The sequence below is a fragment of the Streptomyces sp. NPDC059452 genome, assembly GCF_042750035.1.
Lineage (GTDB): Bacteria > Actinomycetota > Actinomycetes > Streptomycetales > Streptomycetaceae > Streptomyces.
Genome location: NZ_JBHYVE010000004.1, coordinates 332,780 through 386,434, shown reverse-complemented (window position 1 = coordinate 386,434; position 53,655 = coordinate 332,780). Strand labels below are relative to the sequence as shown.

Annotated in this window: 51 protein-coding genes and 2 pseudogenes (1 of these 53 running past the window's edge); 27 read left to right on the top strand and 26 right to left on the bottom strand. The window is 71.7% G+C overall.

Translation table 11 applies throughout. The annotated features are described in order from the left end of the window. On the top strand, window positions 1–515 hold a 515-nt coding region (locus ACFW9Z_RS09400), incomplete at its 5' end, for a transposase (RefSeq protein WP_384636782.1). Here ACFW9Z_RS09400 and ACFW9Z_RS09395 read toward each other — a convergent pair. The 4 genes from ACFW9Z_RS09395 to ACFW9Z_RS09380 form a co-directional block, all read right to left on the bottom strand. Next, window positions 489–1,409: an ABC transporter ATP-binding protein gene (locus ACFW9Z_RS09395; RefSeq protein WP_384636779.1), complete on the bottom strand. Its 921-nt coding sequence runs from the start codon at window positions 1,407–1,409 to the stop codon at window positions 489–491. The genes ACFW9Z_RS09400 and ACFW9Z_RS09395 overlap by 27 nt on opposite strands. A 168-nt stretch (window positions 1,410–1,577) precedes the next feature. Further along, on the bottom strand, window positions 1,578–2,510 hold the full coding sequence (locus tag ACFW9Z_RS09390; RefSeq protein ID WP_384636776.1) for a helix-turn-helix domain-containing protein: 933 nt from the start codon (window positions 2,508–2,510) through the stop codon (window positions 1,578–1,580). Between the two features lie 23 nt (window positions 2,511–2,533). Beyond that, a complete protein-coding gene (locus ACFW9Z_RS09385; RefSeq protein WP_384636773.1) occupies window positions 2,534–4,177 on the bottom strand; it encodes a DNA repair helicase XPB in 1,644 nt (547 codons plus the stop codon). 172 nt (window positions 4,178–4,349) lie between these two features. Next, a complete protein-coding gene (locus tag ACFW9Z_RS09380; RefSeq protein WP_384636770.1) occupies window positions 4,350–4,880 on the bottom strand; it encodes a MarR family winged helix-turn-helix transcriptional regulator in 531 nt (176 codons plus the stop codon). Window positions 4,881–4,949: 69 nt separating this feature from the next. On the opposite strand from ACFW9Z_RS09380, the gene ACFW9Z_RS09375 reads away from it, so the two are divergent. Both ACFW9Z_RS09375 and ACFW9Z_RS09370 read left to right on the top strand, forming a co-directional pair. Next, window positions 4,950–5,417 (top strand): SRPBCC family protein, encoded by a 468-nt coding sequence (locus ACFW9Z_RS09375; RefSeq protein ID WP_384636767.1) that lies wholly within the window; start codon window positions 4,950–4,952, stop codon window positions 5,415–5,417. A 346-nt stretch (window positions 5,418–5,763) separates the two neighbouring features. Further along, window positions 5,764–6,300, top strand: a complete 537-nt coding sequence (locus tag ACFW9Z_RS09370; protein ID WP_384636764.1) for a hypothetical protein — start codon at window positions 5,764–5,766, stop codon at window positions 6,298–6,300. 114 nt (window positions 6,301–6,414) lie between these two features. On the opposite strand, the gene ACFW9Z_RS09365 is transcribed toward ACFW9Z_RS09370, so the two are convergent. Beyond that, complete coding sequence (locus ACFW9Z_RS09365; RefSeq protein WP_384636761.1) at window positions 6,415–7,188, bottom strand: YqjF family protein; 774 nt, start codon at window positions 7,186–7,188, stop codon at window positions 6,415–6,417. 141 nt (window positions 7,189–7,329) lie between these two features. On the opposite strand from ACFW9Z_RS09365, the gene ACFW9Z_RS09360 reads away from it, so the two are divergent. Both ACFW9Z_RS09360 and ACFW9Z_RS09355 read left to right on the top strand, forming a co-directional pair. Then, the gene (locus ACFW9Z_RS09360) at window positions 7,330–8,712 is read left to right on the top strand and encodes an ATP/GTP-binding protein (protein ID WP_384636758.1); all 1,383 of its coding nucleotides are present in this window, start codon (window positions 7,330–7,332) and stop codon (window positions 8,710–8,712) included. Further along, window positions 8,657–8,992, top strand: a complete 336-nt coding sequence (locus ACFW9Z_RS09355; protein WP_384636755.1) for an RloB domain-containing protein — start codon at window positions 8,657–8,659, stop codon at window positions 8,990–8,992. Before ACFW9Z_RS09360 ends, ACFW9Z_RS09355 begins: the two co-directional genes overlap by 56 nt. Window positions 8,993–9,036: 44 nt before the next feature. Here ACFW9Z_RS09355 and ACFW9Z_RS09350 read toward each other — a convergent pair whose 3' ends face one another. Further along, on the bottom strand, window positions 9,037–11,499 hold the full coding sequence (locus tag ACFW9Z_RS09350; protein WP_384636753.1) for a helicase C-terminal domain-containing protein: 2,463 nt from the start codon (window positions 11,497–11,499) through the stop codon (window positions 9,037–9,039). A 54-nt stretch (window positions 11,500–11,553) separates the two neighbouring features. Between ACFW9Z_RS09350 and ACFW9Z_RS09345 the strand changes: the two genes are divergently transcribed. Then, complete coding sequence (locus ACFW9Z_RS09345) at window positions 11,554–12,750, top strand: hypothetical protein (protein ID WP_384636750.1); 1,197 nt, start codon at window positions 11,554–11,556, stop codon at window positions 12,748–12,750. Between the two features lie 13 nt (window positions 12,751–12,763). Here ACFW9Z_RS09345 and ACFW9Z_RS09340 read toward each other — a convergent pair whose 3' ends face one another. The 4 genes from ACFW9Z_RS09340 to ACFW9Z_RS09325 are packed head-to-tail and all read right to left on the bottom strand — an operon-like array spanning window position 12,764 to window position 16,775. Further along, on the bottom strand, window positions 12,764–13,756 hold the full coding sequence (locus ACFW9Z_RS09340; protein ID WP_384636747.1) for an ABC transporter substrate-binding protein: 993 nt from the start codon (window positions 13,754–13,756) through the stop codon (window positions 12,764–12,766). Between the two features lie 3 nt (window positions 13,757–13,759). Further along, window positions 13,760–14,644 (bottom strand): ABC transporter ATP-binding protein, encoded by an 885-nt coding sequence (locus ACFW9Z_RS09335; protein ID WP_384636744.1) that lies wholly within the window; start codon window positions 14,642–14,644, stop codon window positions 13,760–13,762. Further along, the gene (locus ACFW9Z_RS09330) at window positions 14,641–15,720 is read right to left on the bottom strand and encodes a FecCD family ABC transporter permease (RefSeq protein WP_384636742.1); all 1,080 of its coding nucleotides are present in this window, start codon (window positions 15,718–15,720) and stop codon (window positions 14,641–14,643) included. Before ACFW9Z_RS09330 ends, ACFW9Z_RS09335 begins: the two co-directional genes overlap by 4 nt. After that, on the bottom strand, window positions 15,717–16,775 hold the full coding sequence (locus ACFW9Z_RS09325) for a FecCD family ABC transporter permease (protein WP_384636739.1): 1,059 nt from the start codon (window positions 16,773–16,775) through the stop codon (window positions 15,717–15,719). Before ACFW9Z_RS09325 ends, ACFW9Z_RS09330 begins: the two co-directional genes overlap by 4 nt. 201 nt (window positions 16,776–16,976) lie before the next feature. On the opposite strand from ACFW9Z_RS09325, the gene ACFW9Z_RS09320 reads away from it, so the two are divergent. After that, a complete protein-coding gene (locus tag ACFW9Z_RS09320; RefSeq protein WP_384636736.1) occupies window positions 16,977–17,663 on the top strand; it encodes an HAD family hydrolase in 687 nt (228 codons plus the stop codon). A gap of 68 nt (window positions 17,664–17,731) precedes the next feature. On the opposite strand, the gene ACFW9Z_RS09315 is transcribed toward ACFW9Z_RS09320, so the two are convergent. Next, a complete protein-coding gene (locus tag ACFW9Z_RS09315) occupies window positions 17,732–18,079 on the bottom strand; it encodes a hypothetical protein (RefSeq protein WP_384636733.1) in 348 nt (115 codons plus the stop codon). Window positions 18,080–18,149: 70 nt separating this feature from the next. Further along, a complete protein-coding gene (locus tag ACFW9Z_RS09310; protein ID WP_384636730.1) occupies window positions 18,150–18,389 on the bottom strand; it encodes a hypothetical protein in 240 nt (79 codons plus the stop codon). Window positions 18,390–18,583: 194 nt separating this feature from the next. Between ACFW9Z_RS09310 and ACFW9Z_RS09305 the strand changes: the two genes are divergently transcribed. Further along, window positions 18,584–18,967, top strand: a complete 384-nt coding sequence (locus tag ACFW9Z_RS09305; protein ID WP_006126557.1) for a cold-shock protein — start codon at window positions 18,584–18,586, stop codon at window positions 18,965–18,967. Window positions 18,968–19,023: 56 nt separating this feature from the next. Here the strand turns inward: ACFW9Z_RS09305 and ACFW9Z_RS09300 are convergent, their stop codons facing one another. The 5 genes from ACFW9Z_RS09300 to ACFW9Z_RS09280 all read right to left on the bottom strand — a co-directional run bounded on the left by ACFW9Z_RS09300 (window position 19,024) and on the right by ACFW9Z_RS09280 (window position 22,785). After that, the gene (locus ACFW9Z_RS09300) at window positions 19,024–19,152 is read right to left on the bottom strand and encodes a hypothetical protein (RefSeq protein WP_384636727.1); all 129 of its coding nucleotides are present in this window, start codon (window positions 19,150–19,152) and stop codon (window positions 19,024–19,026) included. Window positions 19,153–19,163: 11 nt separating this feature from the next. Next, window positions 19,164–20,060 carry a 1,4-dihydroxy-6-naphthoate synthase gene (locus tag ACFW9Z_RS09295; protein WP_384636724.1) on the bottom strand — a complete coding sequence of 299 codons (897 nt, stop codon included), beginning with the start codon at window positions 20,058–20,060 and terminating at the stop codon, window positions 19,164–19,166. Beyond that, entirely contained in the window at window positions 20,050–20,763 is a 714-nt protein-coding gene (locus ACFW9Z_RS09290) for a futalosine hydrolase (RefSeq protein ID WP_384636721.1), read from the bottom strand. Before ACFW9Z_RS09290 ends, ACFW9Z_RS09295 begins: the two co-directional genes overlap by 11 nt. Before the next feature lie 63 nt (window positions 20,764–20,826). Further along, complete coding sequence (locus tag ACFW9Z_RS09285; RefSeq protein WP_384636718.1) at window positions 20,827–21,306, bottom strand: DUF2771 domain-containing protein; 480 nt, start codon at window positions 21,304–21,306, stop codon at window positions 20,827–20,829. A 27-nt stretch (window positions 21,307–21,333) separates the two neighbouring features. After that, a complete protein-coding gene (locus ACFW9Z_RS09280) occupies window positions 21,334–22,785 on the bottom strand; it encodes an MFS transporter (RefSeq protein ID WP_384636716.1) in 1,452 nt (483 codons plus the stop codon). 486 nt (window positions 22,786–23,271) lie between these two features. Here ACFW9Z_RS09280 and ACFW9Z_RS09275 point away from each other — a divergent pair, with 486 nt between their 5' ends. The 4 genes from ACFW9Z_RS09275 (at window position 23,272) to ACFW9Z_RS09260 (ending at window position 29,816) form a co-directional block, all read left to right on the top strand. Next, window positions 23,272–24,210: a DUF3027 domain-containing protein gene (locus tag ACFW9Z_RS09275; RefSeq protein ID WP_384636713.1), complete on the top strand. Its 939-nt coding sequence runs from the start codon at window positions 23,272–23,274 to the stop codon at window positions 24,208–24,210. Window positions 24,211–24,541: 331 nt separating this feature from the next. After that, complete coding sequence (locus tag ACFW9Z_RS09270; protein ID WP_384636840.1) at window positions 24,542–27,772, top strand: sacsin N-terminal ATP-binding-like domain-containing protein; 3,231 nt, start codon at window positions 24,542–24,544, stop codon at window positions 27,770–27,772. Window positions 27,773–27,983: 211 nt separating this feature from the next. Then, the gene (locus ACFW9Z_RS09265; protein WP_384636710.1) at window positions 27,984–28,724 is read left to right on the top strand and encodes a calcium-binding protein; all 741 of its coding nucleotides are present in this window, start codon (window positions 27,984–27,986) and stop codon (window positions 28,722–28,724) included. A gap of 258 nt (window positions 28,725–28,982) precedes the next feature. Next, entirely contained in the window at window positions 28,983–29,816 is an 834-nt protein-coding gene (locus tag ACFW9Z_RS09260; RefSeq protein WP_384636707.1) for a DUF5707 domain-containing protein, read from the top strand. Window positions 29,817–29,912: 96 nt separating this feature from the next. Here ACFW9Z_RS09260 and ACFW9Z_RS09255 read toward each other — a convergent pair whose 3' ends face one another. Further along, window positions 29,913–32,438 (bottom strand): HAD-IC family P-type ATPase, encoded by a 2,526-nt coding sequence (locus ACFW9Z_RS09255; RefSeq protein ID WP_384636704.1) that lies wholly within the window; start codon window positions 32,436–32,438, stop codon window positions 29,913–29,915. 208 nt (window positions 32,439–32,646) lie between these two features. Next, window positions 32,647–32,940, bottom strand: a complete 294-nt coding sequence (locus ACFW9Z_RS09250; RefSeq protein WP_384636701.1) for a DUF2530 domain-containing protein — start codon at window positions 32,938–32,940, stop codon at window positions 32,647–32,649. 221 nt (window positions 32,941–33,161) lie between these two features. Here ACFW9Z_RS09250 and ACFW9Z_RS09245 point away from each other — a divergent pair, with 221 nt between their 5' ends. After that, entirely contained in the window at window positions 33,162–34,619 is a 1,458-nt protein-coding gene (locus ACFW9Z_RS09245) for an NCS2 family permease (protein ID WP_384636698.1), read from the top strand. Here ACFW9Z_RS09245 and ACFW9Z_RS09240 read toward each other — a convergent pair. After that, window positions 34,612–34,824 carry a hypothetical protein gene (locus ACFW9Z_RS09240; protein WP_384636695.1) on the bottom strand — a complete coding sequence of 71 codons (213 nt, stop codon included), beginning with the start codon at window positions 34,822–34,824 and terminating at the stop codon, window positions 34,612–34,614. The two genes, ACFW9Z_RS09245 and ACFW9Z_RS09240, sit on opposite strands and share 8 nt — an antisense overlap. Window positions 34,825–34,958: 134 nt before the next feature. On the opposite strand from ACFW9Z_RS09240, the gene ACFW9Z_RS09235 reads away from it, so the two are divergent. After that, entirely contained in the window at window positions 34,959–35,399 is a 441-nt protein-coding gene (locus ACFW9Z_RS09235) for a MarR family transcriptional regulator (RefSeq protein ID WP_311596615.1), read from the top strand. Window positions 35,400–35,577: 178 nt separating this feature from the next. Continuing rightward, complete coding sequence (locus ACFW9Z_RS09230; protein WP_384636692.1) at window positions 35,578–36,912, top strand: MFS transporter; 1,335 nt, start codon at window positions 35,578–35,580, stop codon at window positions 36,910–36,912. A gap of 70 nt (window positions 36,913–36,982) precedes the next feature. Here the strand turns inward: ACFW9Z_RS09230 and ACFW9Z_RS09225 are convergent, their stop codons facing one another. Further along, complete coding sequence (locus tag ACFW9Z_RS09225; RefSeq protein WP_384636689.1) at window positions 36,983–37,567, bottom strand: Uma2 family endonuclease; 585 nt, start codon at window positions 37,565–37,567, stop codon at window positions 36,983–36,985. 90 nt (window positions 37,568–37,657) lie between these two features. Continuing rightward, window positions 37,658–38,773 carry an EamA family transporter gene (locus ACFW9Z_RS09220; protein WP_384636686.1) on the bottom strand — a complete coding sequence of 372 codons (1,116 nt, stop codon included), beginning with the start codon at window positions 38,771–38,773 and terminating at the stop codon, window positions 37,658–37,660. A gap of 96 nt (window positions 38,774–38,869) precedes the next feature. On the opposite strand from ACFW9Z_RS09220, the gene ACFW9Z_RS09215 reads away from it, so the two are divergent. Beyond that, window positions 38,870–39,358 (top strand): MarR family winged helix-turn-helix transcriptional regulator, encoded by a 489-nt coding sequence (locus ACFW9Z_RS09215; protein WP_384636683.1) that lies wholly within the window; start codon window positions 38,870–38,872, stop codon window positions 39,356–39,358. A 235-nt stretch (window positions 39,359–39,593) separates the two neighbouring features. Then, window positions 39,594–40,583 carry an aldo/keto reductase gene (locus ACFW9Z_RS09210; protein WP_384636681.1) on the top strand — a complete coding sequence of 330 codons (990 nt, stop codon included), beginning with the start codon at window positions 39,594–39,596 and terminating at the stop codon, window positions 40,581–40,583. An 88-nt stretch (window positions 40,584–40,671) separates the two neighbouring features. Here ACFW9Z_RS09210 and pip read toward each other — a convergent pair whose 3' ends face one another. Beyond that, complete coding sequence (gene pip, locus ACFW9Z_RS09205; RefSeq protein WP_384636678.1) at window positions 40,672–41,649, bottom strand: prolyl aminopeptidase; 978 nt, start codon at window positions 41,647–41,649, stop codon at window positions 40,672–40,674. Between the two features lie 84 nt (window positions 41,650–41,733). Between pip and ACFW9Z_RS09200 the strand changes: the two genes are divergently transcribed. Next, window positions 41,734–42,282 (top strand): hypothetical protein, encoded by a 549-nt coding sequence (locus ACFW9Z_RS09200; RefSeq protein ID WP_384636675.1) that lies wholly within the window; start codon window positions 41,734–41,736, stop codon window positions 42,280–42,282. 217 nt (window positions 42,283–42,499) lie between these two features. Here the strand turns inward: ACFW9Z_RS09200 and ACFW9Z_RS09195 are convergent, their stop codons facing one another. Beyond that, window positions 42,500–43,405, bottom strand: a complete 906-nt coding sequence (locus ACFW9Z_RS09195; protein WP_384636672.1) for an SDR family oxidoreductase — start codon at window positions 43,403–43,405, stop codon at window positions 42,500–42,502. 230 nt (window positions 43,406–43,635) lie between these two features. Here ACFW9Z_RS09195 and ACFW9Z_RS09190 point away from each other — a divergent pair, with 230 nt between their 5' ends. The 5 genes from ACFW9Z_RS09190 to ACFW9Z_RS09170 all read left to right on the top strand — a co-directional run bounded on the left by ACFW9Z_RS09190 (window position 43,636) and on the right by ACFW9Z_RS09170 (window position 48,101). Further along, window positions 43,636–44,400, top strand: coding sequence for an SDR family oxidoreductase (locus ACFW9Z_RS09190; protein ID WP_384636669.1), 765 nt, complete (start codon window positions 43,636–43,638; stop codon window positions 44,398–44,400). Window positions 44,401–44,428: 28 nt separating this feature from the next. Next, window positions 44,429–45,325 carry a LysR substrate-binding domain-containing protein gene (locus tag ACFW9Z_RS09185; RefSeq protein ID WP_384636666.1) on the top strand — a complete coding sequence of 299 codons (897 nt, stop codon included), beginning with the start codon at window positions 44,429–44,431 and terminating at the stop codon, window positions 45,323–45,325. A gap of 181 nt (window positions 45,326–45,506) precedes the next feature. After that, window positions 45,507–46,568 carry a hypothetical protein gene (locus ACFW9Z_RS09180; protein ID WP_384636663.1) on the top strand — a complete coding sequence of 354 codons (1,062 nt, stop codon included), beginning with the start codon at window positions 45,507–45,509 and terminating at the stop codon, window positions 46,566–46,568. Window positions 46,569–46,787: 219 nt separating this feature from the next. Beyond that, the gene (locus ACFW9Z_RS09175) at window positions 46,788–47,114 is read left to right on the top strand and encodes a nuclear transport factor 2 family protein (protein WP_384636660.1); all 327 of its coding nucleotides are present in this window, start codon (window positions 46,788–46,790) and stop codon (window positions 47,112–47,114) included. A gap of 303 nt (window positions 47,115–47,417) precedes the next feature. Continuing rightward, complete coding sequence (locus tag ACFW9Z_RS09170) at window positions 47,418–48,101, top strand: alpha/beta fold hydrolase (RefSeq protein ID WP_384636657.1); 684 nt, start codon at window positions 47,418–47,420, stop codon at window positions 48,099–48,101. 24 nt (window positions 48,102–48,125) lie between these two features. Here ACFW9Z_RS09170 and ACFW9Z_RS09165 read toward each other — a convergent pair. Beyond that, window positions 48,126–48,782, bottom strand: a pseudogene (locus tag ACFW9Z_RS09165) (class I SAM-dependent methyltransferase). 245 nt (window positions 48,783–49,027) lie between these two features. Between ACFW9Z_RS09165 and ACFW9Z_RS09160 the strand changes: the two are divergent. Next, a pseudogene (locus ACFW9Z_RS09160) lies at window positions 49,028–49,604 on the top strand (Scr1 family TA system antitoxin-like transcriptional regulator); the annotation flags it as partial. 144 nt (window positions 49,605–49,748) lie between these two features. On the opposite strand, the gene ACFW9Z_RS09155 reads toward ACFW9Z_RS09160, so the two are convergent. Beyond that, window positions 49,749–50,909, bottom strand: coding sequence for a hypothetical protein (locus tag ACFW9Z_RS09155; protein ID WP_384636654.1), 1,161 nt, complete (start codon window positions 50,907–50,909; stop codon window positions 49,749–49,751). Window positions 50,910–51,169: 260 nt separating this feature from the next. Between ACFW9Z_RS09155 and ACFW9Z_RS09150 the strand changes: the two genes are divergently transcribed. The 3 genes in view from ACFW9Z_RS09150 to ACFW9Z_RS09140 are tightly spaced (each overlapping or abutting the next) and all read left to right on the top strand, a layout consistent with a single transcriptional unit that may run on beyond the window. Further along, window positions 51,170–51,601 (top strand): hypothetical protein, encoded by a 432-nt coding sequence (locus ACFW9Z_RS09150; protein ID WP_384636651.1) that lies wholly within the window; start codon window positions 51,170–51,172, stop codon window positions 51,599–51,601. After that, window positions 51,598–53,406, top strand: a complete 1,809-nt coding sequence (locus tag ACFW9Z_RS09145) for an alpha/beta hydrolase (protein WP_384636648.1) — start codon at window positions 51,598–51,600, stop codon at window positions 53,404–53,406. The genes ACFW9Z_RS09150 and ACFW9Z_RS09145 overlap by 4 nt, the downstream gene beginning before the upstream one ends. Continuing rightward, window positions 53,403–53,655, top strand: the 5' end (the start) of a protein-coding gene (locus ACFW9Z_RS09140) for a hypothetical protein (RefSeq protein WP_384636645.1). 338 nt of this gene lie beyond the right edge of the window; 253 of the gene's 591 nt are visible here — the first part of the coding sequence; the start codon lies at window positions 53,403–53,405; the stop codon falls past the right edge of the window. The genes ACFW9Z_RS09145 and ACFW9Z_RS09140 overlap by 4 nt, the downstream gene beginning before the upstream one ends.

Below are 53,655 nucleotides of genomic sequence, written 5' to 3'. Positions count from 1 at the left end.
GCGAGAAGCTGGCCGCCGACATGGTGGTCCGCCTCGCGAAGGGGGTGATGGCCCTCGATGAGGAGATCGCCGAGCTCGACGCCCTGATCGAGGCCCGGTTTCGTGAGCATCCGCACGCCGAGGTGATCCGCAGCCTGCCCGGCATGGGAGCCAAGCTCGGCGCCGAGTTCATCGCCGCGACCGGCGGCGACATGGACGCCTTCGGCAGTGCCGACCGCCTGGCCGGCTTCGCCGGCCTGGCCCCCAGGCCTCGCGACTCCGGCCGTGTCAGCGGCAACCTGCGCAGGCCCCGCCGCTACCACCGCGGTCTGCTGCGGAGCATGTACCTCTCGGCGATGGTCAGCATCTCGACGTGTCCAGCCTCCAAGGCGTACTACCAACGGAAGAGAAGCGAGGGGAAGGGACACAAGCAGGCCCTGCTGGCTCTCGCCCGCCGCAGGCTCAACGTCCTGTGGGCCATGATCCGTGACGGACAGCGCTACCAAGGTTCACCTCCCGTCACGGCTGCGGCTTGACATCACGATTGGGAAGTCCTTTTCTCTGTTACTGCTGGTGGAAGCGGTCGGGGTGTTCGGGGCCGGATGGCGTCCGACGGGGTCGATACGGATGCGGCCCGTGCGCGGGTCGACGTCGGCCTCGACGCGGATGTCGTAGACCTCGCCGATGTTCTTCGCGGTGAGGACGTCGGCGGGCGGACCGGCGGCGTGGACGCGGCCGGAGCGCATGAGGACGAGGGTGTCCGCGACGCGGGCGGCGTGGTCGAGGTCGTGCAGCACGATGCCTACGGCGATGCCGTGGTCCTGGACGAGGTCGCGCACCAGGTCGAGCGTCTCGATCTGGTAGCGCAGGTCCAGGTGGTTCGTCGGCTCGTCCAGCAGCACGACACCGGTGTTCTGGGCCAGGCAGGCCGCGAGCCACACGCGCTGCATCTCGCCGCCGGAGAGCTCCCCGGCGGCGCGGGCCGCCATGTCCCGTACGCCGGTGGCGTCCATGGCGTACGCGACGGCCTCGCGGTCCTCCGCCGAGAGCCCGGAGAAGCCGCGCCGGTAGGGGTGGCGGCCGAAGGCTACGACCTCCGCCACCGTCAGCCCCTGCGGAGCGGGCCTGGACTGGGAGAACAGCGTGACCTCGCGGGCGAACTCCCGGCCGCTGAGGAGGGAGACCGCGCGCTCGGGAGCGTCACCGTCACGGCCGCCGCCGAGCGTCACCGTGCCCCCGTCCACCTGGTGGAGCCGGGCGAGCGAGCGCAGCAGCGTGGACTTGCCGCTGCCGTTCGGGCCGACCAGGGCGGTCGCGCGGCCGGGCTCCAGGGTCAGCGAGACACCGTGCACGACGGGCGTCTTTCCGTACCGCAGGACCAGGTCACGCCCGTTGAGGGCGGCCGAGGGCGGGGAGTGGCTGGGGAACATGGGGCGTCCGGTCGTATCGGAGGAGTGGTGGCGCACGGCACCCTCGGGCGCGGCGCGCCGCCGACCGGGCCACCAGCTCCTGGAGCCCGACGACGACCACACGTGGCGGGCAACAACTAAGGGTTACCTAACTCCTGGAAGGCTATATTCCGCCTGCGATGTCGGCAATCAGGAGTTGGAGACAGCTGATACGGCGTTCCGGACACCGGGAACGCCTGAAGGGCCGACGGCCACGGAGGCACCGCTCTCCGGGCCCTCCGCACTCGTACGGGAGAACGCCCCCGGTGTCGTCCCCATGACCCGCCGGAACGCGGCGATGAAGGTGCTGGTCTGCGCATAGCCCAGCAACAGGGCGACGGTCTGCACGTCGAACCCCTCGGAGAGCAGCGTCAACGCCCGGTGGACGCGCAGCGCCTGTCGCCACTGGGCGAAGGACAGCCCGGTGGAGTGGCGGAACGCGCGGGTGATCGTCCGGTCGCTGGTGCCGAGCGTCCGCGCCCACTCCTCCAGCGACCGGGGGTCGGAGGGGTCCTCCAGCAGGGTTTCGGCGATCACATCGATCCGGGCGTCACCGGGCAGCTGGAGCGCGAGCTGACGCTCCGAGGGCAGCAGTACGTCGAACACGACGGACTCCGCCCGCGCCCGGGCCGCCGCGTCGAGGTCCGTACGGACGAGATGGGTGAGCAACGACTCCAGCAGCGGGGTCATCTCGATGGCCGTCGGCCCGTCGAACGCGACCGGCGTGCGCTCGGGGGCGAAGAAGGCGTCGTGGAACGCGACGCCCGCCGTCAGCCGCCCCCCGTGGACGACCCCGGCGGGCATCCACAGCCCCTGCCCCTCGGAGACGGTGAAGACCCGGTCCGCGACCCGGGACACCAGGGTTCCGCCGCGCACCCAGACCAGCTCGTGCAGGGGGTGGGTGTGCGGCTCCCATTCGGTGGGGACGCCGGAGACGTGGGACTCGGCGATGATCACGAACGGGGCGTCGGCCCCCGGCGGAACGGCCGAGGCCCGGCACGTCACGGTGCCGGGCTCCCGCGACCAGGTCCCGACGCCGGTGACGCCGGCACCGGCGCCGACGTCAGGGGGGCGGGGGGACATGGGCCGACTGTATCCAGCTCTGCCTAGCTCCCAGCCAGCAGCTCGTCCGCGTCGACGATGCGGTACGCGTACCCCTGCTCGGCCAGGAACCGCTGGCGGTGCGCCGCGAAGTCCTGGTCGATGGTGTCGCGGGCGACGACCGAGTAGAACCGCGCCTCGTGCCCGTCGGCCTTCGGCCGCAGGACGCGTCCCAGCCGCTGGGCCTCCTCCTGGCGCGATCCGAACGTTCCGGATACCTGGATGGCGACGGTGGCCTCCGGCAGGTCGATGGAGAAGTTGGCGACCTTGGAGACGACGAGGACGCTGATCTCCCCGTTCCGGAACGCGCCGAAGAGCTTCTCGCGCTGGGCGTTGCTGGTCTCGCCCTTGATGACGGGGGCGTCCAGATGCTCGCCGAGCTCGTCGAGCTGGTCGATGTACTGCCCGATGACGAGGGTCTGCTCGCCCTGGTGCTTGCGTACGAGCGCCTCGGTGACCTTCCGCTTGGTGGCGGTGGTCGCGCAGAACCGGTACTTCTCCTCCGCCTCGGCCGTCGCGTACGCGAGCCGCTCGGAGTCGGTGAGGTTGACCCGTACCTCCACGCAGTCGGCGGGCGCGATGTAGCCCTGCGCCTCGATCTCCTTCCACGGGGCGTCGAACCGCTTGGGCCCGATGAGCGAGAAGACGTCCGACTCGCGGCCGTCCTCCCGTACGAGGGTGGCGGTCAGGCCGAGCCGCCGCCGGGCCTGGAGGTCGGCGGTGAACTTGAAGACGGGGGCGGGCAGCAGATGCACCTCGTCGTAGACGACGAGGCCCCAGTCACGGGAGTCGAAGAGCTCCAGGTGCGGGTAGATGCCCTTACGCCGGGTGGTCAGCACCTGGTAGGTGGCGATGGTGACCGGCCGGATCTCCTTCTTCGTACCGCTGTACTCGCCGATCTCGTCCTCGGTGAGTGACGTCCGCTTCACCAGCTCGTGCTTCCACTGCCGGGCGGAGACGGTGTTGGTGACGAGGATGAGCGTGGTGGCCTTGGCCTCGGCCATCGCACCGGCCCCGACGAGCGTCTTCCCGGCCCCACAGGGCAGCACGACAACGCCCGACCCGCCGTGCCAGAACCCCTCGACGGCCTGCCGCTGATACGGCCGCAGGGCCCAGCCGTCCTCGGCCAGCTCGATCGGGTGGGCCTCGCCGTCCACGTAACCGGCAAGATCCTCGGCTGGCCAGCCCAGCTTCAGCAGGGTCTGCTTGATCTGCCCGCGCTCGGAGGGGTGCACGGCCACGGTGTCCGGGTCGATGCGGGCGCCGACCAGCGGCTGCACCTTCTTCGACCGCAGGATCTCCTCCAGCACGGGCCGGTCGGTGGTGGTGAGGACCAGTCCGTGCACGGGGTGCTTGGAGAGGGTGAGCCGCCCGTACCGCGCCATCGTCTCGGCGATGTCGACCAGGAGCGCGTGCGGCACGGGGTAGCGGGAGTACTCCACCAGGGCGTCGACGACCTGCTCGGCGTCGTGCCCGGCGGCGCGGGCGTTCCACAGCCCGAGCGGGGTGACCCGGTACGTATGGATGTGCTCGGGCGCACGCTCCAGCTCCGCGAAGGGTGCGATGACCCGGCGGCAGGCGTCCGCCCGCTCGTGGTCGACCTCCAGGAGCAGCGTCTTGTCGCTCTGGACGATGAGGGGTCCGGTCACGCGCTTCGGCCCTTTCTGCGGGGTGCGGCCACGGATGCGGCCAAACGTCCAGTGTGCCGCATCGCGGGGCGGGGTGGGGTGGAGCGGCCGTGCGGGGAGGGGCCTGCTCGCGGGTGGTGGCGTGCGCGGAGGGTGGCGGGGCCTACCTGCGGCCCCATGGACAGCCGGCCGGTCACATCGGCTCCGGCGGGCGCTCCTCGACGGCGGCCAGCAGCTTCCGCAGGATCGCGTCGAACGCGTGCGCCTCGTCCTCGGTGAGCAGGGAGAGGAGGCGGTTCTCGTTGGCGGCGTGCTCGGTGACGGCGGCGTCGACGAGCGCGCGCCCCTCGGGCGTGAGGCCGATGCGCAGACTACGGCGGTCCTCCGGGTCGGCGCGCCGGGTGACGAGGCCGCGCGCCTCCAGGCGGTCGACGCGCTTGGTCATCCCCGCACGGGTGATGAGGAGGATCTCCGCGAGCCGCGAGGGCGGCATCTCGTGCGGCGCGCCTGTGCGGCGGAGGCTGGCCAGGACGTCGAACTCCCCGCGATCCAGACCGTGGGCGGCGAAGACCGCGTCCACGCGACGGCTGCCGGCGATGTGGAGGCGGGCGAAGCGGGCCAGCGTGCCCATCGCGGTGAAGTCGAGATCGGGACGCTCGCGCTCCCAGTGGGCGACGGCGATGTCGGCGAAGTCGGGGCGGATCTCGGAGCTGTCGGCGGCCATGCGGCGATTGTATCGCAATCATTATCCGGTATATGGTCAACTGGTTAATCAAATCGGGAAGGTGCTCTGATGAAGCCCATAGCTGTGCGCTCCTCGGCCGTTGTGCAGGCCCCCGCCGGGTTCGTGTGGGATTTCCTCCGCGTCTACGCCAACGACCTGGAGTGGCGGTCCGGCCTGGAGAAGATGGCCCAGACCCCGCCGGGCCCGGTGTGCGACGGGGCCAGGGTGGAGGAGACCCTGCGCGTGCTGGGCCGGGCGGTGGAGAGCGTGGTCGAGGTCGCGGACGTGCGCGAGGGGCGCTCCTTCACCTGGCGGGTGGTCGGCGACGCGGCCGAGGGCGGTGCGACCGCCGAGGGCAGCCGCACGGTGACCGCGACGGGCGAGGCGTCCTGCCGGGTGGAGATCGTCAAGCGTGTGACCCTGACGGGGAGCGACCGCCTCCTGCGCCCGGTGGTCGCGGCGGTGATCACGCGCACCGAGCGCGGGGACCTCCGGCGGGTGAAGCGGCTGCTGGAACAGACCTGGCGGAACGGCTGAGCCGCTGAGCGCGTAGCCGGACGGGCGGGAGCGGGGGCGGCGATGCGGTGCTGGTAAAGAGATATGACGCACCGACAGGGGGCCGGGCGAGGGGGAGGGTTACGCGTGTCTCAACCGTTCGACGACCAGCCGAAGCCACCGGCAGGGGCTCCGTCGCAACAGCCTTTCGGCGCACCGCCTCCGCCGCCGCAGCAGCCACCGGCCGTCGGCTATCCGCCCGGGGGCGGCACGCCCCCCCACCCCGTACGGCAGCCCCGGCGGCTTCCCGCCCCCGCCCCCGCCCCCGGCTCCACCCGCGCCGGGCAACGCGCCGAGGAAGAAGACGGCGCTCATCGCGGCGGCCGCGGTGCTGGCCGTAGTGGCCGTCGGCGGCGGGGTCTGGCTGGCCGTGGGCGGGGGCGACAAGGAGAGCGACGACGCCAAGTCCCCGGCGGCCGTGGGCACTCCGAGCGCCACGGTGCCGGGCGGGAGCACCGGAGGGGTTCCGGGGGCGACGACCCCTTCCGCGAAGCCGTCCGCCTCGCCGTCCGCCGACTCGGACAACCCGTACGCGCCCCTGCCCGACGGCTCCGGGGTGCAGGGAGGGTGGCTCAGTATGCAGGGTGGCATCGTGCTCGGGTTCAGCGGCGCCCATCCCGACCAGCCCGACCGGGACAACGCGCTCTACAGCGACGGCGCCTCCGATATCTCCTGCACGGGCCGCTGGCAGGAAACCGAGGCCGCCGGCAGCTGGAAGGTCACGCTTCAGCGCAAGCACGCCGGAGTCCGGGACGAGAGCAAGGACCGGGTCGGCACCGTAGAGCGGTTGGACGAGATGCTGACTGTCCATTGGACGAAGCCCACCATGCAACCGGAGGTTTACAAGCGGCTCCCGCAGAGATGACCCCGTCCTGACGAGCCGTACGGGTCCTGAGGCGAGGGCGCCTCAGGACCTCCGGGCCTCCGGGGCCTTTCAGGACCTCCGGGCCTCCGGGCCTTTCAGGACTTTCGGGCCCGCTCAGGCCTCAGGCCCAGGGCGCGCCTGGCGGCCGAAGCGCACCGGCACACCGGGCGAGTACAGCACGCTCACCGGCTCCCCGACCGGCGCGGGCAGCCCCCCGGCCGCCACCAGGTCCTCGTCGCACTCCACGAGCGCGGCCCGGTGCAGGGGCCACCGAGGATGGACGTTGGGCAGATAGGCGGTCTGCCCGAAGAGCGACGTGTGCAGGGCCCAACGGGCGGTCAGGAAGTGCTCCAGAGGAGAGGGTTCCCCGATCACCTCCCCCACCCGCAGCACGATCCGGCTTCGCGCCCCACGGGGCCCGGGCCACCGCCGCGTACTCGTATACGTGAGGGTGTCCTCGGCCCGCTCGACCCCCATCCGCGCCCACACGTACGGCAACCGGACCGCGGCCCGCGCCACGAGCACCGGGATCAGCCGCGAGGCATCGAGCGACCGGAAGACGACCCCGCGCCGCCCGCGCCCGTCCACCGAGTACAGCCGCACGTTGGTCTCGGGAAAGGACCCCAGATACGGAATCCCCGGCAGCCCGAGCCACCCCACCCGATGCATCCGAAACGCCACGAGCCCCACGTACGTCACCCCCTCGAACGCGTCCGGCACGGTCCCCTCCGGCAACAACGGCGCCACGTCCGCCGGTTCGACCGCCCAGTGCAGGAACGCCAGATCCAGCCAGGACTGCGTGAGCAGGGGCCGCATGGGCGCGGCGGGCGGGTCGGGCGAGACGGGCTCGGGCGGTACCGGCTCCGGGGCGCGGGCGGCGAAGGACATGCCCGCAGCATCGCAGACTCACGCTCATGGCTCACACGGACGAGTGGCATCCCTATGCAATGTCTTTTCACGGGCATTATCGTCGGACCATGATGATATGAGCCATGGAACGACATCATTCGATGCAGGGAGAGGCTGGCCATGCTGCTGCGGTTCCAGGTCACGAACCATGCCTCGCTGCTGGAGGAGCAGGAACTGTCCCTCGTCGCCACCGACCGTCACCCGGGGCGGGCCGAACGCGCCGCTCCGAGCGGGGACGAGTCCGCGGTTCCCGTCGTCGCCATCTACGGCACCAACGCCTCCGGGAAGTCGAACGTCATCGATTCCATCGGGTGGATGCGGTCGGCGGTTCTCAGCTCGTTCCGCCATTGGGACCCCAGCGGCGGAGTCCCGCGTCGCCCTTTCGTGCTCGGACACGGCACCGCGGAGCGGCCCAGTTCCTTCGCGGTCGATTTCGTCGTCGGCGGGGTGCACCACCAGTTCGGTTTCTCGGTCGACGACGAACGGGTCACCGAGGAGTGGCTGTACTACTACCCCGAAGGTCGGCAGCGTCGGCTGTACGAGCGTGGTGCGGATGACGTGGTCACCTTCGGGCGCTGGCTCACCGGCCGTCGGAAGCTGATCGCCGAACTGCTCAGGCCGAACAGTCTGTATCTGTCGGTGGCGGCGGCGCAGGGGCACGACCAGCTCAGTGAGGTCTTCCGGTGGTTCCGGTCCGGGCTGAGGATGGCCACCGACCACGACTTCGCCCAGCGTCTCGATCACACGGTCCGGCTCTGCCTCGAAGGGCTGGAAGAACTTGAAGGAGGGGACGGCCGGGAGGACCAGCCGGTGCTGGACCTCCTCCGCTTCGCCGACCTCGGCGTATCCGGGCTGGAGATCCAGGACTGGGACGAGAACATCCGAGCGGACCGCCAACGGATCACGCGGGCACTCCGCGATGCGCTGGGGGACAAGGTGCGCGTCCAGGAGGACGGCAAACAGCGGGTGAGGGTGGAGCACCGGACGGCGGAGGGAGTGTTCCCGCTGGACCTCGCGTACGAGTCGAGTGGCACGCGTACGTGGATCGGCCTCATCGGCCCCGTGATCACGACGCTGGCCGATGGCGGGGTGCTCTGTGTGGACGAACTCGACGCCCGTCTGCACCCCTATCTGGTCGATGCCCTCGTCGGCATGTTCCAGTCGCCCGAGACCAACAGCAGGGGAGCGCAGTTGGTCTTCAGCACGCACGAGGCGGCGTTGCTCGGGCGCAATGTGCGCACCGAACTCTTCAGGGACCAGGTCTGGTTCACCGAGAAGGACCCGCGGACCCTGGCCACGAGGCTCTTCCCGCTGACCGAGTTCTCGGTGCGCCACTCGGCCGACAACCTGGAGAGACGCTATCTGGGCGGGCGCTACGGGGCGGTGCCGCATTTGGATGACGACCTGCTGCGGGAAGTGGCCGTGGCGTTCCAGCATGGGGGTGGGCGTGAAGCGGGGAAAGCCGCTGAAGCGGACGAAGGGCGTACGCCCGGAGCAGCGTAGGTTTCTCATCTACTGCGAGGGGGAGCGCACCGAGGACCAGTACTTCAAGGGGGTGCGCGCGGACCTGCGGACTCTGCCCGTCTCCATCTGCCTGGGCGGTGAGCACGGAGAGCCTCAGTCGCTGGTCCGCGCCGCGATCGAGCACAAGGAGCGTGCCCCGAACTCCCCGCAGGACCGCGCGGAGGCACTGAGGCAGCAGGCGACGAAAGGGCATCGGCACAATCCCTGGACGGACGTCGACCGGCTGGTGGGGCTGTTGAAGGCGGCCCGGCATCCATGAGGGCGATGCCGCAGCCGTCCCCCGGTACATGTCTGGGACTCGCCCTACCCCTTCCCGTCCTCCGCCAGCTCAGCCACCCCCGTGATCCGGTGCAGCGGGTAGGTGCGGACCTCGTCCGCTGTGTGGTCGTATGCCGTGACGAAGCCGCCCTCCACGCGGACCGGGGCGATCACGCGTTGGCTGGCCGCGCCCTCCGCGTTGACGTAGCCGATCCAGACCGCGGAGCCCGTCATCGCGGCCGCCTGGACCGTGGCCAGGGTCTCCGCGGAGGTGGTGCGGGGGAGGGTGTCGGAGGTGCGTGCCCCCGTAGTGCCCTGCGGCGGCTCCTTGCGGGCCACCGTGGCGGCCGTGTCGCCCGCGCGGATGGCCCGTACCGCCGCGCCCAGGAGGGTGTCGTCGGGGGTCGGGGGGCCTTCGGGGACGGGGACGGGAGGGGTACGGGGCGGGGTGCGGCGGGCGCCGGTGCGGGTGATCAGGACGTCGCCCTCGGCGGATTCGGCGGCGGGCGCGTAGCCCATCTCGCGCAGGGCTTCGAGGAGCGAGCCGGGGTCTGCCTGGGAGGCCAGGACCGTGGGGGCCAGGCGGCGCAGGCGCAGGCCCGTCGAGCGGCGGTCGGCCAGGATCTCGTTGAGGACCGCCTCGTCGTCGCAGCGTACGTACGCGGAGGCCGCCCCGATCCGGAGGTGCCCGTGGCGGCGGGCCACGTCGTCGATCAGGTAGCTCAGCGGCTGCGGCACCGGCGTACGGCTGTGCGCGGCCAGGAACGCGTGCAGGTCGGCCGCCGCCTGCCCGGCGTCCAGGGCGCGGCGCACGGAGCCCGGCGTGAAGCGGTAGACCGTCGCCCCGCCCTTCGACTCCACGTCCGCGAGGACCGACAAGGTCTCCGCCAGCGGGCGTTCCAGGGGGCCCGGCGCCACCGCCGTCAGGTCCGCCTGGAGCAGGACGTGGTCCAGGGGTTCGGGGAGGAGAGGGGCCAGGAGGCGGGCCGCCGCCTCCTCGCCCTCGTCCAGGAGCGCCCGGGCCTGCGAGGAAAGCGCGCCCCGGCCCGTGATGCCCAGCAGCTCCGACTCGTTCAGCGTCCAGAGCGCCAGGCGGGAGCGGAGGTCCGTCACCTCCGCGGAGGGCGTCGAACCCCGCAACGGGCGTTCCCAGCGCAGCCGTCGCAGCAGCGTCTCCGGGTCCGGGGCCGTGCCGGGCGGCAGTTCGGTGAAGAGGGCCAGGACCCGGTGGCGTACGTCGGGCGCGGCCGAGCGGTCCAGCTCCGGGCCGAGCGCGGAGAGGGCCCGGCCCTTCGCGTCCTGGCCGCCGACCAGGCCCGGGACCCGGGTGGCCGGGAGCCAGGCCGTGGCCAGGTGGGTCCAGCGGTCCTGGGCGGAGAGGTCGAGCCATTCGTCGTACGCGGGGGTCGGCGCGTACCGCTCGTCCGTCTCCCCGTCGGAGGCCAACAGCCCGGCCGCGTAAGCCAGTTCGACCCAGAACGCGGCGATCGGCTCCGTCGCCTCCAGTGCGTTCGCCACCCGTTTCAGCTCCCGTACGCTCAGGCCGCCCGCGCGCAGGATCGCCGGGCCGCCGCCGTTCCAGAGCTTCAGCAGCTCCTCGACGGTCGAGAGTGCGGTGAACGCCTGACCGGCCGCCGCTCTGTCCACAGCCTGTGGATCGCGTTCGGCCGTCGCCGCGACGACCGGGGGGACCGGTTCCGGTACGCGGTGCGCGCGCCCGGCGCGCAGATGGAGGGCCGCCTCGCGCGGCAGCACCACCGTGCGCGTCGAGACCGGCAGGAGCAGCCCTCGGTCCCGTAGCCACTTCACGGGGGGAGTGGGGTTGGGCGTGACCTCCCCGTACGGCGGGCCCCACACCAGCCGGTCCAGCACCGACAGCGCCTCCACCGGGGCCGTGTCCAGCAGCTCCGCCATCCGCGTCCGGTCCGTGAAGAGGGCGGACAGCGCCGCCACCGCCGAGACCGGGTCATGTGTGGCGGGCAGGCCCGTCGCCGTCAGGATCTCCTGGAGGCGGCCCGGCGACATCCCCGCCGTCGCCTCCGCGACCGTGGGACCCAGGCCCGTGGGGGAGGGGTGCTGCGGGGACGGGGCCAGCAGCTCGCGGGCCGTCCGCACCAGCCGCAGCCGTTCGTCCTCGCCCCAGACCAGGGCCTGTTCGCGCAGCGTCGCCAGCGCGCCCGGCAGCGCGGCCGTGACCGCCGCCCCCACGTCGTCGCGCTGCTCGCCGTCGTCGAGCCCGTCGCCGGTCAGGAGCGAGAGCAGGGTGTCGTACGGAGCCGGGTCCGGCGCCACCGCCAGCGCCTCGGCGGTCTGGAGCGCGAACCGGTCCAGATGCTCCAGCGCGCGCACCACGGAGGCCCGCGTTCCGGCCCGGGTGGCGAGCTGCGTGATGTCGTTCGGCACCGGGTTGAGGAGGTCGGGGCGGGCACGCAGCAGCCCGGCCAGCGATTCGTCGCCCCGGGCGCGCAGGGCTTCGGCGAGCGTGCGCGGTGGTGTGGTCGTCCCCATCCGTCCCACGTTAGCCGCTGAAACGCTACCGTCGGGGCAGGGCCGCAAGAGGGGATGCACCGCGTGGGGATCGAGAGCGACCAGCTCGTCTACGACTACCTGAGCCGGGTCGGCGACCTGGCCCAGCAGCAACAGCTGTCCTCGGGCGCCCGGATGAGGCTCGTCTCGACGCTCCGGGGCGAGATCGACCGGCAGCGCGCCACGGAGGGCGCGGACTCCCCGGCGGCGGTGCGGCGCATCATCGGCAGGCTCGGCACCCCGGACGAACTGGTGGGCGCGGCGGCGGAGTCGGGGGACGGGACGGTGCCGTTGCCCCCGGCGCGTACGGGTGGGGGTGCGGCCGTTCCCCGGCCCCGGAGCGGGTTCCTCCGCAAGGGCCCGAAGGAAGCGGATCCCGTCCCTGGTCCTGCCCCCGCCCCCGGCTCCCGTACGGGCGCTGACTCCACTCGTACAAACGGCGACAGCTCCCGTACGGACCCCGACCGTTCCCGTACAGAGGGCGACCGCTCCCGTACAGACGACGGCCACCCCGACGACACGGCCGCTCCCGCCTCCCCCTGGCCCCACCCCTCCGCCCCCCACGTCCTCGGCCCCGATCAGCAGAGCACCGGCGAGGACGACTGGTGGCGGCTGGAGCCCGGGCCCTTCGACGCCGGGACCGCCATCCCCGGGTTCTTCGGCGGCATCGAGGCCCCGGAACTCCTCGGCAGGCGGCCACCGAAGCCCGACGCCGCGGACAAGGAAACAGAGGGAGAAGAGGAAGCAGAAGAAGCAGAAGAAGCGGAAGAGGAGGGAGGCGACGGGCCCGGCTCCGAGGAGAAGACCCGCCGCCGCGCCCTCCGCATCCCCAGGCCCCGCCGCAAGCCCGCCCCCACCCCCGCAGCAGAACCCGCAGCGGAACCCGCCCCGCGCGGCGGCTTCGCCCACCCCCTGCTGCTCCTGGCCGCCCTGCTGCTGATCGCCGGGGTGGTCACCGGGTCCTGGATCCCGCTGGCGGGCGGCTGGCTCATCGCGTACGGCTCGCGGACCCTCTCCCGTACGGAGGCGAAGTGGGCGGCCCTGGGGCTGCCGGGCGTGGTCGTCGCCGGGGCGCTCGTCTGGGTGTGGGGGCGGCTGGACGGGCGCTGGGGCGAGCCCATCGAGGAGGGGGCGCTGGGCGAGGTGCTGACCGGCGCCTGGCCCGTGGTCGTCCGTATCGCCGCCGTCGCCTCCGCGCTCTACCTGGTGTGGCGGGCGCGGAGGCGGGCCTGAAGGACCCCGGGAGCTACTTCGTCAGGTTGGTCTTGAGCTCTCCGAGGATCTTGTCGGCCGCCGTGTAGCCGATGCCCTGGATCCACAACTGGTCGTCGACCGCGAAGACCTTGCCGTTCTTCACCGCGTCCATGTTCTTCCACAGGCCGCTGCCGGTGGTCTGGGTCTCCTTGGACTTCTTCGGGTCGCCGTACGTCGAGTGGAAGACCGCGTCCGCGTCGGCGAGGTCGATCTTCTCCGGGCTGACGTCGTACGAGAACCCGTCCTTCGCCTTGTCCGTGATGGCCGGGCGGCCCAGGCCCACATCGGCGAGGATCGTGGCGATGTAGTTCTTCTTGCCGTAGATGCGGATGTCGGCGCCCTCGACGAACCGGACCATGTTGACCTCGGTCGCGGCCGCCTTCTCCTTGCCGCCGAGCGCCTTCGTCACCCCGGCCACGTGCTTCGCGTAGTCGTCGGTGACCATCTTCGCCTCGGCCGTCTTGTTGAGGGCCTCCGCGTGGACCTGGAAGTTCTCCTTCCAGGGGTAGCCGGTGTTCTCCGTCATCACGGTCGGCGCGATCTTGGAGAGCTCGGCGTACTTGTCGCCGTGCCGGACCTTGCTGGTGAGGATGAGGTCGGGCTTCAGACCGGCGATGGCCTCCAGGTTCGGGGTCATCATCTGGCCGACGTCCGTGATGCCCGCGACCTGGTCCTTGGGCAGGTAGTTCAGGAAGCCCGACTGCACGTCCGCGTGGGTCGCGCCGACCGGCTTCACGCCGAGGGTGAGGACCGAGTCGAGTTCGGCGGTGTCCAGGACGACGACCCGTTCCGGGGTGGCGGGGACCTTCACGTCGCCCATCGCCGTCTTCACCGTACGGGGCGCCCCGGCGGAGGCGTCGTCGGAGCCGGAGGAGCCGGACGCGGAGCCCGAATCGGACGAGAAGCCGCAGGCGGACAGGGTCAGGGCGGCGGCCACGGTGAGGGACGCGGCGGCGAGGGTGCGGGAGCGGTGCTGGAGGGTCATGGTTCAGAGGGCCTTTCCGGGAGTCGGGGCAGGGGCGGGAGAGGAAGAGGCTGGGGCGGGGGTCCAGGGGGCGCCGGGGACGACGAGCGGTGAGCCCGTCACCGGGTCCGGGACGATCACCGCTGCCAGGCCGAAGACCTCGCGGACGAGCTCGGCGGTGACGATGTCCCCCGGCCGGCCCTCGGCGACGATCCGGCCCTCCTTCATGGCGACCAGGTGGTCGGCGTACCGGGCCGCCTGGTTGAGGTCGTGCAGCACGGTGACGACGGTACGGCCCCGGGTGCCGTCGGCGGCAGGGGAGGCCAACTGACGTACCAGGTCCAGGACTTCCACCTGGTGCGCGATGTCCAGGTACGTCGTCGGCTCGTCGAGCAGCAGCAGGTCCGTCTCCTGCGCGAGCGCCATCGCGATCCACACCCGCTGGCGCTGCCCGCCCGACAGCTCGTCCACCGACCGGTCGGCCAGCGCCGTCACATCCGTACGGGACATGGCGTCGGTCACCGCCCGCTCGTCCGCGTCCGACCACTGCTGCCACCAGCTCTGGTGCGGCTGGCGGCCCCGGGCGACCAGGTCGGAGACGGTGATCGCCTCGGGGGCCACCGGGGTCTGCGGGAGCAGCCCGATGGACTGGGCGATGCGCCGGGTAGGTATCCGCGCCAACTCCGTACCGTCCAGCAGGACCGCCCCGCCGCGCGGCTTCAGCAGTCGGCCGAGCGCCCGCAGGGTGGTGGACTTGCCGCAGGCGTTGGGGCCGACGATGACGGTGACCTGGCCGTCGGGCACGGCGAGGTCCAGCTCGTGGACGACGGTGCGGTCCTCGTACGCGAGGGTCAGGGAACGGGCGGTGAGCCTGCTGGTGGGGCGTGCTGCGTCGGTCGTAGGGCTCATGCGGTGCCTCCACTGCGGCCGCGGTGACCGCGGATGATCAGCCAGATCAGGTACGGGGCGCCGACCGCCGCCGTGAGGACGCCCACCGGCAGTTCGGTGGGCGAGAACAGCCTGCGGGCGAGCAGGTCGGCGAGGACGACGATCACCGCGCCCAGCAGCGCCGAGGAGAGGAGCGGGATCTGAGCGGTACGGGTCATCCGGCGGGCGATCTGCGGGGCGAGCAGCGCCACGAAGTCCACCGGGCCCGCCGTGCCCGTCGCCACGGAGGCCAGGACCACCCCGAGCGCGACGAGTCCGAGCCGTACGCGCCCCAGGCGTACGCCCAGCGCGGTGGCGGTGTCGTCGTCCATCGTCACGGTGCGCTGCGCGCGGGCCGCCCAGGCGATGGCGGGCAGCAGGACGACGAGTGTCCAGGCGAGCGGGGCGGCCTCCGGCCAGCCGCGCCCGTTCAGCGAACCGGTCATCCAGATCTGCGCCTGCTGGGCGACCAGGTAGTCGCCCTTGGTCAGGAAGAGCGTGGTCACCGACCGCAGCGCGATGGCGAAGCCGATGCCGATGAGGACGAACCGGGTGGCGTGCAGTCCGCCGCGCCAGGCGAAGACGTAGACGAGCGCGGCGGCCGCGATGCCGCCGACGACGGAGAGGTAGGGGAGGACGGCGTACGAGGTGATGCCGAAGGTCATCGCACCGACCGTGAGCGCGCTCGCGCCTTGGCTGATGCCGATGATGTCCGGGCTGGCCAGCGGGTTGCGGGCCACGGTCTGGATCAGCGCCCCGGCGATCCCGAAGGCCGCGCCCACCAGCAGCCCGACCGTCATCCGGGGCAGCCGGAGCGTGCCCACGACCAGCTCGGCGGAGGACGGCTGCCCGAGGAGCACCTTCACCACCTCGCCGGGCGCGACGAAGGACTCGCCGACACAGAGGTAGGCGACGCAGACGGCGGCCAGGAGGACGAGGAGGGAGGCCGCGACGAGGGAGGCGCGGCGGTGCAGCAGGAACCGGCCACGGGGCCCGGCCTTCACGACGGAGTACCCGGCGGGCCGGACCCGTACGGTCGTCAGAGGCGCGTCGCTCATGCCGGCACCGCCTTCCGGCGTACGAGGGTGACCAGGAACGGCACCCCGATCAGCGCCGTCATCACACCCGCCGGGACCTCGCTCGGCGGGAACACGATCCGGCCGATGACGTCCGGGACGAGCAGCATCACCGGCCCGATCAGCGCGGCCATGGGCAGCACCCAGCGGTGGTCGTTGCCGACGACCGCGCGGGCGATGTGCGGGACGGCGAGCCCGATGAACGCGATCGGCCCGGCGGCGGCCACCCCGACCCCGGTCAGCACGGTCGCGCCGATCCCGCCGACGATCCGGACCGCCGCGACGTTCTGCCCGAGCCCCTTCGCCACGTCCTCACCGAGCGCGAGGGCGTCCAGCCCACGGGCGACGGAGAGCACGAGCACCGCCCCCAGCAGCAGGAACGGCCACACCTGCTGGACGACCTCCGCCTCCCGCCCCGCGATCGAGCCGACCTGCCAGAACCGGAACTCGTCCAGCGCGGACGCCTTCGTCGTGAGGACCCCCATCGTCACCGACACCAGCAGCGCGTTGATCGCCGCACCGCCGAGCGCGAGCTTCACGGGCGTCGCCCCGCCGCGCCCGCTGGAGGCGATGGCGTACACCGCGACCGAGGCGACGGCGGCCCCCGCGAAGGCGAACCAGACGTACCCGGTCAGCGTGTGCACCCCCGCGAACGCGATGGCCATCACCACCGCCACGGACGCCCCCTGGCTGATGCCGAGGATGCCGGGGTCGGCGATGGGGTTACGGGTGATCCCCTGGAGCACCGTGCCCGCGAGGGCCAGCGCCGCGCCGACCATCAGCCCGATGAGCGTGCGCGGCACCCGCATGGTGCGGATGACCTCGGCGGCGTCGGAGCTCCCGCCGTGCAGCAGGGCGTCGACCACCTCGCCCGGCGGGATGGAGCGCGCCCCCACGGCGAGGCTCAGCAGGACGGCCAGCAGCAGCGCGACGACGGCGGCGGCCGTGGCGGTCGCGCGCCGGGAGAGGCGGGGTGCACGGGGTGCGGGGGGCGCGACGGCCGGTGCCGGTGGTGGCGCGGGCGCTGACGCTGACATCTGAACCAATCGGGAGGGACTGCGGTGGGACTGCGCTGGGACTGCGGGAAGGACCTCAGGAAGGACTTCGGGAAGAACTTCGGGAAGGACCTTCGAGAGGATTACTAAGGCTTGGCTAAGTGCGGGCTCAGTCTAGGCGGCGGGATTTCGCGGGAGACGGCGGTGGGCCGGTCCGCCGACGCCGTCGGCACAATGGCCCTCATGGCTTCCACGGTTCCCACGACTTCCACGGCTTCCACGGCTTCCACGACGCAGCGCCCCCACCCCGCCCCCCTCACGGTCGGCTTCGACCTCGACATGACGCTCATCGACTCCCGGGCCGGTATCGCCGCCACCTACCGGGCCCTGTCCGCCGAGACCGGGGTGCACATCGACGACGCCCTGGTGGTGAGCCGGATCGGTCCGCCGCTGGAGGAGGAGCTCGCGCACTGGTTCCCGGCCGGTGAGGTGGCCGCCGCGGGCGACCGCTACCGGGAGCTGTACCCGGACCACGCGATAGCCCCGGCCACGGCCCTCGCCGGGGCGCGGGATTCGGTGGCCGAGGTGCGGGCGCTCGGCGGGCGGGCGATCGTCGTCACGGCGAAGTACGAGCCGAACGCGAAGCTCCACCTGGCCCACCTCGGCATCGAGCCGGACGCGGTGATCGGCCGGCTCTGGGCGGAGGCCAAGGGCGAGGCGCTGCGGGAGCACGAGGCGCAGGTCTACGTGGGCGACCACGTGGGGGACGTCCGAGGGGCCCGCGCGGCCGGAGCGCTGTCGGTCGCCGTGACGACGGGCCCGTGCGACGCGGAGGAGCTGCGGGCGGCGGGCGCGGATGTGGTGCTGACGGACCTGACGGAGTTCCCGGCCTGGCTGCGGGCGTACGAGGCGGCCCGCGCGGCGGCCTGAGTGCTCCGGGTCCGCGGCGGCCTGAGTGCTCCGGGTCCGCGGGGGCCTGAGGGCTCCGGGGGGGCTGGTTACGCCTCCTCGGTCCCCTGGCCCACCCGGTCGATCACCCAGTCCAGGCCGTGCGGCCCGGGATCGTACGAGGGTGCCTGCCGCCACACGCGGCTGAAGCCGTCGACGAGGGCGGAACGGGCGTCGGCGCCTTCGGGCAGCCGGGAGCGCAGCAGCTCCAGCAGGAGCGGGGCGAGCAGATCGTAGAGCTCGCCGAGCGCGTCCCGGCTGCCGTGCGCGATCTGTACGAGGAGGTCGTCGACGCGCTCCGCGACCCTGCCGGGCGCGGCGCAGACCGCACCCCGACCGTCGGCGGAGGCAAGGTCGGCGTCGGTGTGGACCGGAAGGGCATGCCCTGCGTGCTTCACACGGCAGAGCCTAGCCACCTCCGGGGACCGGCGTGATCCGGACGGAAGATCCTCGGACCCCTCGGGATCCTCAGGTGCGGCTCGCGGCCCGCTTCGGCGAGCTGAGCCAGACCGAGCGCACGACGCCCACCCCGGCGATCAGGAAGCCGACACCCATGAACATGCAGACCCCGTACGCGACCGGAGGGAACGGTTCCGTGCCGAGGAAGAGCGGGGCCACCGTGACGAGCGTGGCCAGCGCGCCGACGAAAAAGACGATCGCGCCGACCTGAACCAGCCGGTCCCCGGCGCCTGAAGGAGTAGTACTCACCCCACCAGGGTAGTTCCCAGCCCTGAGGAACACTCCGGCGACGTCTTGTCACCGGCCGCAGGGCCATTAGCCTGGGACCAAGGCGGGTCACGGTGACCCGCTGTACTGCTATCCGGAGCCGTTGTTCGGTATCGAGTGTTCGGTGTCGGGCACGGCTCTTCCGCACATTGACGAGTACGAGGACGGGGACAGACGTGCCCACCGGCAAGGTGAAGTGGTTCAACAGCGAGAAGGGCTTCGGCTTTCTCTCCCGCGACGACGGCGGCGACGTCTTCGTGCACTCCTCGGTACTCCCTGCCGGGGTCGACGCACTCAAGCCCGGCCAGCGTGTGGAGTTCGGCGTGGTCGCGGGCCAGCGCGGCGACCAGGCCCTGTCCGTGGTGGTCCTCGACCCCACCCCGTCCGTCGCGGCCGCCCAGCGCCGCAAGCCGGACGAGCTGGCGTCGATCGTGCAGGACCTGACGACGGTCCTGGAGAACATCACGCCCCAGCTGGAACGCGGCCGCTACCCGGACAAGGCCGCCGGCGCGAAGATCGCGGGCCTGCTGCGAGCGGTGGCGGACCAGCTGGACGTGTAGCCGTCGGGAGGGCCCCCCGGGAGCAGTCGTCAGGAACGGTTCTCCCCGAGCAGCCCTCAGGAACGGCTCTCCGCGAAGAGCCGGGCCGCCCTCCCGGGGGCGGCCCGCACCGCGTCCCCACGCGTCAGCGGGGCCCGGTCGACACCCGCGAAGAGCGTGGTGAACGGGGTCGCGGTGGTGTGCACCGGTCCGTCCCTCAGCCCTGAGCGGCGGGGAACATCAGTGCGTCCGGGGCGAGGGGCGGTACGAGGCCCTCGGCGGCGGCTCGGGTGAGGAGGCCGCGGATGGCGGCGTAGCCGTCCTCGCCGAGGTCGGCGGTGAACTCGTTCACGTACAGGCCGATGTGCTGGTCCGCGACGGCCGGGTCCATCTCCTGGGCGTGCTCCTGGACGTACGGCCGCGAGACCTCCGGGTGGTCCCAGGCCAGCCGGACCGAGCTGCGGATCGAGTCGGCCAGGCGGCGCAGGGTCTCCTCGCCCAGGGACCGCTTGGCGATGATCGCGCCGAGGGGGATCGGGAGGCCGGTGGTGTCCTCCCAGTGGCGTCCCATGTCGGCCAGGTTGTGCAGCCCGAAGGTGTGGTACGTGAACCGGGCCTCGTGGATGACGAGACCGGCGTCCACCTTGCCGTCCCGTACCGCCGGCATGATCTCGTCGAACGGCATCACGACGACCTCGCCGACCCCGCCCGGGACCATCTCCGCCGCCCAGAGCCGGAACAGCAGGTACGCCGTCGAGCGCTCGCTCGGCACGGCCACCGTCCGGCCCGTCAGGTCCAGGCCCAGCTCCTTGGTGAGGACCAGCGGACCGCAGCCCCGGCCCAGCGCCCCGCCGCACGGCAGGAGCGCGTACTCGTCGAGCACCCAGGGCAGGACCGCGTACGAGACCTTCAGGACGTCCAGCTCGCCGCGCTCGGCCATGCCGTTGGTGAGGTCGATGTCCGCGAACGTCACGTCCAGGGCGGGCGCGCCGGGGACCCGGCCGTGGGCCCAGGCGTCGAAGACGAAGGTGTCGTTGGGGCAGGGCGAGAAGGCGATCTCGATCGGGGTTTCGGCCGGGTTCCCGGCCGGGTCCGGGTGCGCGTCAGTGGTCATGCCGGTGCCAACCTTCCAGTACGGGTGCCGTCTTCCCGAACGCCTCCGTGAGCGCTGCCAGCGCGTCGCCGATGCGCCAGGCCGCCCGGTCGCGGGGGCCGACGGTGTTGGAGACCGCCCGCAGCTCCAGTACGGGCACCCCGGCCCGCCCGGCCGCCTCCGCGACCCCGAACCCCTCCATCGCCTCGGCCAGCGCCCCGGGGTGCGCGGCGAGCAGGGCGGCGGTGCGGGCGGCGGTGCCGGTCACGGTGGAGACGGTGAGGACGGGGCCGGGCGCGGCGCCGGTCGCCGCCGCCACCTCCCGTACCAGCGCGGGCGGCGGGGTGAAGCGGTCCCGGCCGAAGCCGAGCGCGGTGACCGGCAGGAAGCCGTCCGGGGTCTCGGCGCCCAGGTCCGCGGCGACGATCTCGCTCGCCACGACGAGCGAGCCGAGCGGGGCGGCGGGGGCGAACCCGCCACCGATCCCGGCGGAGACGACGAGCCCGTACGACTGTGAAGCCGAAGCCGAAGCCGAAGCCGATGCCAGGGCGAAAGCCGTCGCCGCCGCTGCTGCCGCCGGGCCCGCGCCGCCTGCCAGGACGTCGAACGCGCCGCTGCGGTGCAGCTCGGTCCCCGGCAGGGTGAGGGTTTCGGCGGCGCCCCCGAACGCACGCGTGACCGCGTCCCGTTCCACCGGGACAGCGGTCACGACGAGCACACGCACAGGGAGAGCCTCAGGGCCTCGGAGGGAAAACCGTGGAGACGGTGGGGACGGGGGTCCGGACGGTCAGGACTTCCTCTTGAGCTCGAACTGCCAGACGCCGGTGAGCTTCTTGCCGCTGGTCTCCACGATGGAGACGTTCGTCTTGCTGGCGGGCTCGCCGGTCTGGCTGGCGAAGAAGGCGCTGGCGGGGATCGTCCGGTAGGTCTTCTTGAACGGCTCCGGCTCGGCCCGCTGGCCGTTGATGAAGAGCGTCCAGCCGTTCTCGGCGATCTCGGGGTCGACGCCGAAGCGGACCTTGTCGTCCATCGAGGCCTCGATGGTCTTCTCGGCCTTCTTGTTGAGGCAGCCCTGGATCAGCGACTCCTTGATCCCCTCACCGTGCTCGTAGCAGACGGCCTCGGTGTTCACCGAGTCGGTGCCGACCGTCACGGTGGCGAGCGGGGTCGGCTTGTCGCAGGCGGACAGGACAAGGAGTCCCGCGGACACGGCACCAAGAGCGACGCCGATTCGACGGCCCTTACCGGAGAAGAACGCAACGGTCATGGGCCGAAGGCTATCGGTCCCCTCCGCTCACGCCACGCGGGGGTGCGGCGTGCCGCGCCGCGCGGCCCCCAGGAGGCCCCGTACGGACGTGGCCGCGCCGAGGGCGAGGATGCCCGCGGCGACCGACATGCCGAGCACCGCGTTGAGCGGCAGCGCGATCCCGATACCGCCGCCGACCACCCACGCCATCTGGAGCAAGGTCTCGGACCGGGCGAAGGCGGAGGTGCGGACCTCCTCGGGGACGTCCCGCTGGATCATCGCGTCCAGCGACAGCTTGGAGAGGGCCTGGGTGAACCCGGCGACCGCGCCGAGCGCGGCGACCAGCGCGGTGGAGAAGAACACCGCGGCCAGCACCGCCGTACCCAGGGCCAGCCCCAGCACCGTCGCGATGATCAACTCGGGCCCGCGCGCCCGGAGCCAGGCGCCCACCGCCGTACCGCAGGCGTTGCCGACCCCCGCCGACACGCCGACGATGGCGAGCGAGACCGCCGCGCTCTGGCCCGCCATCGGGTGCTCGCGCAGCAGGAACGCCAGGAAGAAGATCAGGAAGCCGGAGAGGGCCCGGTGCGAGGCGTTGGCCTGGAGGCCGTGGAGCACCGACCCGCCGACGGACCGGAGACCGGGCGGGCGCTCCTTGGCCGGTTTCTCCCCGTTGGCCTTGGCCTTCTTCCTGCTGCCCGTGGTGCCGTTCGGGCGCGGGGCGGGGCGCTGTACGGGGCGGGGTACGGGGGGCTCGCCGTGCGGGTCGATCAGGCGGGCCCGGCGCTCGCCCTTGGCGGAGTCGACCTTGTGCGGCAGCGTGAAGGCGAGGAAGGTGCCCAGGATGAAGATCGCGCAGGCGCCGTAGAGCGGCCAGGCGGAGCCGATGGTCTGGAGGCCGGCCCCGATCGGGGCCGCCACCCCCGTGGCGAGCAGTCCCGCCAGGGTGACCCGGGAGTTGGCTTTGACCAGGGAGAACTTGGGTGGCAGCAGCCGTGGCACGACCGCGCTGCGCACCACCCCGTACGCCTTCGAGGAGACCAGCACCCCCAGCGCGGCCGGATACAGCTCAAGCCCGCCGGTGGCCACCGCCCCCGACATGGTGAGCGCCAGCAGGGCGCGGGCCAGCATCGCGCCCGCCATCGCGGCCCGGCGGCCGTGCGGCAGCCGGTCCAGCAGCGGGCCGATCACCGGGGCGAGCAGGGTGAAGGGGGCCATGGTGATGGCGAGGTAGAGCGCGACGCGCCCGCGCGCCTCGTCCGTGGGCACGGAGAAGAAGACCGTGGAGGCGAGGGCGACGGTGATCATGACGTCACCCGCGCCGTTCACCGCGTGCAGCTCGATGAGTTTGCCGAGGCCGGACTCCCCGGCTCCATGGGCGTGCGTCGCCTTGCGGATGCCCCGCGCCGTGCCGGTGAACGGGGTGCGCAGGGCACGGCCCGCCGCCCGTCCCGCCCTGCGGAACGGGCCGGGACCGTCGTGCGACCTGGCGGCAGTCACCCCGTCATAGTGCCCCAACCCTGGCCGGTATGAACGGTGATCGGCCGGGGACTCGCGCGTGACGCTCTGTCGGACCAGCGCCGGAGCCGTGCGCGGGGCGGCGCCCGCCCGATGCCCGCCCGGCACCCGCCCGATGCCCGCCCCGATGCCCGCCCCGGCGCCCGCCCGGCGCCGGAGCTGTGCGGGAGCCGTGCCGGGGAGGGTGGGGCCGGGAGGACGGATACGGCACGTTTGGGACGGGCAGGTGGGCGCGGAGCGGCGGAGAGGGTAGCGTGCGTAACGCGCCACCGGCGGTTGTTCTTGGCCGCGCGCCTCTCCGCGATCCCGCAGAATGGGTGGCAGAAGGCGCGCCCGAGGCAGGCACAACGGGTGTGGACGTCGACGCGGCCCCCAGGTCCGCTCCGCCCGCAACTGTCTGGCCGAAAACGGCAATCGTGCAGCAGCTGGCGCGCTCGTGAGACTGGCGTATGGAGAGAAGCGAGACCTGTGAGTGCTGCGACGACGCGAAGCCGTACGGCCCGTACCGCCCGTACCCCCGTTCCCGACCGTCTGTGTGCCGAGGCGGTAGGCCTCGCGCGCGCGGCGGCGGAGGAAGCCGCCGCGCCCGGCGTGGTCGGTGAGCATGTCGGTGTGGTCTCCGAGGGGGACCGCGTCGTCACGCACTACTTCGAGTCCAAGGAACCCGGCTACCGGGGCTGGCGCTGGGCCGTGACCGTCGCGCGGGCCTCCCGCGCGAAGAACGTCACCCTGGACGAAACGGTGCTGCTGCCGGGGGCCGACGCGCTTCTGGCCCCGGAGTGGGTGCCGTGGAGCGAGCGGCTGCGCCCGGGCGACATGGGCCCCGGCGACCTGCTGCCGACCGAGGCGGAGGACCTGCGCCTGGAGCCGGGCTGGACCGGTGAGGACGAGCCGCCGCCGAACTCGATCGTCTCCGATGAGCTGGCCGAGCTCGTCGACTCGGAGGACGCGGAGCTGACGGACCGGCCGGTGGCCGCCACCAGCCGTGGCTCCATCGCCGCGGTGGCCGACGAGCTGGGTACGCGGCGGGCGCGGGTGCTGTCGCGGTACGGGCTGTACGAGGCGGCCGACCGCTGGGACGAGGCGTTCGGCCCGAAGACCCCGATGGCGCAGGCGGCCCCGGCCACGTGTGTGAGCTGTGCGTTCCTGATCCCGATGGCGGGCTCGCTGAAGCAGGCGTTCGGGGTGTGCGCGAACGAGTTCGGCCCGGCGGACGGTCATGTGGTGTCGCTGGCGTACGGGTGCGGGGGGCACTCGGAGGCGGCGGTGATGCCGAAGCCGGTGCGGCCGGCGGAGCATGCGCTGGACACGATGCGGGTGGACGAGTACGCGCTTCGTCCCGGGCGCGGGGGTGGCTCGGTGCCGTCCGAGGCCGACGGCGCGTCGGAGGACCTGGGCCACTCGTAGGGCCCGTCTGCGGCCCGGGGGCGGCCAGCCCCGGCCAGCCCCGGCCCGTGGGGCGGTGACCCACTCCAGCCCGTCCGGCGTTTGAGGACGGAACCGTCGGCGTGGGTGTGGGTCGCCTACGCGGGGTGCTGTGCCCCAGGGCCCTGATTCGTGCACGCCCACCCAGGCAAGGGTTCCGTCCTCAAACGCCGGACGGGCTGGGTAGGGCCCCGGACGGGGTGGGTGTGGGCTGGGGGTCCGGTCCGTGTGCGCGGTACCTTCGGGCGCACACTGGGCGGCAGGCACAGGCACTGGCACCCACACCACGGCGGACGGAGTCGACAGCGTGAGCATGAATGCGACCGAGGGGGCCGATCCGTTCGGGACGGCACGGCTGCGGCGCGGCGTGCTCGACGCCTGGGGCGCGGGCCCCGCCCGCTTCCGGGAGGACGCCAACGCCGAGGAGGACCTCGCCCTCGGCGGCTACCGCGACCGCCTCGTCGTCGAGCTGGCCCAGAACGCCGCCGACGCCGCCGCCCGCGGAGGCGTCCCCGGCAGGCTCCGCCTCACCCTGCACCCCGCCGCCCCCGGCGACCCGGACGGACGCTGCGTCCTGGTCGCCGCCAACACCGGCGCCCCCCTGGACGCGACCGGCGTCGAGTCCCTGAGCACCCTCCGGGCCTCCGCCAAGCGCGAGGGCCACGAGTCCGCCGTGGGCCGGTTCGGCGTCGGGTTCGCCGCCGTCCTCGCGGTCAGCGACGAACCGGCCGTGCTCGGCCGCCACGGCGGCGTCCGCTGGTCCCTGGCCGAGGCCCGCGAGCTGGCCCGGAACGCGGCCGTCGGCTCCCCCGGCCTCGGCGACGAGCTGCGCCGCCGCGACGGCCACGTACCGCTCCTGCGCCTCCCGCTGCCCGCCGAGGGCACCGCACCCGACGGGTACGACACCGTCGTCGTGCTGCCCCTGCGCGACGGAACCGCCGAGGACCTGGCCGTCCGGCTGCTGGCCGCCGTGGACGACGCGCTGCTGCTGACCCTGCCCGGTCTGGACGAGGTGGTCGTGGAGACCCCGGAGGGCGTACGGACCCTGACCCGCACGGCCCAAGGCCCGTACACGCACATCGACGACTCCGTGAACGGCCTGAACCGCTGGCGTACCGCCTTCCACCACGGCCCGGTCGAGCCCGCCCTCCTCGCCGACCGCCCGGTCGAGGAGCGGCTGCGCCCCCACTGGTCGGTCACCTGGGCGGTCCCCGTCGACGAGGCGGGCGCCCCGCTCCGCCCCCGTACGGCACCGGTCGTCCACGCCCCGACCCCCACCGACGAACCCCTCGGCATCCCCGCCCTCCTCATCGCCTCCCTCCCCCTGGACACGGCCCGCAGGCACCCCGCGCCGGGACCGCTCACGGACTTCCTGGTGGAGCGGGCGGCCGACGCGTACGCGGAGCTGCTGGGCGCCTGGCAGCCGGTGTCGACCGGGACCATCGACCTGGTGCCGGGCCCGCTCGGCAAGGGCGGCCTGGACGGGGCCCTGCGCGGCGCGATCCTGGCCCGGCTGCCCCGGGTCGCCTTCCTGGAGCCCGCCGCACCCCGGGACCCCGAGGCCGGTCAGAGCTGGGCGGACGACTGGGACCGGGACGGTGACTGGGACCGTACGGAGAACACCAGCGGGACCGCCACCGTCACCGCCGCCCTGCGCCCCGTCGAGGCCGAGGTCGTCGAGGGCGTCGGGGCCGAGACCGTACGGGTCCTCGCCGAGGTGCTGCCCTGTCTGCTGCCCGCAGGCCTGGAGCGCCGCCCCGAACTCCGTACCCTCGGGGTCGCCCGCGTCCCCCTCACCGAGGCCATCGACCGCCTCGCCGGTCTGGAGCGCGACCCCGCCTGGTGGCACCGGCTCTACGGCAGTCTCGCGGGCATCGATCCCGACCGCCTCTCCGGCCTCCCCGTGCCGCTCGCGGGCGACCCGGACGCCGAACAGGCGGGCCGCCCGCCGCGCACCACCATCGGCCCCCGACAGGTGCTGCTGCCCCTCCCGGACGCCCTCACCGGACCCGTGCTCGCCCGCCTCTCCCGGCTCGGCCTCAAGGTCGCCCACCCGGACGCCGCCCACCCGCTGCTGGAGAAGCTCGGCGCCCTCCCCGCCACCCCGCGTGCCGTGCTGACGACCCCTCAAGTGCGGGCGGCCGTCGCCGGATCGATGGACGCGGGCGAGATCTGGGACGAGGACGCGCTCGACGGCGACGAGCTGGCCGAGACCGTCCTCACCCTCGTACGGGACGCCGAGCTGGCCCCCGGCGACGAACCCTGGCTCGGTGCGCTGGCCCTCCCCGACGAGGAGGGTGAGTCCGCCCCGGCAGGTGAACTCGTCTTTCCCGGAAGCCCGTTCGCGCAGATCATGCGGGAAGGTGAACTCGCCCTCGCTGACGAGGAATTGGCCGAGCGCTGGGGCGAGGCGCCCCTCACCGCCTGCGGGGTGCTCGCCACCTTCGCCCTCGTACGGGCCACCGATGTGGTCCTGGACCCGGACGAACTGGAGCCCCGCGACAGCGACTTCGCCGAACCCGACGACGCCGGGCTGCTCGACGCCGTCGACGTCTGGTGCGAGGACCTGCTCGACCAGCTGCCGGAGACCCCGGTGCCGCCGGTCGCGACGGAGATCGTCGCCGTACGGGATCTGGACCTGGTGGACGACGGTGCCTGGCCGCAGGCGCTCGCGATGCTGGCCCGGCCGCCGCTGCGGGACGCGCTGACCCAGCCGGTGCGGGTGCTGCTCCCGGACGGGACGACGCAGTCCGTGCGCCCGTACACCGCCTGGTGGCTGCGCGACCACCCCGTACTGGACGGCCGCCGCCCCGCCGGACTGCGTGCGGCGGGCGGTGACCCGCGCCTGGCCGGGCTGTACGACGCGGTGGACGCCACCGGCTTCGACGACGCCCAGGTGCTGCGGGCCCTCGGGGTGCGCACCTCGGTCGCCGCCCTGCTGGACGAGCCGGGCGGTGCGGCCGAGCTGCTGGGGCGGCTCGCCGACGAGGACCGGCCCGTCACCCCCGTACAGCTGCACGCCCTCTACACGGCCCTCGCCGAACTCGACCCGGACCAGGTGACGTTGCCGGACGAGCTGCGGGCCGTGGTGGACGGGGAGGTGACGGTGGTCGACGCGGCGGACGCCGTGATCGCGGACGCCCCGGACGTGCTGCCGCTGACGGAGGGGCTGCCCCTGCTCCCTGTGGCCCCGTCCCGGGCCGCCGAGCTGGCCGAGCTGCTCCAGGTGCGGCGGCTCGGCGAGACGATCGAGGCGGGTGTGACGAGTGAGGGCGAGGAACACCGCGTACCGGAGTCCGTCCGCGTCCTGCTCGGTCCCGCCACCCCGGACACGTACATCGAGCACCCCGAACTCCGCGCGGGCGGCGTCGAACTGGACTGGCGCCGAACCCCGGACGGCGTCGTCCACGCCGCCACCCTGGAGGGCGTGGCGGCCGGTCTGGCGTGGGCGGCGGGCCAGTGGCCGCGCCGCTTCGAGGTGGCGGCCCTGCTGGAGGACCCGTCGCGTACGGAGGAGCTGGCGCGGGACCGCTGGTTCGACTGACGAGCCCGTAGGACAGGCTCGCCGTTGCGGGCGCCACCCTCCTTCACGGAAAACACATACATGTGTACAACCATTCACGGGCCGGGCGGGTCTGATCAGGCGAGTGAGTGACCGACCTGCCGGTGTCAACCGGCAGCCATCCATAGACCGTTCGGACCGGCCCGCCCTCGTTCGCATCCCGGGGGCAGGGCCCCTTCTCCACGGGGAACACATGCGCATGCGTACGTTTGCGGCCGTCGCCACCGGCGCCCTGGCCGTCACCGCCCTCACCGTTCCGGCCGCCCAGGCCGACGGTCGCTACGGCGACATCACCATCACCAAGGTGACGGTCAACGGCGGCAAGAACGTGGTCATCGGGACCTCGGGCGTCAAGAAGTTCACGGTCGTCCTGACCGCCAAGGACAACTCGGGCATCAAGGATGCCGACATCAGCCTGCGCGGCCCGTCGTTCGGGCTCCTGACGGCGAGCACCACCTGCAAGGGCAACACCTGCACGGCGAAGTTCGTCGTGGACCCGAAGGTCGACCTGCTGTACAACAACGGCTGGGCGGGTACGTGGTACGTCGACGCCTGGGTCAACGCCAAGGACGGCGACTTCATCTGGAAGGAGAAGGCCAAGTCCTTCAAGCTCCAGCGCCTCTCCAAGCTGACCGCGAACGCTTCCCCGGAGCCCGTGAAGAAGGGCAAGACGATCACGGTCACCGGCAAGCTGACGCGTGCCGACTGGGAGACCTTCAAGTACAAGGGTTACGGCAAGCAGCCCGTGAAGCTCCAGTTCAAGAAGAAGGGCGCGAAGACCTACAAGAACATCAAGACCATCAAGTCGAGCTCGGCCGGTGCTCTGAAGACCACGGTGAAGGCGACCGTGGACGGCCACTGGCGCTACAGCTTCTCGGGTACGGCCTCCACCCCGGCCGTCGTCTCCGCCGCCGACTACCTCGATGTGAAGTAGCCCGACGCGCGGTTGCTGCTCGGTCTGCCCGGCCACCCCGGGCCGGCCGGGCAGCGACAGACGCTACCCGCGTCCCCCGCGTCCCCCGTCCCACCCGCGTCCCCCGCGTCACACCATTCACAGGAAAGTCATGAAGTCGTACAACCATTCACGCGTGTCGCCCGTCTGATCTTGCGAGCCAACAGGCTCTGGACCAGATGGGCCCCGCCGGGCTGACAACGCCGCCCCGGGGCCCCTTCTCCACGTGGGGAACATCACATGCGTATTCGTGCCACTGTGGCCGCCGTCTCCGGCGCCCTGGCTTTCTCCGCCCTCGCAGTACCGGCCGCGCAGGCCGATGACATCCGTCCGTCGTCGGCGGACCACGGCTTCACCGCCTTGACGTCCGCGAAGACCTCGAAGGCCACCAAGGCCCCGAAGATCAAGATCACCAAGGCGACCGTCAACGGCGGCAAGCCGATCGTCCTCGGCACCTCGGCGAAGAAGAAGGTGTCCTTCTCCGTCACGGCCTCCGACCCCTCCGGCATCGGCGGCGCCGCCGCGTTCATCTGGGTCGGCAAGAACATGAACAGCGGCTTCGGCTTCGGCCCCGACGAGAAGGGGTTCTCCTGCAAGGCCGCCAACGCGACCACCACCACCTGCAAGGGGACCATCACCGCCAACCCGAAGGAGCTGCTGAACGCCCACGCGACCACCTGGAAGGTCGGTGTGGTGGCGGTGAACATGGAGGGCGAGGAGCTCCAGCGTGACTCCGTCGCCAAGGTGAAGTTGCAGCGCCTCTCCAAGCTGACCGCGAACGCTTCCCCGGAGCCCGTGAAGAAGGGCAAGACGATCACGGTCACCGGCAAGCTCACGCGCGCCAACTGGGAGACCGTGAAGTACCAGGGTTACGGCAAGCAGTCGGTCAAGCTCCAGTTCAAGAAGAAGGGCGCGAAGACCTACAAGAACATCAAGACCATCAAGTCGAGCGCGAACGGCTCCCTGAAGACCACGGTGAAGGCGACCGTGGACGGCCACTGGCGCTACAGCTTCGCCGGTACGGCCTCCACCCCGGCCGTCGTCTCCGCCGCCGACTACCTCGACGTGAAGTAGTTCTGAAGCAGTCGTAGCAGCGGCAGCAGCACCATACGGAAGCCCCCGGGAGGCTCGACCTCCCGGGGGCTTCCGTATGCTCACACGGCCCTGCGCCTACGCTCCGAAGCGCCGGCCCACCAGGCGCCAGCTGAACTCCAGCGCGGCCGCCGCCGCCACCGCGATGGCGACCGCCGCCCACGGCATGGTCGTGCCCACCAGCTTCAGGGCGAAGAACTCCTGGAGCCACGGCACCACGAGCACGATCAGGAACCCGAGCCCCATCGCCGCCACCAGGCCGATGCGCCACCAGGTGTACGGGCGGGCGATGATCGCCAGGACCCACATCGCGACCAGGAACAGCGTCAGCGTCGCCGCGCTGGTCTCGGCCTCCAGCGCGCCGGGACCGGAGTAGTGGTGGCGGGCCAGCAGGTAGGTGGTGAAGGTGGCCGCCGCCGCGATGACGCCCGAGGGGATCGCGTACCGCATCACCCGGCGTACGAAGTGGGGCTGGGCGCGTTCCTTGTTCGGCGCGAGGGCCAGGAAGAACGCGGGGACGCCGATGGTCAGCGTGGCCAGCAGTGTGAGGTGGCGCGGCAGGAACGGGTACTCCACCTGGGTGCAGACCACCAGGATCGCCAGCAGCACGGAGTAGACCGTCTTGGTGAGGAAGAGGGTGGCGACGCGGGTGATGTTGCCGATCACCCGGCGGCCCTCGGCGACGACCGACGGCAGCGTCGCGAAGCTGTTGTTCAGGAGCACGATCTGCGCGACCGCCCGCGTCGCCTCGGAGCCGGAGCCCATCGAGACGCCGATGTCGGCGTCCTTGAGGGCCAGGACGTCGTTGACGCCGTCGCCCGTCATCGCGACCGTGTGACCGCGCGACTGGAGGGCGGCCACCATGTCCCGCTTCTGCTGCGGGGTGACCCGGCCGAAGACCGAGTTCTGCTCCATGGCCGTGGCCATGTCGTCCGGGTCGGTGGGCATCCGGCGGGCGTCGAGGGTGTTCTCGGCGCCCGCGAGGCCCAGCTTCCCGGCGACCGCGCCGACCGAGACCGCGTTGTCGCCGGAGATGACCTTGGTGGCCACGTTCTGCTGGGCGAAGTACTTCAGGGTCTCCGCCGCGTCCGGCCGCAGCCGCTGCTCCAGGACGACGAGGGCGGTGGGTACGTCGCCCTCCGCCGCGTCCGGTGCGTCCAGCTCGCCGCTCGGCACCCGGGCCAGGAGCAGCACCCGCAGGCCCTGCTCGTTGAGGTGCTCGATCTCGTCGAGGGTGGGGTCGCCCTCGGGGAGCAGGACGTCGGGGGCGCCGAGCAGCCAGGCGGAGGAGGTGCCGTCGGCCTCGGTGAACGCCGCGCCGCTGTACTTGCGGGCGGAGGAGAAGGGCATGGCGTCGGTGACCGTCCAGGCGGCCTTCCCGCCGCCACCGTCACCGTCAGCCCTGCCCTTGCCGGCGCCCTTGCCGTCGCCCTTGTCCGCCGGGTACGCGTCGATGATGGCCTGGAGGCTGGCGTTCGGGCGGGGGTCGGAGGAGCCGAGGGAGCGCAGCACCTGGTGGACGTACGCCTCGTCGCTCCCGTTCAGCGGCCGGACCTCCGTGATGTCCATGCCGCCCTCGGTGAGGGTCCCGGTCTTGTCCAGGCAGACCACGTCGACCCGGGCGAGCCCCTCGATGGCGGGGAGCTCCTGAACCAGGCACTGCTTGCGGCCCAGGCGTACGACGCCGATGGCGAAGGCCACCGAGGTCAGCAGGACCAGCCCCTCGGGGATCATCGGGACGATGCCGCCGACGGTCCGGGCGACGGAGTCCTTGAAGTTGTTGTCCTTCACGACGAGCTGGCTGATGATCAGGCCGATCGCCGTCGGGACCATCATCCAGGTGACGTACTTCAGGATCGTGCTGATGCCGCTGCGCAGCTCCGAGTGGACGAGCGTGAAGCGCGACGCCTCCTCGGCGAGCTGGGCGGCGTACGCCTCACGGCCCACCTTGGTCGCGGTGAACGCCCCGCCGCCCGCGACGACGAAGCTGCCGGACATCACCAGGTCACCGGCCCGCTTGAGCACCGGGTCGGCCTCACCGGTCAGCAGCGACTCGTCGATCTCCAGGCTCTCGGCCTCGGCGACCGTGCCGTCCACGACCACCTTGTCGCCGGGGCCGAGCTCGATGACGTCCCCGAGGACGATCTCGTGGGTGGAGATCTCGGCGGTGACCCCGTCGCGCCGCACGGTCGGCTTCGCCTCGCCGATCACCGCGAGGCTGTCCAGGGTCTTCTTGGCCCGCCACTCCTGGATGATGCCGATGCCGGTGTTGGCGACGATCACGAAGCCGAAGAGGCTGTCCTGGATCGGCGCGACGAACAGCATGATCACCCAGAGCACGCCGATGATCAGGTTGAACCGTGTGAAGACGTTGGCCCGAACGATCTCGGTGACCGAGCGTGAGGACCGCACGGGTACGTCGTTGACCTCACCCCGTGCCACCCGTTCGGCGACCTCGGCGGTCGTGAGACCGGTGGCACGGTGGCCGGATGGCGGTAGCTCCATGGGATGCACGGGGTCGAGTTCCGCCCCCGCGTCGATCATGGCCGGCCGGGAGGGTCCGGGGGTCTGCTCCCCGGAGGAATCGAGTGCCCGCTGCGTCATGGTTAGAAGGTACGGGCGCGCGGGACGGATCACCCGCCGGGGGGTCGAAGATCCGACCAGGGGAGGAGCAAGTCGGTCCTGTGGTTGTACGGGGACGGCGAGGTTCCCGTACGGGAGTAGGGGGTCGGCGGCTACGGAGTGCGGCGGCCGATGACCACGGCGTCAGGGGGTCGGCGGCTGCGGCGCGCGGTGGCCGATGACCACGGCGTCAGGAGCCGCCCGTCGCCTCGGCCCCGGCGGCGTCCTTGGCCTCGGCCCGGGCCGCGTGGCGCTTGAGGGCGGCGTCGCGCCCGCGGACGTACCAGATGCCGATCAGCCCGAGTCCGGCTCCGGCCAGCGGGGTCCACACCCACCAGGTGTGCCCGCGGTCGGCGAACCAGCCGTAGAAGGGGAGCTGGGCGAGGAAGAGGACGAACCAGAGGATCGTGCCGCCGACGACGGTGGAGACGACGGGGCCCTCCAGGGGCTCGGGCGCCTCGTGCTTCGGTGTCCACTTCTCCATGCGTTCAGTGTATGGGGACCCCGCACGGAAGGTCGGGGGGCCGTCACTCCCCAAGGCTCCCAGGGGTCTACGCGCGGAGATAGCGATCTTCGCCTTATGTATTCATACTGAATCTGCTTTGGGCTGGCTCGATTTGTTCGTCTGAACATCTAATTTCGATCGCCTTTCGCCCTTTTCGCTCTCTCCTCTCGGCTCCCCCTACGTACGTACTGAGGTCACCCATGCCCCCCTCGGCCACCGCTCCGGTCGACGACTCCCCGCAGCCCTCGGCTCCGCAGCCCAAGGGCGGCCTGGACCGGTTCTTCAAGATCTCCGAGCGGGGGTCGACGGTCGCACGCGAGTTCCGCGGCGGGTTCGCCACGTTCTTCGCGATGGCGTACATCATCGTGCTCAACCCGATCATCCTGGGCAGTGCCCAGGACGTGAACGAGAACTTCCTCGACAACGGTCAGCTGGTCACCGCGACCGTCCTCACCGCCGCCTTCTCCACGCTGCTGATGGGCGTCATCGGCAACGTGCCGATCGCGCTCGCGGCCGGGCTCGGGGTCAACACCGTCGTCGCGCTCCAGCTCGCCCCCCGGATGAGCTGGCCGGACGCGATGGGCATGGTCGTCCTCGCGGGCATCGTGGTGATGCTGCTGGTCGCGACCGGGCTGCGGGAACGCGTGATGAACGCCGTACCGAAGTCGCTCCGCAAGGGCATCGCGATCGGCATCGGCCTCTTCATCCTGCTGATCGGCCTCGTCGACTCGGGCTTCGTCTCCCGCGTCCCCGACAAGGCCAACACCAGCGTGCCGCTCCAGCTCGGCGCCGACGGCCACCTCACCGGCTGGCCGGTGCTCGTCTTCGTCCTGGGCGCGCTGCTCACGCTCGCGCTGATCGTGCGCAAGGTGCCCGGCGCGATCCTGATCTCGATCGTCGCCATGACGGGCCTCGCCGTGATCATCGACGCGGTGGCCGGCCTGCCCGAGGGGGCCTGGGGCCTGACGACGCCCGCCTGGCCGGGGAACCCGGTCTCCGCGCCGGACTTCGGGCTGCTCGGCGAGGTGAGCCTCTTCGGCGGCTTCGCCAAGGTCGGCTATCTGACCGGCATCCTGTTCGTCTTCACCGTGCTGCTGTCCTGCTTCTTCGACGCGATGGGCACCATCCTGGGCGTCGGCGACGAGGCCAAGCTGATGGACGCGAACGGCAACTTCCCCGGCATCAACAAGGTGCTGTTCGTGGACGGCATCGCGGTCGCCTCGGGCGGTGCGACCTCCGCCTCCGCCACCACCTGTTTCGTGGAGTCCACGGCGGGCGTCGGAGAGGGCGCCCGCACCGGACTGGCGAGCGTGGTGACCGGTCTGCTCTTCTCGGTGGCGCTGTTCCTCACACCGCTGGCGACCATGGTCCCGTCCCAGGCGGCCACCCCCGCCCTGCTGGCGGTCGGCTTCCTGATCATCGCGGGGTCGGTGCGGGACATCGACTGGAGCGACTACACGCTCGCGGTCCCGGCGTTCCTCGCGATGGTGATGATGCCGTTCACGTACTCGATCACCAACGGCATCGGCATCGGCTTCATCGCCTTCTGCGTGCTGCGGCTGGCGGCGGGCCGGGGCCGTACGGTCCCGATCGCGATGTACGTGGTGTCGGCGGTGTTCGTCTTCTACTACGCGATGCCGGCGCTGGGCCTTACGTGATCGGGTCTCTGGTCACTGTCGGGCCCGTCGGCCCGTAGAACCTCTCCGTCTCGTCGACGGCCGCCTTGAAGCGTTCGTCGAAGTCGTCGCGCATGAGCGTCCGGACCACATAGTCCTGGACGCTCATGCCGCGTTTCGCGGCATGCTGCCGGAGCCGGTCGAGCAGCTCACCGTCTATCCGCAGGCTGAGCACTGTCGATCCCATACCGAGCAGGGTCGCCGCCCGGGGGCGCTTTTCGCGTCACTTTCCGCTCCCATCTCACCCGTTCGGGTGATCGGATTCTCGCGCGCGTACTATCGAGTGGTATTTAGGTTGGGTAATGAGTTACGCTAACAAACATGCCTGACCTGATCCACGACGGCGAAAGTGCCGCCGCCGTGAGCTCCCTCCGCTCAGCCGTGATGCTGCTGGGCCGGCGCCTGAAGCACCAACGCGTCGACGAATCGCTGAGCCCCACCGAGATGTCGGTGCTCGGCACCCTGGCCCGCTGCGGCTCGGCCACCCCCGGTGAGCTGGCCCGCAAGGAGCACGTGCAGCCTCCGTCGATGACCCGCATCGTCGCGCTGCTGGAGGCGAAGGGGCTCGTCAGGCTGGAACCGCACCCCGATGACCGTCGGCAGAAGGTCGTCAGCCAGACCGAGCAGGCCGAGGCCATGCTCGCGGAGAGCCGCTCCAAGCGGAACGCCTGGCTGGCCCAGCTCGCCGAGGGTCTGGACGAGGACGAGTGGGAGACGCTGCGGGCCGCCGCGCCCGTGTTGGAGAAGCTCGCCCACCTGTGACCCCGCGGGCGCGACGGCGTGACGCCACCCCCGTACCGGACGGAACAGCAGCCGGTTGGGGGAGGGCGATCGCAGCCGGGACCGGCCCACCGCCGGACCCGGACGATCACCGCCGGAGCGCCCGTCGTCACGTCCTCGTCGGACCGCACGCCGTAGACGTACGAGGAGATGAACCCCTTTGAGTACGGGATCCGGAGCAGACTCCGCCCCCGCACCGACTTCCACCCACGAGAGCAAGACCGGCGGGACCTTCTCGTCGCTGAAGATCCGTAACTACCGCCTGTTCGCCACGGGCGCCGTGATCTCCAACACCGGTACCTGGATGTCCCGCATCACGCAGGACTGGCTCGTCCTGAGCCTGACGGGCTCCGCCACCGCCGTCGGTATCACCACGGCCCTCCAGTTCCTTCCCATGCTGCTGTTCGGCCTGTACGGCGGTGTCATCGCCGACCGCCTCCCGAAGCGGCAGATCCTGCTCGTCAGCCAGGCCATGCTCGGCCTGTGCGGTATCGCGCTGGCCGTCCTGACCCTGAGCGGGGTCGTCCAGGTCTGGCACGTGTACCTGGTCGCGTTCCTGCTCGGCATGGTGACGGTCGTCGACAACCCGGCCCGCCAGTCGTTCGTCTCCGAGATGGTCGGCCCCGCGCAGCTCCGCAACGCGGTCAGCCTGAACTCGGCGAACTTCCAGTCCGCCCGGCTCATCGGCCCCGCCGTCGCGGGCGTCCTGATCACGACGGTCGGCAGCGGCTGGGCGTTCCTGCTCAACGGCCTCTCCTTCCTGGCCCCGCTCATCGGCCTGCTGATGATGCGCACGAGCGAGCTGCACGCCTCGGTACGGGTGCCCCGCGCCAAGGGCCAGCTGCGGGAAGGACTGACGTACGTCCGTGGCCGCCCCGAGCTGATCTGGCCGATCGTCCTGGTCGGCTTCGTCGGCACGTTCGGGTTCAACTTCCCGATCTGGCTCACGGCCTTCGCCGACGGGGTCTTCGACGGCGGTGCCGGGATGTACTCGTTCTTCAACATCCTGATGGCCGCCGGTTCGCTGGCCGGCGCGCTGCTCTCGGCCCGCCGTCGCTCCACGCGGCTGCGGATGCTGGTGGCGGCGGGCACGGCGTTCGGCCTGCTGGAGATCGCCGCCTCGCTGTCCCCCTCGGTCTGGCTGTTCTCGCTGCTCCTGGTCCCGATCGGGATGCTCGGCCTGACGACGAACATCACCGCGAACACGAGCGTGCAGATGGCCGCCGACCCCGAGATGCGGGGCCGGGTGATGAGCCTCTACATGATGGTCTTCGCCGGGGGTACGCCGGTGGGCGCCCCGATCGTCGGCTGGATCAGTGACACGTACGGCGCCCGCGTCGGCTTCGCGTCCGGCGGCGCGATCTCGGTGATCGCCGCCCTGGCCGTCGGCTTCGCCCTCGCCCGCGTCGGCGGCCTCCGCCTGAAGGTCGACCTCCGCCCGGGCCACCCGCACGTCCGCTTCGTCCCGCGCGAGCGGCTGGCGACGGCGGCGTGAGGCGTGAGGCGTGCGAAAGGGGCCTTGCTTCCCGGCCGGGAAGCAAGGCCCCTTTCCTGCTTTGCCCGGGTCAGTCGCGGGGGAAGGCGTCGGTCGCGAGGGTGAGCCCGACGACGGTCGACTTCAGGTCGACCGGGGTCCCGAAGTCCAGGCTCAGGACGCTGCGGTACTCGTCGCCCTTCGGGAGCGTGTGCAGGTGCCAGGTCCCGGTGTACGGGTCGACGATGAGGTACACGGGGACCTCGGCGGTGGCGTAGACAGCCTTCTTGGTGCCGTAGTCGTTGGCGCCGGTGCTGCGGGAGATCACTTCGGCGACGAACTCGATGTCCTGGTAGCGCCAGCGGCCGTCCTCGCCCTTGGTGGCGTCGGCGGCGAGGGCGACGACGTCGGAGGCGAAACCGTTGAGGAGGCCGGGGAAGTCGATGCGTACGTCGGTCTTCAGCTGTCGGCGTTCGTACGTGGTGCGCAGCTGTTCCAGGATGTCGAAGGTGATCTCCCAGTGAGTGTCCCGCTGCGGCGACATGTAGACGTTCCCCTCGACGATCTCGACCTTGAATCCCTCGGGGGTGGGCTCAAGCCACTCGAACATCATGTCCAGGGTGCGCTCGTCGCTGATGTCGGCCATGTCGATCCTGTCGGTGTCTACGACGGTCATCGTGCCGCTCCTCCCCGCTGCCGCACGGGCGTGCGGGCAGCCGCGTAGTACAACGATAGGCCCGGCTCCTCGGACACGCCCGGACCCGCGTTACTTCCGCCCGGGGCCGGGCGGTGGTACGGGTGGCCTGGGCGCGGGGCCGGTGGATGGTGCGGTTAGGCTCGAAGGGTGGACCCGAAGACCAGAAACCGCATCATGGCGGCCGTGCTCGTGCTGATGTTCCTCGTCGTTGCCGTGGCGGCCGCCTTCGGCAGCTGAGGCGGCCGGTGTGCGCGGCGTACCGGGCGATGTCCCCGTGCCCCGCTGAGCCAGCACCACCGCACCGACGACACCCGCCGCGCCCAGCAGCTGGAGCGGTCCCAGCGTCTGCCCCATGAAGAGGTAGCCGAGGACCGTGGCGGCCAGGGGCGAGCCGAACGACAGGAACGAGGCGGCGAGCGCCGGCAGCCGGGCTATGCCGTTGAACCACACGACGTACGCCAGCAGCGCCCCGATGATGCTCAGGTAGGCGAAGCCGCCGATGTTGCCCCAGGTCAGGCGGTCGGGGAGTGGTTCGCCGAGCAGGGTGACGGGCAGCAGGACGAGGCCGCCGACGGTGAGCTGCCACCCGGTGAACGCCAGCAGCGAGACCCCTTCGGGGCGCCCCCAGCGCTTGGTCAGCACGATGCCCGAGGCCATGCACACGGCCCCCAGGAGCCCGGCGAGTACGCCGACGCCGTCCAGGGCGGCCTGCGGCTGGAGGACCAGGAGCGCGACCCCGGCGGCGGCGAGCAGACAGGCGCCGATGTGCAGGAGCCGTATGCGGGCGCCGAGCAGGAGGGCGCCGAGGAGCAGCACGATCATCGGCTGGACGGTCATGACGAGGGCCGCCACGCCGCCGGGCAGGTGGTAGGCGGCGAGGAAGAGGAAGTAGAAGAAGGCGCCGATGTTCAGGACGCCGAGCACGGTCGCGCGCACCCACCAGATGCCCCGGGGCAGTACGCGGGTCATCAGGAGGAGGATCAGCCCGGCGGGCAGGGCGCGCACGGTGGAGGCGAGCAGGGGCCGGTCGGGCGGCAGGAACTCGGTGGTGACCAGGTAGGTGGAGCCCCAGACGAGCGGGGCGAGGGCGGTGACGAGGGAGATCCGCACCAGGCGCTGTTCGGTGCGGAGACCGTCGGCCGCGGCGCCCGCCCCCGAATCATTCGACGTCGAACTATCTCTCATGGGACGGAAAAGTAGGGCAGGGAGTAGGCTGGCGTCAAACAGTTCGACGTGGAAGCATCCGGCGTGAGGCCGGGCGATGAACAAGGTGGGGCGCACATGCGTGACTCGGTCGACGACTTCCTGGACCAGTGGGCCGCGCTGCGGTCCGATCTGGACCTGGAGGCCATGGGTGCGGTGGGCCGGCTCCTGCGGCTGACCCGGCTCGTGGACAAGGAGGTCGGCCGGTACTTCGCCGAACACGGCATGGAGCGCTGGGAGTTCGACGTCCTCGCCACGCTCCGCCGCAGCGACCGCCCGCTCACCCCCAAGGAGCTCGCCGCGAACGTCATGGTCAGCTCCGCCGCGCTGACGAACCGGATCGACCGCCTCGACGCCCGGGGCCTGGTCGCCCGGGAGGCCGTGCCCGGCGACCGCCGCAGCCTGCACATCACGCTCACCGAGGCCGGCCGGACGCTCGTCGACAGCACGGTGGAGGGGCATGTGCGCAACGAGCGCAGGATGCTCGCGGATCTGGACGCGGAGGACTGCGAGGAGCTGAACCGGCTGCTGCGGACGCTGGTGGTCACGCTGGAGGGCGGCCGCTGACGGGCGGCCGGTGGCGGATGGTTGGTGGCGGGCGGTCGTTGACGGGCGGTCGTTGACGGGCGGTCGCTGGAGGACGGCCGGTGACGGATGGTCGGTGGCGGATGGTCCGCCGACGGCCCGGTGAGTCCAGGCATACCCCGGCGCGTCCGACCCGGCGCGTCCGACCCGGTGAGGCCCGGCGCGTCCGGGCCGCATGCTTGCCTGGAGTGGGCTCGAAGGAGTTGGCTGGGGAGCCATGAAGTACACACAGCTCGGACGCACGGGACTCAAGGTCAGTCGGCTCGTCCTCGGGACGATGAACTTCGGCCCGCAGACCAACGAGTCGGACAGCCACGCGATCATGGACTCTGCGCTCGGCGCGGGCCTGAACTTCTTCGACACCGCCAACGTCTACGGCTGGGGCGAGAACAAGGGGCGCACCGAGGAGATCCTCGGCACCTGGTTCGCCCAGGGCGGCGGCCGCCGCGACAAGGTGGTCCTGGCCACCAAGATGTACGCGAACATGGCCCCCGACGGCGATGCCTGGCCCAACCACGACAAGCTCTCGGCCGTGAACATCCGGCGGTCGGTCGAGGCCTCGCTCAAGCGGCTCCAGACGGACCACATCGACCTCTACCAGTTCCACCACGTGGACCGGGACACCCCGTTCGAGGAGATCTGGCAGGCGGTCGACGTCCTGGTCCAGCAGGGCAAGATCCTGTACGCGGGCTCCTCGAACTTCCCCGGCTACAAGATCGCCCAGGCCAACGAGCAGGCTGCCCGGCGCGGTTCGCTCGGCCTGGTCAGCGAGCAGTGCATCTACAACCTCGCCGAGCGCCGTGCCGAGATGGAGGTCATCCCGGCCGCGCAGGAGTACGGCCTCGGGGTCATCCCCTGGTCGCCCCTCCACGGCGGCCTGCTGGGCGGCGTCATCAAGAAGGAGGCCACGGAGGGCCGCCGCGCCTCGGGCCGCTCGGCCGACGCGCTCGCCAACAGCACGGTCAGGTCCCAGGTCCAGGCGTACGAGGACCTGCTGGAGAAGCACGGCCTGGAACCCGGCGAAACGGCCCTGGCCTGGCTGCTGACCCGCCCCGGCATCACGGGCCCCATCGTCGGCCCCCGCACCTCCGAACAGCTGGACAGCGCCCTGCGCGCCCTGGACCTGGACCTCCCCGAGCCCGTACTCACCGGCCTCGACGAGATCTTCCCGGGCCCGGGCCCGTCCCCGGAGGCCTTCGCCTGGTAGCTTCCGGCGAACTCACGTGCGGCCGCCGCCCCTCGCGCGGGGCGGCGGCCGCACGCGTATGGGTACCGCTGGCCGAGTGCGCGCGCCTTCAGTTTCCCGCCGCGAACCCGTCCAGCGCTGTCAGTACCGCGCGGCGGGTCGCGGGGCCGCCCAGGTGGCCCGCGTTGTCGATGACGGTCAGCTCCGCCTCCGGCCAGGCGCGGTCGAGTTCCCAAGCCGTGATCAGGGGGCTGCCGAGGTCGAAGCGGCCGTGGATCAGGGCGGCGGGGATGCCGGTCAAGCGGTGGGCCTCGTCGATGAGTTGGTTTTCCCTCAGCCAGGCGTCGTGGGAGAAGTAGTGGGCGCAGATCCGGACGAACGCCTGCTGGGCGCGGTCCGGGCGGCCGCTGTACGGGGGCGGGCCCGTCTGCGGCTCCAGGGACAGGACCGCGTCCTCCCAGGCGCACCAGGCGGCCGTGGCGCGTTCCCGTACCGCCGGGTCCGGGTTCTCCATGCGGCGGGCGTAGGCCGTGATCAGGTCCGCCGGGTCCGTGGCCTCGGGGACGGCCTCGCGGAAGGTGTGCCAGGCCTCGGGGAAGAGTTGGCCAACGCCCCGGTAGAGCCAGTCGGTCTCGCTGCGGCGGGTCGTGGTGACCGAGGCGATGACGGCCTCCGTGACCCGTTCCGGGTGCGCCTGCGCGTAGGCCAGGATCAGCGTGGAGCCCCAGGAACCCCCGTACAGCAGCCAGTTGGAGATGCTCAGGTGTTCCCGCAGGCGCTCCATGTCGGCGATCAGGTGGTGCGTGGTGTTGTGCCGCATCTCCGTTGCCGGGTCGCTCGCGTGGGGCGTCGAGCGCCCGCAGCCCCGCTGGTCGAAGAGGACGACGCGGTAGCGTTCCGGGTCGAAGTACCGGCGGGCGCGCTCGGTGCAGCCCGAGCCGGGGCCGCCGTGGACCACGAGAGCCGGTTTCCCGGCCGGGTCGCCGCACACCTCCCAGTACACGAGGTTGCCGTCACCGACGTCCAGCATGCCGCTCTCGTACGGCTCGATCGGCGGGTACAGGTCGTTGCTCCGCGTCCGGTGCACGTGGTTCCCCTCTTGGTCGGCCAGGCATTGTACGGGGGGTGTCGGGCCAGGGGAGGGGCGGAAGGCGAGGCGTAGCCTGGGCGCGTGAACGCGACTCCCCGGGTCCTCGCCGTCCTGAACGAACTCCTCGCCTCCGCCGCCCCCGAAGAGCGCGGGGCGCTGTGGCATCTGGCCGAGCAGGGGCGGGAGTTGGACGCCAATCTGGTGCGGCTGCCGGCGGGCGCCGAGGTCGGGGAGCATCAGGAGGACGTGCTCGATGTGCTGCTGGTCGTGCTGGCGGGCGGTGGACGCATCCGTACGGGGGGCGGGGGCGGGGGACCCGATACGGGGGGCGAGGACGGGAGCGGAGACGGGGGCGGAGATGGGGGCGGGGGCCTGGAGCTGGGGCCCTCCACCGTCGTCTGGTTGCCCCGCACCTCCCGCCGCTCCCTCGTCGCGGGCCCGGACGGGCTCACGTACCTCACCGTCCACCGCCGTCGCCCCGGCCTCGCGATCAAGGCGCCGAGCGGGGCGTACGAGGGTGGCGAGGGGCCCTGCATGCTGGACCGGGTCTGCGCGGAGTGCGGGCGGCTCTCCGAGGACCCGGCGCCGGTCTTCTGCAGCCGGTGCGGGGAGCGGTTCCCGGGTCGGTGAGCCGCTGGCCCCTCCGTAATGCGGTGAGCCCGCCCCGTACTCGCCATGGCGGTCCCCGATCACCACATGCGGGCGGCGCGGCCCCCCGTCCCCCGCCCCGGACCTGTCGTCGCTGTGCATGCGACCCGCTGTGCACTACATGGACTCAGGGACTCAGCCACAGCAGACGTTCCGTCAGAAGCGCATAGGACAAGCGGAAATGGCCTCCCGTCCTGGCCTAGGAAGCCGCGCCGCCGTTGCTCTTCAGCAACTGTCCGTTGACCCACTGGCCTTGCGGCGAGCACAGGAAATCCACCAGGTGCGCGGTGTCCTGCGGGGTGCCGGTACGGCCCAGCGGGGTGCCCTGGGCGAGGGCTGACCGCAGCTCGTCGTTCATCCAACCGGTGTCCACGGGCCCGGGGTTGACGACGTTGGCTGTCACCCCGAGGTGGGCCAGCTCATGGGCGGCGGCCAGGGTGATGCGGTCCAGGGCGCCCTTGCTCGCGCCGTAGGGCAGGTTGCCCACGGTGTGGTCGCTGGTGAGGGCGACGATGCGGCCCGTCGCCGTACCCCGGGCGGTACCGGCCCCGGGGGTGCCGCCGGGAGCGCCGTCCCCGGCGGGCGCGCCGCGGAAGCGGAGCCCGTACTCGCGGATCAGCAGCCAGCTGGCCCGGCTGTTCACGGCGAAGTGCCGGTCGAACGCCTCCACGGTGGTGTCCAGCAGCCCCGAGTCCACCGATTCCGCGTGCGAGAGGACGAGCGCGGTGACCGGGCCGAGGCGCTGCTCCGCCTCGTCGAAGATGCGGGCCGGGGCGTCGGGGTCGGAGAGGTCCGCCTCGATCGTCGCCGTACGGGCTCCGGCGCCCTCCAGCTCCCGGGCGATGGACGCGGCGGCACCGTCCTCGGCGCCCCACTCCATGCGCCGGTCGTACGGCGTCCAGTAGGTGAAGGCGATGTCCCACCCGGAGGCGGCGAGCTGCCGGGCGATGCCCGCGCCGATCCCGATGCTGCGTCCGACGCCGGTGATCAGGGCGATGGGGCGGGCGGGCTGCGGGTCCTGTTCCGGGGTCGCCGCCGAGGCGGATTCCGGACCCGTTCCCGGACCCGTTTCCAGGGTGGTCGAAGGCTGTTCGTTGATCGTCACGTGGTGATCCTTGGTGACCCGAACGGGTACGTCAATGGCTTTCCCGGTCACCGCCCCGCCCCCACCGCGCCCCCGCTGAGCTGCACCGATCCATCTTCCTGGTGGGCCGACGCGATCTTTGTGTTTCCCCGGGACGGGCGCGCGCTCCTAGCGTGGAAGGAAGAAACTGCAACGGACGCAGACGAACGCCGCATATCGATCAGATGCGGCCGGAGAGAAGGACCGGAACCATGAGCGAGCAGCAGCAGCAGTCGCTGAGCGGCAAGACCGCCGTCGTCGCCGGAGGGGCCAAGAACCTCGGTGGCCTCATCAGCCGGACCCTGGCCGAGGCCGGGGCCAATGTCGTCGTCCACTACCACAGCGAGAACACGGCCGCCGATGCCGAGAAGACGGCCGAAGCGGTACGGGGCACGGGTGCCCAGGCCCTGGTCGTACGGGAGGACCTGACCCGGGTCGAAGGCGTACGCAGCCTCTTCGACCAGGCGCTCGACGCCTTCGGCGGGGTGGACGTGGCCGTGAACACGACCGGCATGGTGCTCCGTAAGCCGATCGGGGAGACGTCCGAGGAGGAGTACGACCGCATGTTCGCGATCAACTCCAAGGCCGCGTACTTCTTCCTCCAGGAGGCCGGTGCCCGGCTCAACGACGGCGGCCGGATCGTCAGCCTGGTGACCTCCCTGCTCGCCGCCTTCACCGACGGGTACGCCACCTACGCGGGCGCCAAGGCCCCGCTGGAGCACTTCACCCGGGCGGCGGCCAAGGAGTTCGCGCCGCGCGGGATCGCGGTGAACAATGTGGCGCCGGGGCCGATGGACACGCCGTTCTTCTACCCGCAGGAGACGCCCGAGCGGGTGGAGTTCCACAAGTCGCAGGCGATGGGCGGGCGGCTGACGGAGATCGAGGACATCGCGCCGCTGGTGAAGTTCCTGGTCACCGAGGGCGGCTGGATCACCGGCCAGACGATCTTCGCGAACGGCGGCTACACGGTCCGCTGAGCGAGCGCCGGAAGGTGGGGAGGACCGCGTGACCCTGGACCTGCACAAGCTGGAACACCTCGTCGCCGTGGCGGAGGAGGGCGGGTTCACCCGGGCGGCCGAACGGCTGCACCTCAGCCAGCAGGCCCTGAGCACCTCCATCCGTACGTTGGAACGTTACGTCGGCGTCCAGCTCCTGGACCGGGGCCACCAGCACGTCACCCCCACTGCCGCCGGTCAGGCCCTCATCGACGACGCCCGTGCGCTCCAGGCCCAGGCCCACGCCGCCCTGGAGCGCACCCGGCGCATCGGCCGGGGCCAGGCCGGGCACCTGCGCATCGGCCACACCCCGGCGGTCACCGCGGAGGAGGTGGTGGAGCTGCTGACCCGGGCCCGTACGGAGGAGCAGGGCATACAGGCCCACGTACGCCAGCTCTTCCCCGACGAGCTGCGCGACCAACTCCTCACCGGAGCCTGCGATGTGGGGCTCAGCCGGTCCATGCCCGCCGACACGGGCCTCACCCGCGCCCGGATCGCCGAACACCGCCTCCGGATCGCCGTCCCCGCCGGCCACCCGCTCGCCGCCCGGCCCACGGTGGCCCTGGCCGACCTGAGCGGGGAGCCGCTCACGGTGTGGGGCGAGTCCGGCTCGTCCGTGTACACGGACCTCCTGATCGGCCTGTGCCGCCAGGCGGGCGTGGAACCCGACACCCGGCGCAACCCCGTGCAGGGCACCCCGCCCATCACCGCCGTCAGCGCGACGGGCCGCATCGCCTTCGTCACGGCACCCCCGGGCCCGGCGGCGGGCGGCGCGGCCCACGTCATCGACCTGGACCCGCCGGTCCACGTGCCGGTCCACGCGCTGTGGCCGGCGCACACGACGTGCCGGGACCGGGACGTGTTCCTCAGTCGGGCGGGGGAGGGGGCAGGCAGGGGCGGTATATGACGCACTCGGTATGTGACGTACTCGGACGTACTCGGTATGTGACGTACCAGGTATATGACGTACTGAACCGGAGTCACCCCAAAGTTCCCTTTATGAGTTGATAAGAAGAAGGTGGCTATCGGGGCCGTCGGAGGGTCGAGATGCTGGTGATCTCGCACCCCTCGAAGGAATCGGTAGTTCCATGAAACATCGACACATCGCGCTGCTGGCCGCCGCATCGGTGGCCATCCCGGTACTTCTGGGAGGCACACCGGCGCTGGCCGTGACAAGGAGCGCGCAGGTCCTCTCCGTCCGCGGCGTGGCGGGCGCGACACCGGGCGACGGCCGTCGGGACGCGGTCGAGAAAGGTCTGGTGACCAGGCTCAAAGGCGTGCCCGAGACGTTCGTGGCGGGCGGTGCCTGGGAGGAGTTCGACCTGGTGCTGGACAACATCTCCCAGGGGGAGATCTCCCATTTCACCGCGGACATACAGGTGATCACCATCGCCCCCGATCCGGCCCTCCACCCGTCGCACATGAGCGTCCAGGTGCGGTTCGGCGGTTCATGGGTCAACCCCAGGCTGCAGGACATGGGACAGCGGGATGTGAACGTGGCTCTCCCCGTCGGCCCCATGGTGCTGCCGCCGGGAAAGACCACCATCCGGCTGAGAATGAAGTTCTCCGCCGACGCGCCGTCGGTCGAGTTGTACCTCGGCCCGCAACCCGACGAGGACCACTCCACCGGAGACGTGGACTACTGGGTGCCCACGCATCTCGTACACCGCGATGCCCCGAGCCCGGAGCCGTCCACGGACCCGGAACCGGAGCCGTCCACGGACCCGAGCCCGGAGCCGTCCACAGACCCGGAGCCGGAGCCGTCCACGGACCCCGACCAGGAGCCGTCCACCGGGCCCGGGCCCGACCCGTCCGTCGATCCGGAGCCGTCCACGGACCCTGATCCCACCCTGTCCACGGACCCCGACCCCTCCGCCACCGCCACTCCCACCCCCGATCCCTCCGCCACCTCCACCCCCGCTGCCTCCGCGCACCCCCTGCCCGCCCCGGAGCCCACCGGGACCGACCCCGCCCCCTCCGGCGGTGCCGGTCAGGCTGCGGCGTCCGGCGCGGCGGGCGGAGGGCTTGCCCATACGGGAAGTAGCGCCGCGACGAAGTGGGTTCTCGGCGCGGGCGGGGCGCTGGTCGCCCTGGGGATCGGTCTCGCCGTCGCCGCGAGCCGGGCCAGAAGGCGTCGCGCCCGCGGGTGATCCCCCGGCGCAGACGCGCCACCCCCCTACCCCGTCCCGGCCCGGTCCGGGCAGCATCGCCTCCGTGCCTGCACCCGCGGAGGGCGTGCCGCCCCTGGGCCGGGGCGGTCCCCGGCCGAAGGGGCCGTCGCCCGACATGCGGCGGGCAGCCCGCCGACAGAGACTCGGATCGGATCTCCGGGGACGCCCGTCCCCGGCCGACCGAGGAGGAACAGCACCATGACCACATCGATCAGCGACCCGGTGGTGGAGAGGTTCGTCGCCGCTGTCAACGCGGGCGACAAGACGGCCTTCACCGCCGTCCTCACCGAGGGCGCCACGATGTCGGACGACGGCAGCGAGCGGGACCTGGCCGCCTGGACGGAGAAGGAGATCTTCTCCCCGAAGGCGAACGGCCGTATGAAGGTGGTGGAGGCCTCGGACGACGGCCGCACCCTCGTCGTCGACTACACGAACGACACCTGGGGCACGATGCGGACGCGCTGGGTCTTCACGGTCACCGGCGACAGCATCAGCCGTTTCGAGACGGGGCAGGCACCGGCCTGAGCGCTGAGGCTGTCCCTGGCCTGGCCTGGCCTGGCACGGCACGGTTCACGGGCGGCGCCGGGAGCTCCACCGACGGATTCCAGCCGTGGATTCCCAGTCGGCGGACTCCCAGCCGCCGGACTCCCAGCCGCCGGACTCCCAGGCTGCCGGTTCCCCGCTGGTCGATCCCCCCGCCGGTCGATCACCCCCCGCTGGTCGATCTCGATCCCCCGCTGGGCAGCTCCCGGATCCCGTCCCGTTGTCAGTACCTCCCGATACCGTGCGAGAGCCGCCTGATCCGCCTCTCTTCCTTGGAGAACCGCTGTGGACATCCTGCTCATCGCCGGCCTGTGGCTCGACGGATCCGCGTGGGACGACGTCGTACCCGAACTCACTGCGCTGGGGCACCGCCCCATACCCCTCACCCTCCCGGGCCAGGGCGATGGCGCTGCCGACGCGACGCTCGACGACCAGGTGGCGGCCGTGCTCGCCGCCGTCGACGCGGCGCCCGGGAGACCCTTGGTGGTGGGGCACTCCGCCGCAGCGAGCCTGGCCTGGCTGGCCGCCGACGCGCGACCGGAGAAGGTGGCCAAGGTCGCGCTGATCGGCGGCTTCCCCGCCGCCGACGGTCAGGCCTACGCCGATCTCTTCGCGATGGAGGGCGGCGCGATGCCCTTCCCCGGCTGGGGCCCCTTCGAAGGGGCGGACGCCGCCGACCTGGACCAGGAGGCCAGGGACCGCTTGGCGTCCGCCGCGCTCCCTGTCCCCGAGGGGGTCGCCCGGGGGGTCGTGCGCCTGACCGACGAGCGCCGCTTCGACGTCCCCGTGGTGGTCGTCTGCCCCGAGTTCACCCCTGCCCAGGCCAAGGAGTGGATCGCCGCGGGAGAGAGCCCCGACCTCGCCCGCGCCACCCACCTGGAGTACGTGGACCTGGACTCGGGCCACTGGCCGATGGCCAGCCGCCCCCGCGACCTCGCCCGCATCCTGGCGGAGGCCGCGGGCTCGTAGAACTGTGAGGGCCTGCGGCCTCCGTTAGGGGGCGACCGCACGGACGAGGAGCGTCCCGATGTGCCCGGGGTGCGGCGCGTCGAGCACCTCGGCGGAGGCGGTGGCGAACCCCGCCCGGGTGAGCAGACGCTCCCAGACGGCCGGGCGTTAGCTGTAGCGGTACGTGAACATCGCCTTGCCCGCGAAGCCGCCCTTGTACATGCCCTGCGGCCCGTACGCGCCCGGGATGGCCGGTGGCTGCGAGAAGGCGAACACCCCGCCGGGCCCGAGCCGTCGGCGTACGAGAGGAAACAGGCGGCCGGGGTCGGTGAACCAGGCTGCCCCGAAGATCGAGTAGACCGCGTCGTACGTCTCCTCGTGGTCGCGCAGGTGCTCCAGAACCTCCGCACACACGAACTCCGCCCCGGTCCCGGACCACTTGGCGGTGGTCCTCTTCACCATGACGGGCGACAGGTCGACGCCCCTCACCGCAACACCGCCCCGGGCCAGGTGGACAAGCGCCCGACCGGTCCCGCAGCCGACCTCCAGCACGGAACGAGGATCCCCGAGCACTTCCGGCCCGGGCCCGTGCCCGGCGTACTGGGTCCAGCAGAAGCTCGGTTCCGCGTCCTCCTTGAAGGCGGAAGCTGCGTAGGTGTCCCACAGCTCCGTCTCGGTGGCGATGTCGTGGTGTGCGGGCAAGGCGGGTCCTCTTCGCAGGGGCCGGCCCCCGGCCTTCGGAGGCCGAGGGGCAGGGGCCGGCGTGGGGTCGTTCAGTGGCTGCCAGGGACCTTGTTGTCGCACGGCGAGCACTCCGTACCGTCGATCGCCCACAGCTCCTCGTCGATATCGAAGCCGATGGAGGTCAGGAAGCCCGCGGTGCGCAGGCACAGGCCGTCGCTGCGGCGCTCGATGGATGGCGCGTGATGCTTGTAGCGGCCTTCGTTGGCAGGCAGACCCCCTCGTCCGACGACCTGCGCGCCTGGGCGGCGGCAACCGCCCAGCCCGACGCCGTATGACGAACTGCTCGCGCGCCTCCGGGGCTTCGAGCCGCACATCCGGTCGTGGCGAAGGTAGTTGGCGGCAGGGCGCAAGGCGGTCCAGGACACCCACCTGAGTGCTCACGCCGACGCCGCGGTCTTTCGTGGCTGGGAGCCGTCCATGGTCTTCGGGATTCTCCAGACACCGGATTACGCCCGGGCGATCTTCACCTGGTACGCGGATCTGCAACGGTCGCCGCGCGACACGGAGGAGGAGGCCGTACGGTCCCGTATGAAGCGCCAACAGGAGCTCTACGACTCCTCGAAGCGCTTCCACCTCATCATGTGGGAGGCCGCGCTGCATGCCTTGGTCTGCCCGCCGACGGTGCTCGCGGCCCAACTCGATCGTCCCTCAGGAGCCATCGGCCTGGACACGGTGGAGCTGGGGATCATTCCGCTGTCCGCGTCGCTCAGGGTCCCGCCCGCCACGGCCTTCTGGGTCTACGACGACCGCCAGGTGATCGTGGAGAACTGGCATGCGGAGCGGGGTCTGACCGGCCGCACAAGGATGTAAGCCATTCCCTTGTGCGAGTGCGCTGGGCGTCCTGGTGTTCGGGTTCAGGGTGCTGGCACGGGCGATGACATTGCTGTCGGTGAGGCGCGGCTGACGTCCGGCGGCGTACGGAGGTCAGAAGAGAGCGCGGACAAGCGTCCCCGGGATGATGTAGAGCGCGCCAAAGGCAAGCGGCAGCGACAGCGCCGCGCACACGCAGGCTGTGATGGCTATCCACAGGGGCGCCAGGACTCCGAGCGGGTTGTCGCTGTCCGCGACCCCCTGGACGTACCAGACCTTGCGGTACGGAAGGGGAACCACCGCCGGACCGCCCGCCGAACGCCGGTATTCGTGTCGACGGCCCGTCACATCGGTGACGGCGAACACGTGATAGTGCCCCCCGCTCTTGCTGGTCTCCTTGCGTACGAACCGGGCTCGTACGCGCTCGCCTCGACGCGCAGTCCGCCACAGGAGCGATAGCTGCCTGGAGGCGGCGGCTCCCATGACAAAGGCGACAGCACCCATGGCGCAGGCGGTAAAGGAGACGAGCAGGACGCTCATGAACCGTTCGAACGGGTTACCCCATTCGCCGTCCATACCGCCCACCCAGTAGAGCGCGACCCCGTGGACGGCGAACAGCACGAGTGCGCCCCTGACCGCGAGCTGCTTGCTGGTGTACCGCTCCCGCAGCCGCGGCTTTCGGCCGGACACGGGGGCGTCGCGCAGGGGAGCGGCTGCGACAGGCGCCAGCTGCTTCCGTGGTACGGGCCTGCTGCCGCTGGCCCGCTTCTGCGGTAGGGGGCTGCTTCCGGCGGTCGGCGTACGCATCGACGGGGGTACGCCGGAGCCGTGGGCCGGGGCTCCGGCGACAGGCCCACCACCCTCGGAGAGGCGTACCGCGTCCGCCGCGCACACCGCGATCAGCCGCACCGCGCCACCGCCCGGCGCCCACTGGTGCTCGCTGACGGAGGGGCCGTGGCGAGGATCGAAGAAGCAGAGCGGAAGCCGCCTGGGCAGGGGCTTCCCGGACAGTCGCGCGTCCAGACAGGCCAGGGCGTGCCGCCCTTCGTCCAGCGCGCGGAGCGCACCCAGGCTGTCCGGGCGCCCGGACGAGGGCAGAAGCCACCACCCTGCGCCGGAACGCCGCCGCCCCGCCCCGAGACTCCGCGCCGCCTGCTCATAGGCGTCCAGGGCCCGCCGGTAATCGGCGACCGCGTCCGCGTCGGCACCGGGCTGCCCGGGGACGAATGTATGGGCGGTGAGGAGTTCTCCGAAGGCAGTGATCTTCTCGTCCAAGTGGACTGCCTCATCGCGCCGTTGTCTTCTACTGCTCCCGTGCCCCTGGCGATTCTTCAGCACCTGTGCCCCCTCCCCAACACGCCTGTTGCCAGTCTGCCCGACAGAAGCCGGGAGCGGGCCGGGGGCGGGCTGGGGGCGGTGGCCTGACCGGTTACCGCCGCCCTCCTGTTCGAGACTTGTTCCCGATCGCGTACACGTGCATGCCTTGCGCTAGTCTCTCTGGGCGCGGAAGCGGAACGCAGATGGACGGGGGAGCCGTGTCGCATTCGGAGCGCTGGCAGGAGATGTTCGGACCAGCCGACGAGGGGCCCGAGATGAGGCTCGCCTCGGCGGCCTCCGGCCCCGGGACCGGCACGGGCGGAACCGGAAAGCTCAAGCACAGCAAGGGCCCTTGGACCAGCGCCTCCGGAACTGCCGGGGATCTGCGTACCAGGACGGAGAAGAGCAGGTCAGCGCTTCGGCCTGGCCACGAGGGCATCGAGGTGGGAGCCGCCGGTCTCAGCTCCGTTGCGGCCCTCAAGAGTGTGCTGACGTCCTGGGAGGAACGCCTTCAGGCGGTGCGGGACGAGTGCGAGCAGCTCAAGGGGACCCTGCTGTCGGTCGCCAAGGAGATGGGGGAGACGGAGGCCGCGGTCGACAAGTCCCTCAAGGGCGTCGACACCAGCGGCAAGGTGGCGGCGAAGCGATGAACGGAACCCTCACCTGGCAGCTCCTGCGTGACCTCAAGACCTCCGAGTTCACAGAGGCAAGCGAAAAGTGGCACGAGGTCTCGGGTCGCTCAGCCTCCGATCGGGTACGGGTCGACCGAGCGATGTCCGCGAAGCTCCGCGAGACCCAGGAGAGCGATGCGGCGGAGGCGGCCCTCGGCAGGCTCCGGCGCCTGAGCCGCAACTTCCAGTACGTGCACACCGAGTGCGGGCTCGTCCGTACCGCGCTCAACGGACTCGCGGGCGATCTCGCCGAGCCCCAGAACCAGTTGAAGCGGGCCCTCGCGGACGCCGCCGCCCTGAACTTCACCGTCCAGGCGGACGGTTCCGTCAGCTACCCGGCCGTCGAGGTCGAGGACGCGACCGGGGCGAAGCAGGAGGCCCCGGGCAGCAAGACCCAGGGCAGCTCCCGCCTCCCACTGGAACCGCCCGGCCTCGGCCCGCAGGGGCAGTTGCCGCTGGCCCCCGGCTACGCGGGCTTCAAGCCGCTGAACCCGAACGCGGCGAAGGCGCAGGACGTGGCCGACCGTATCGCCCGGGCCGTACGGTCCGCGCAGGAGATCGACGCCCGGTACACGAGGACCCTCAACGGCCTGAGGGCGGAGAAGGGCCTCAACGTCACCGCGGCCACCCTGAAGGACGTCGCCCGCGACACCGCCGACGTCCGCTCCGCCGCCGGTATGCACCTCGGCGAGGGCATCCCGGAGGACAAGAGCCCCGCCGAGCGCAAGAAGTGGTGGGACGGCCTGACCGAAGAACAGCGGCAGGAGTACCTGAAGGTTGCCCCTGACCTGATCGGCAGCCTGGACGGCATCCCGGCGGCCGTCCGCGATGAGGCGAACCGCAACTACCTTCCGGTCCTCATCGACGAGCTGGAGCGCCGAGGCGGCGACGACGCGAAGACCAAGCTTGATGCCCTCCGCATGATCCAGGAAAAACTGGACAAGTCGAGCCACCCGCCCATGTTCCTTCTGGGCATCGGCGGCGAGGGCAACGGACGCGCGATCGTCTCGTACGGGGACCCGGACACGTCCCGGAACGTCTCGGCGTACGTTCCCGGTCTCGGCACCAAGCTCGACGGCGAGTTCGTCGAGGACACGATGAAGCGGGCTCAGGACACGGCCAGGGGAGCCCGGCGGGTGGACCCGTCCAGTGCCTCGATCATCTGGCTGGGCTATGACGCCCCGCAGAACGTGGACGTGATGTCGAGGGGCGATGCGCAACGGGGTGCCCCGGCGTACAACGAGTTCATGGCGGGCATCTCGGCGACGAACGAGAACGCGGACCCGCATGTGACGGCGATCGGCCATTCCTACGGCTCACTCACCGTGGGCACGGCCGCCAAGGAGTCCGACGGCATCCCGGGCGTCGATGACGTGATCCTGCTCGGGAGCCCCGGCGTGGACGCGCAGAAGGCGACGGAACTCGGCGTGGGCAAGGACCATGTGTTCGTCGGCGCCGCCGACAACGATCCGGTCACCCACTTGCCCACGAAGGGCGAGGTGGCGCTCGGCTGGATCACCGGCGGCCCGGTGGGGCTCAGGGTGGGACGGGACCTCTATGACATCGGTAACGACGACCTGTACTTCGGCAAGGACCCGGCGAGCGCGGCGTTCGGAGCACAGCGCTTCGAGGTCGATGACGGACCCAGGATGATCCGCGACATGGGACTCTTTGACGCCCACTCTCAGTACTTCACTCCCCAAAAGGACCGGGTGTCGGCGGACAACATCGCCAACATCGTCGCAGGACGACCTGATGCCATCGTGAGGGAGAAGCATCGATGAGGCACATCACGCGGACCCTTCGACTGATCTGTGCGGCGGCTGTGGCCGGCTTGCTGCTTGCCGGATGCGGGCTGTTGGGCGGCGCCAAGAACGGAAACGGGGCATTGGTAGGCATGGACATGCAGGGCGCGGCTGAGCGTGCCGACGCGATGCTGTACGCGACGGTCGGGGCGATCAAGCCGGAGATCGAATGGGTTCACGACGCCACGACCACCGGCAGTTGTGACGTGACGCGCTACTGGACCGTGA

Excerpts from the sequence above, each read along its gene's own strand:
- ACFW9Z_RS09395 (WP_384636779.1), bottom strand. The coding sequence starts at position 1,409 with ATGTTCCCCAGCCACTCCCCGCCCTCGGCCGCCCTCAACGGGCGTGAC.
- ACFW9Z_RS09390 (WP_384636776.1), bottom strand. The coding sequence starts at position 2,510 with ATGTCCCCCCGCCCCCCTGACGTCGGCGCCGGTGCCGGCGTCACCGGC.
- ACFW9Z_RS09380 (WP_384636770.1), bottom strand. The coding sequence starts at position 4,880 with ATGGCCGCCGACAGCTCCGAGATCCGCCCCGACTTCGCCGACATCGCC.
- ACFW9Z_RS09375 (WP_384636767.1), top strand. The coding sequence starts at position 4,950 with ATGAAGCCCATAGCTGTGCGCTCCTCGGCCGTTGTGCAGGCCCCCGCC.
- ACFW9Z_RS09365 (WP_384636761.1), bottom strand. The coding sequence starts at position 7,188 with ATGTCCTTCGCCGCCCGCGCCCCGGAGCCGGTACCGCCCGAGCCCGTC.
- ACFW9Z_RS09360 (WP_384636758.1), top strand. The coding sequence starts at position 7,330 with ATGCTGCTGCGGTTCCAGGTCACGAACCATGCCTCGCTGCTGGAGGAG.
- ACFW9Z_RS09350 (WP_384636753.1), bottom strand. The coding sequence starts at position 11,499 with ATGGGGACGACCACACCACCGCGCACGCTCGCCGAAGCCCTGCGCGCC.
- ACFW9Z_RS09345 (WP_384636750.1), top strand. The coding sequence starts at position 11,554 with ATGCACCGCGTGGGGATCGAGAGCGACCAGCTCGTCTACGACTACCTG.
- ACFW9Z_RS09340 (WP_384636747.1), bottom strand. The coding sequence starts at position 13,756 with ATGACCCTCCAGCACCGCTCCCGCACCCTCGCCGCCGCGTCCCTCACC.
- ACFW9Z_RS09335 (WP_384636744.1), bottom strand. The coding sequence starts at position 14,644 with ATGAGCCCTACGACCGACGCAGCACGCCCCACCAGCAGGCTCACCGCC.
- ACFW9Z_RS09330 (WP_384636742.1), bottom strand. The coding sequence starts at position 15,720 with ATGAGCGACGCGCCTCTGACGACCGTACGGGTCCGGCCCGCCGGGTAC.
- ACFW9Z_RS09325 (WP_384636739.1), bottom strand. The coding sequence starts at position 16,775 with ATGTCAGCGTCAGCGCCCGCGCCACCACCGGCACCGGCCGTCGCGCCC.
- ACFW9Z_RS09320 (WP_384636736.1), top strand. The coding sequence starts at position 16,977 with ATGGCTTCCACGGTTCCCACGACTTCCACGGCTTCCACGGCTTCCACG.
- ACFW9Z_RS09295 (WP_384636724.1), bottom strand. The coding sequence starts at position 20,060 with ATGACCACTGACGCGCACCCGGACCCGGCCGGGAACCCGGCCGAAACC.
- ACFW9Z_RS09285 (WP_384636718.1), bottom strand. The coding sequence starts at position 21,306 with ATGACCGTTGCGTTCTTCTCCGGTAAGGGCCGTCGAATCGGCGTCGCT.
- ACFW9Z_RS09270 (WP_384636840.1), top strand. The coding sequence starts at position 24,542 with ATGAATGCGACCGAGGGGGCCGATCCGTTCGGGACGGCACGGCTGCGG.
- ACFW9Z_RS09265 (WP_384636710.1), top strand. The coding sequence starts at position 27,984 with ATGCGCATGCGTACGTTTGCGGCCGTCGCCACCGGCGCCCTGGCCGTC.
- ACFW9Z_RS09260 (WP_384636707.1), top strand. The coding sequence starts at position 28,983 with ATGCGTATTCGTGCCACTGTGGCCGCCGTCTCCGGCGCCCTGGCTTTC.
- ACFW9Z_RS09255 (WP_384636704.1), bottom strand. The coding sequence starts at position 32,438 with ATGACGCAGCGGGCACTCGATTCCTCCGGGGAGCAGACCCCCGGACCC.
- ACFW9Z_RS09250 (WP_384636701.1), bottom strand. The coding sequence starts at position 32,940 with ATGGAGAAGTGGACACCGAAGCACGAGGCGCCCGAGCCCCTGGAGGGC.
- ACFW9Z_RS09245 (WP_384636698.1), top strand. The coding sequence starts at position 33,162 with ATGCCCCCCTCGGCCACCGCTCCGGTCGACGACTCCCCGCAGCCCTCG.
- ACFW9Z_RS09240 (WP_384636695.1), bottom strand. The coding sequence starts at position 34,824 with ATGGGATCGACAGTGCTCAGCCTGCGGATAGACGGTGAGCTGCTCGAC.
- ACFW9Z_RS09235 (WP_311596615.1), top strand. The coding sequence starts at position 34,959 with ATGCCTGACCTGATCCACGACGGCGAAAGTGCCGCCGCCGTGAGCTCC.
- ACFW9Z_RS09225 (WP_384636689.1), bottom strand. The coding sequence starts at position 37,567 with ATGACCGTCGTAGACACCGACAGGATCGACATGGCCGACATCAGCGAC.
- ACFW9Z_RS09220 (WP_384636686.1), bottom strand. The coding sequence starts at position 38,773 with ATGAGAGATAGTTCGACGTCGAATGATTCGGGGGCGGGCGCCGCGGCC.
- ACFW9Z_RS09215 (WP_384636683.1), top strand. The coding sequence starts at position 38,870 with ATGCGTGACTCGGTCGACGACTTCCTGGACCAGTGGGCCGCGCTGCGG.
- ACFW9Z_RS09210 (WP_384636681.1), top strand. The coding sequence starts at position 39,594 with ATGAAGTACACACAGCTCGGACGCACGGGACTCAAGGTCAGTCGGCTC.
- ACFW9Z_RS09190 (WP_384636669.1), top strand. The coding sequence starts at position 43,636 with ATGAGCGAGCAGCAGCAGCAGTCGCTGAGCGGCAAGACCGCCGTCGTC.
- ACFW9Z_RS09180 (WP_384636663.1), top strand. The coding sequence starts at position 45,507 with ATGAAACATCGACACATCGCGCTGCTGGCCGCCGCATCGGTGGCCATC.
- ACFW9Z_RS09175 (WP_384636660.1), top strand. The coding sequence starts at position 46,788 with ATGACCACATCGATCAGCGACCCGGTGGTGGAGAGGTTCGTCGCCGCT.
- ACFW9Z_RS09145 (WP_384636648.1), top strand. The coding sequence starts at position 51,598 with ATGAACGGAACCCTCACCTGGCAGCTCCTGCGTGACCTCAAGACCTCC.